Origin of the sequence: Klebsiella sp. 10982, from assembly GCF_048589245.1 — a bacterium.
GTDB lineage: Bacteria > Pseudomonadota > Gammaproteobacteria > Enterobacterales > Enterobacteriaceae > Klebsiella > Klebsiella quasivariicola.
The window spans coordinates 1-57,671 of the sequence record NZ_JBMAXV010000021.1 but is presented as its reverse complement, the minus strand read 5'-3'; the positions used below and the strand labels follow the sequence as shown (position 1 = coordinate 57,671).

At 56.0% G+C, this 57,671-nt stretch carries 54 protein-coding genes and 5 tRNA genes; 20 read left to right on the top strand and 39 right to left on the bottom strand.

What is annotated here, in order from left to right:
* Positions 1-100: 100 nt before the first annotated feature.
* From ysgD to lptM, 7 genes are all read right to left on the bottom strand, one after another.
* On the bottom strand, positions 101-157 hold the full coding sequence (gene ysgD, locus ACKLKD_RS16485; RefSeq protein ID WP_349815745.1) for a YsgD/CorL family protein: 57 nt from the start codon (positions 155-157) through the stop codon (positions 101-103).
* 148 nt (positions 158-305) lie between these two features.
* Positions 306-2,468 (bottom strand): DNA helicase II, encoded by a 2,163-nt coding sequence (gene uvrD, locus ACKLKD_RS16480; RefSeq protein ID WP_087805325.1) that lies wholly within the window; start codon positions 2,466-2,468, stop codon positions 306-308.
* Between the two features lie 63 nt (positions 2,469-2,531).
* A complete protein-coding gene (gene yigB, locus ACKLKD_RS16475; RefSeq protein WP_080924833.1) occupies positions 2,532-3,248 on the bottom strand; it encodes a 5-amino-6-(5-phospho-D-ribitylamino)uracil phosphatase YigB in 717 nt (238 codons plus the stop codon).
* Positions 3,248-4,150, bottom strand: a complete 903-nt coding sequence (xerC, locus tag ACKLKD_RS16470; protein WP_080924834.1) for a tyrosine recombinase XerC — start codon at positions 4,148-4,150, stop codon at positions 3,248-3,250. The genes yigB and xerC overlap by 1 nt, the downstream gene beginning before the upstream one ends.
* Complete coding sequence (locus ACKLKD_RS16465; RefSeq protein ID WP_080924835.1) at positions 4,147-4,854, bottom strand: DUF484 domain-containing protein; 708 nt, start codon at positions 4,852-4,854, stop codon at positions 4,147-4,149. Before ACKLKD_RS16465 ends, xerC begins: the two co-directional genes overlap by 4 nt.
* Positions 4,851-5,675, bottom strand: coding sequence for a diaminopimelate epimerase (gene dapF, locus ACKLKD_RS16460; protein WP_025711222.1), 825 nt, complete (start codon positions 5,673-5,675; stop codon positions 4,851-4,853). Before dapF ends, ACKLKD_RS16465 begins: the two co-directional genes overlap by 4 nt.
* 35 nt (positions 5,676-5,710) lie before the next feature.
* Positions 5,711-5,914 (bottom strand): LPS translocon maturation chaperone LptM, encoded by a 204-nt coding sequence (lptM, locus tag ACKLKD_RS16455; protein ID WP_004886794.1) that lies wholly within the window; start codon positions 5,912-5,914, stop codon positions 5,711-5,713.
* A 146-nt stretch (positions 5,915-6,060) separates the two neighbouring features.
* Here lptM and cyaY point away from each other — a divergent pair, with 146 nt between their 5' ends.
* Positions 6,061-6,381: an iron donor protein CyaY gene (gene cyaY, locus ACKLKD_RS16450; RefSeq protein WP_002883389.1), complete on the top strand. Its 321-nt coding sequence runs from the start codon at positions 6,061-6,063 to the stop codon at positions 6,379-6,381.
* A 133-nt stretch (positions 6,382-6,514) separates the two neighbouring features.
* On the opposite strand, the gene cyaA is transcribed toward cyaY, so the two are convergent.
* Entirely contained in the window at positions 6,515-9,067 is a 2,553-nt protein-coding gene (cyaA, locus tag ACKLKD_RS16445; RefSeq protein ID WP_025711223.1) for a class I adenylate cyclase, read from the bottom strand.
* Positions 9,068-9,425: 358 nt separating this feature from the next.
* Here cyaA and hemC point away from each other — a divergent pair, with 358 nt between their 5' ends.
* The 4 genes from hemC to hemY are packed head-to-tail and all read left to right on the top strand — an operon-like array spanning position 9,426 to position 13,504.
* Positions 9,426-10,367, top strand: coding sequence for a hydroxymethylbilane synthase (gene hemC, locus ACKLKD_RS16440; protein WP_080897907.1), 942 nt, complete (start codon positions 9,426-9,428; stop codon positions 10,365-10,367).
* Positions 10,364-11,104, top strand: coding sequence for a uroporphyrinogen-III synthase (hemD, locus tag ACKLKD_RS16435; protein WP_080897908.1), 741 nt, complete (start codon positions 10,364-10,366; stop codon positions 11,102-11,104). Before hemC ends, hemD begins: the two co-directional genes overlap by 4 nt.
* A gap of 21 nt (positions 11,105-11,125) precedes the next feature.
* Positions 11,126-12,304, top strand: a complete 1,179-nt coding sequence (gene hemX, locus ACKLKD_RS16430) for a uroporphyrinogen-III C-methyltransferase (protein ID WP_080897909.1) — start codon at positions 11,126-11,128, stop codon at positions 12,302-12,304.
* A gap of 3 nt (positions 12,305-12,307) precedes the next feature.
* Positions 12,308-13,504 (top strand): protoheme IX biogenesis protein HemY, encoded by a 1,197-nt coding sequence (gene hemY / locus ACKLKD_RS16425; protein WP_025711227.1) that lies wholly within the window; start codon positions 12,308-12,310, stop codon positions 13,502-13,504.
* 461 nt (positions 13,505-13,965) lie between these two features.
* On the opposite strand, the gene ACKLKD_RS16420 is transcribed toward hemY, so the two are convergent.
* The 20 genes from ACKLKD_RS16420 to trxA all read right to left on the bottom strand — a co-directional run bounded on the left by ACKLKD_RS16420 (position 13,966) and on the right by trxA (position 31,039).
* Positions 13,966-14,042, bottom strand: a tRNA-Pro gene (locus tag ACKLKD_RS16420).
* A gap of 42 nt (positions 14,043-14,084) precedes the next feature.
* Positions 14,085-14,171 (bottom strand) — tRNA-Leu (locus ACKLKD_RS16415).
* 23 nt (positions 14,172-14,194) lie between these two features.
* Positions 14,195-14,270, bottom strand: a tRNA-His gene (locus ACKLKD_RS16410).
* A gap of 55 nt (positions 14,271-14,325) precedes the next feature.
* Positions 14,326-14,402, bottom strand: a tRNA-Arg gene (locus ACKLKD_RS16405).
* A 102-nt stretch (positions 14,403-14,504) separates the two neighbouring features.
* Positions 14,505-15,890 carry a bifunctional threonine/serine APC transporter ThrP gene (gene thrP / locus ACKLKD_RS16400; protein WP_025711228.1) on the bottom strand — a complete coding sequence of 462 codons (1,386 nt, stop codon included), beginning with the start codon at positions 15,888-15,890 and terminating at the stop codon, positions 14,505-14,507.
* Positions 15,891-16,095: 205 nt separating this feature from the next.
* Positions 16,096-16,836: a lipopolysaccharide N-acetylmannosaminouronosyltransferase gene (wecG, locus tag ACKLKD_RS16395; RefSeq protein ID WP_085206411.1), complete on the bottom strand. Its 741-nt coding sequence runs from the start codon at positions 16,834-16,836 to the stop codon at positions 16,096-16,098.
* Positions 16,837-16,847: 11 nt separating this feature from the next.
* Positions 16,848-18,194: an ECA oligosaccharide polymerase gene (gene wzyE, locus ACKLKD_RS16390; protein ID WP_025711230.1), complete on the bottom strand. Its 1,347-nt coding sequence runs from the start codon at positions 18,192-18,194 to the stop codon at positions 16,848-16,850.
* Positions 18,191-19,267 (bottom strand): TDP-N-acetylfucosamine:lipid II N-acetylfucosaminyltransferase, encoded by a 1,077-nt coding sequence (locus tag ACKLKD_RS16385; protein ID WP_025711231.1) that lies wholly within the window; start codon positions 19,265-19,267, stop codon positions 18,191-18,193. The genes wzyE and ACKLKD_RS16385 overlap by 4 nt, the downstream gene beginning before the upstream one ends.
* On the bottom strand, positions 19,264-20,514 hold the full coding sequence (gene wzxE / locus ACKLKD_RS16380) for a lipid III flippase WzxE (protein ID WP_025711232.1): 1,251 nt from the start codon (positions 20,512-20,514) through the stop codon (positions 19,264-19,266). The genes ACKLKD_RS16385 and wzxE overlap by 4 nt, the downstream gene beginning before the upstream one ends.
* Before the next feature lies 1 nt (position 20,515).
* Positions 20,516-21,646 carry a dTDP-4-amino-4,6-dideoxygalactose transaminase gene (gene rffA, locus ACKLKD_RS16375; RefSeq protein WP_025711234.1) on the bottom strand — a complete coding sequence of 377 codons (1,131 nt, stop codon included), beginning with the start codon at positions 21,644-21,646 and terminating at the stop codon, positions 20,516-20,518.
* A gap of 4 nt (positions 21,647-21,650) precedes the next feature.
* Complete coding sequence (gene rffC, locus ACKLKD_RS16370) at positions 21,651-22,325, bottom strand: dTDP-4-amino-4,6-dideoxy-D-galactose acyltransferase (RefSeq protein ID WP_025711235.1); 675 nt, start codon at positions 22,323-22,325, stop codon at positions 21,651-21,653.
* Positions 22,303-23,184 (bottom strand): glucose-1-phosphate thymidylyltransferase RfbA, encoded by an 882-nt coding sequence (gene rfbA, locus ACKLKD_RS16365; RefSeq protein WP_002883307.1) that lies wholly within the window; start codon positions 23,182-23,184, stop codon positions 22,303-22,305. The genes rffC and rfbA overlap by 23 nt, the downstream gene beginning before the upstream one ends.
* An 18-nt stretch (positions 23,185-23,202) precedes the next feature.
* Entirely contained in the window at positions 23,203-24,270 is a 1,068-nt protein-coding gene (gene rffG, locus ACKLKD_RS16360) for a dTDP-glucose 4,6-dehydratase (RefSeq protein ID WP_080897912.1), read from the bottom strand.
* On the bottom strand, positions 24,267-25,529 hold the full coding sequence (gene wecC, locus ACKLKD_RS16355; RefSeq protein ID WP_025711237.1) for a UDP-N-acetyl-D-mannosamine dehydrogenase: 1,263 nt from the start codon (positions 25,527-25,529) through the stop codon (positions 24,267-24,269). The genes rffG and wecC overlap by 4 nt, the downstream gene beginning before the upstream one ends.
* Positions 25,526-26,656, bottom strand: coding sequence for a non-hydrolyzing UDP-N-acetylglucosamine 2-epimerase (gene wecB / locus ACKLKD_RS16350; RefSeq protein ID WP_025711238.1), 1,131 nt, complete (start codon positions 26,654-26,656; stop codon positions 25,526-25,528). Before wecB ends, wecC begins: the two co-directional genes overlap by 4 nt.
* 56 nt (positions 26,657-26,712) lie before the next feature.
* Complete coding sequence (wzzE, locus tag ACKLKD_RS16345; protein WP_002883296.1) at positions 26,713-27,759, bottom strand: ECA polysaccharide chain length modulation protein; 1,047 nt, start codon at positions 27,757-27,759, stop codon at positions 26,713-26,715.
* Between the two features lie 13 nt (positions 27,760-27,772).
* On the bottom strand, positions 27,773-28,876 hold the full coding sequence (wecA, locus tag ACKLKD_RS16340; RefSeq protein ID WP_004886849.1) for a UDP-N-acetylglucosamine--undecaprenyl-phosphate N-acetylglucosaminephosphotransferase: 1,104 nt from the start codon (positions 28,874-28,876) through the stop codon (positions 27,773-27,775).
* A 240-nt stretch (positions 28,877-29,116) separates the two neighbouring features.
* On the bottom strand, positions 29,117-30,376 hold the full coding sequence (gene rho, locus ACKLKD_RS16335; protein WP_002883293.1) for a transcription termination factor Rho: 1,260 nt from the start codon (positions 30,374-30,376) through the stop codon (positions 29,117-29,119).
* A gap of 87 nt (positions 30,377-30,463) precedes the next feature.
* Positions 30,464-30,565 carry a rho operon leader peptide gene (locus ACKLKD_RS16330; protein ID WP_049245627.1) on the bottom strand — a complete coding sequence of 34 codons (102 nt, stop codon included), beginning with the start codon at positions 30,563-30,565 and terminating at the stop codon, positions 30,464-30,466.
* A gap of 144 nt (positions 30,566-30,709) precedes the next feature.
* The gene (gene trxA / locus ACKLKD_RS16325; protein WP_002883224.1) at positions 30,710-31,039 is read right to left on the bottom strand and encodes a thioredoxin TrxA; all 330 of its coding nucleotides are present in this window, start codon (positions 31,037-31,039) and stop codon (positions 30,710-30,712) included.
* Between the two features lie 341 nt (positions 31,040-31,380).
* On the opposite strand from trxA, the gene rhlB reads away from it, so the two are divergent.
* From rhlB to ACKLKD_RS16300, 5 genes are all read left to right on the top strand, one after another.
* Positions 31,381-32,646, top strand: a complete 1,266-nt coding sequence (gene rhlB / locus ACKLKD_RS16320) for an ATP-dependent RNA helicase RhlB (protein ID WP_080897913.1) — start codon at positions 31,381-31,383, stop codon at positions 32,644-32,646.
* Positions 32,647-32,763: 117 nt separating this feature from the next.
* Positions 32,764-34,272 (top strand): guanosine-5'-triphosphate,3'-diphosphate diphosphatase, encoded by a 1,509-nt coding sequence (gene gppA / locus ACKLKD_RS16315; protein WP_165931845.1) that lies wholly within the window; start codon positions 32,764-32,766, stop codon positions 34,270-34,272.
* Between the two features lie 19 nt (positions 34,273-34,291).
* The gene (locus tag ACKLKD_RS16310) at positions 34,292-35,218 is read left to right on the top strand and encodes a LysR family transcriptional regulator (RefSeq protein ID WP_025711242.1); all 927 of its coding nucleotides are present in this window, start codon (positions 34,292-34,294) and stop codon (positions 35,216-35,218) included.
* A 130-nt stretch (positions 35,219-35,348) separates the two neighbouring features.
* A complete protein-coding gene (locus ACKLKD_RS16305; protein WP_025711243.1) occupies positions 35,349-36,347 on the top strand; it encodes an amidohydrolase family protein in 999 nt (332 codons plus the stop codon).
* A 65-nt stretch (positions 36,348-36,412) separates the two neighbouring features.
* Positions 36,413-37,135 carry a DUF554 domain-containing protein gene (locus ACKLKD_RS16300; protein ID WP_080897915.1) on the top strand — a complete coding sequence of 241 codons (723 nt, stop codon included), beginning with the start codon at positions 36,413-36,415 and terminating at the stop codon, positions 37,133-37,135.
* A 4-nt stretch (positions 37,136-37,139) separates the two neighbouring features.
* Here the strand turns inward: ACKLKD_RS16300 and rep are convergent, their stop codons facing one another.
* On the bottom strand, positions 37,140-39,161 hold the full coding sequence (rep, locus tag ACKLKD_RS16295; RefSeq protein WP_025711245.1) for a DNA helicase Rep: 2,022 nt from the start codon (positions 39,159-39,161) through the stop codon (positions 37,140-37,142).
* A gap of 112 nt (positions 39,162-39,273) precedes the next feature.
* Here rep and ppiC (ACKLKD_RS16290) point away from each other — a divergent pair, with 112 nt between their 5' ends.
* From ppiC (ACKLKD_RS16290) to ACKLKD_RS16260, 7 genes are all read left to right on the top strand, one after another.
* Positions 39,274-39,555: a peptidylprolyl isomerase PpiC gene (ppiC, locus tag ACKLKD_RS16290; protein WP_025711246.1), complete on the top strand. Its 282-nt coding sequence runs from the start codon at positions 39,274-39,276 to the stop codon at positions 39,553-39,555.
* 51 nt (positions 39,556-39,606) lie between these two features.
* On the top strand, positions 39,607-39,888 hold the full coding sequence (gene ppiC, locus ACKLKD_RS16285; RefSeq protein ID WP_002883180.1) for a peptidylprolyl isomerase PpiC: 282 nt from the start codon (positions 39,607-39,609) through the stop codon (positions 39,886-39,888).
* 363 nt (positions 39,889-40,251) lie between these two features.
* Complete coding sequence (locus tag ACKLKD_RS16280) at positions 40,252-41,589, top strand: MFS transporter (RefSeq protein ID WP_025711248.1); 1,338 nt, start codon at positions 40,252-40,254, stop codon at positions 41,587-41,589.
* Positions 41,590-41,704: 115 nt separating this feature from the next.
* The gene (locus ACKLKD_RS16275; RefSeq protein ID WP_025711249.1) at positions 41,705-42,664 is read left to right on the top strand and encodes a C-terminal binding protein; all 960 of its coding nucleotides are present in this window, start codon (positions 41,705-41,707) and stop codon (positions 42,662-42,664) included.
* Positions 42,665-42,695: 31 nt separating this feature from the next.
* Positions 42,696-43,352, top strand: coding sequence for an RraA family protein (locus ACKLKD_RS16270; RefSeq protein ID WP_025711250.1), 657 nt, complete (start codon positions 42,696-42,698; stop codon positions 43,350-43,352).
* A gap of 66 nt (positions 43,353-43,418) precedes the next feature.
* The gene (locus tag ACKLKD_RS16265; protein WP_025711251.1) at positions 43,419-44,357 is read left to right on the top strand and encodes a sugar kinase; all 939 of its coding nucleotides are present in this window, start codon (positions 43,419-43,421) and stop codon (positions 44,355-44,357) included.
* Positions 44,358-44,510: 153 nt separating this feature from the next.
* Entirely contained in the window at positions 44,511-45,146 is a 636-nt protein-coding gene (locus ACKLKD_RS16260) for a GntR family transcriptional regulator (RefSeq protein WP_042929076.1), read from the top strand.
* Between the two features lie 71 nt (positions 45,147-45,217).
* Here the strand turns inward: ACKLKD_RS16260 and ilvC are convergent, their stop codons facing one another.
* On the bottom strand, positions 45,218-46,693 hold the full coding sequence (ilvC, locus tag ACKLKD_RS16255) for a ketol-acid reductoisomerase (RefSeq protein ID WP_064164665.1): 1,476 nt from the start codon (positions 46,691-46,693) through the stop codon (positions 45,218-45,220).
* A gap of 152 nt (positions 46,694-46,845) precedes the next feature.
* On the opposite strand from ilvC, the gene ilvY reads away from it, so the two are divergent.
* Entirely contained in the window at positions 46,846-47,736 is an 891-nt protein-coding gene (gene ilvY / locus ACKLKD_RS16250; protein ID WP_025711254.1) for an HTH-type transcriptional activator IlvY, read from the top strand.
* Here ilvY and ilvA read toward each other — a convergent pair.
* From ilvA to ilvL, 7 genes are all read right to left on the bottom strand, one after another.
* Complete coding sequence (ilvA, locus tag ACKLKD_RS16245; RefSeq protein ID WP_025711255.1) at positions 47,733-49,277, bottom strand: threonine ammonia-lyase, biosynthetic; 1,545 nt, start codon at positions 49,275-49,277, stop codon at positions 47,733-47,735. The two genes, ilvY and ilvA, sit on opposite strands and share 4 nt — an antisense overlap.
* A 2-nt stretch (positions 49,278-49,279) precedes the next feature.
* Complete coding sequence (gene ilvD / locus ACKLKD_RS16240) at positions 49,280-51,130, bottom strand: dihydroxy-acid dehydratase (RefSeq protein WP_002883173.1); 1,851 nt, start codon at positions 51,128-51,130, stop codon at positions 49,280-49,282.
* A 60-nt stretch (positions 51,131-51,190) separates the two neighbouring features.
* On the bottom strand, positions 51,191-52,120 hold the full coding sequence (gene ilvE / locus ACKLKD_RS16235; protein ID WP_025711257.1) for a branched-chain-amino-acid transaminase: 930 nt from the start codon (positions 52,118-52,120) through the stop codon (positions 51,191-51,193).
* 16 nt (positions 52,121-52,136) lie between these two features.
* Positions 52,137-52,394, bottom strand: a complete 258-nt coding sequence (gene ilvM / locus ACKLKD_RS16230) for an acetolactate synthase 2 small subunit (RefSeq protein WP_004886870.1) — start codon at positions 52,392-52,394, stop codon at positions 52,137-52,139.
* Positions 52,391-54,037, bottom strand: coding sequence for an acetolactate synthase 2 catalytic subunit (ilvG, locus tag ACKLKD_RS16225; RefSeq protein ID WP_025711258.1), 1,647 nt, complete (start codon positions 54,035-54,037; stop codon positions 52,391-52,393). The genes ilvM and ilvG overlap by 4 nt, the downstream gene beginning before the upstream one ends.
* A 2-nt stretch (positions 54,038-54,039) precedes the next feature.
* A complete protein-coding gene (gene ilvX / locus ACKLKD_RS16220) occupies positions 54,040-54,090 on the bottom strand; it encodes a peptide IlvX (protein ID WP_175426296.1) in 51 nt (16 codons plus the stop codon).
* 87 nt (positions 54,091-54,177) lie between these two features.
* Entirely contained in the window at positions 54,178-54,276 is a 99-nt protein-coding gene (gene ilvL / locus ACKLKD_RS16215) for an ilv operon leader peptide (RefSeq protein ID WP_001311244.1), read from the bottom strand.
* A gap of 354 nt (positions 54,277-54,630) precedes the next feature.
* Here ilvL and ACKLKD_RS16210 point away from each other — a divergent pair, with 354 nt between their 5' ends.
* The gene (locus tag ACKLKD_RS16210) at positions 54,631-56,151 is read left to right on the top strand and encodes a YifB family Mg chelatase-like AAA ATPase (protein ID WP_025711259.1); all 1,521 of its coding nucleotides are present in this window, start codon (positions 54,631-54,633) and stop codon (positions 56,149-56,151) included.
* A gap of 23 nt (positions 56,152-56,174) precedes the next feature.
* On the opposite strand, the gene ACKLKD_RS16205 is transcribed toward ACKLKD_RS16210, so the two are convergent.
* Entirely contained in the window at positions 56,175-56,513 is a 339-nt protein-coding gene (locus tag ACKLKD_RS16205) for a DUF413 domain-containing protein (RefSeq protein WP_004886877.1), read from the bottom strand.
* Positions 56,514-56,631: 118 nt separating this feature from the next.
* Between ACKLKD_RS16205 and hdfR the strand changes: the two genes are divergently transcribed.
* Positions 56,632-57,453, top strand: coding sequence for an HTH-type transcriptional regulator HdfR (gene hdfR / locus ACKLKD_RS16200; RefSeq protein WP_025711260.1), 822 nt, complete (start codon positions 56,632-56,634; stop codon positions 57,451-57,453).
* A 95-nt stretch (positions 57,454-57,548) separates the two neighbouring features.
* On the opposite strand, the gene ACKLKD_RS16195 is transcribed toward hdfR, so the two are convergent.
* A tRNA-Trp gene (locus tag ACKLKD_RS16195) sits at positions 57,549-57,624 on the bottom strand.
* Positions 57,625-57,671: the final 47 nt, after the last annotated feature.

Sequence of the window (57,671 nt, the reverse complement as noted above, 5' to 3'; positions counted from 1 at the left end):
AGAAACAAATTGGGTTTCAGACCATTAAGCCTGACTCAGCGCGACGGGAATGGGGCAGGTCGCTGACAACCGCTAAGGCTATCAGCATAAGAGGATAGCCTTAGGAGTTGTTCCTGAATGACAGGAAGTTGAGCCAGCATCTACTGGGTGTGTCCAAGGCGAATGTCCTCTTAGCGTAATCGTGCGCGCATGTTACGCCAGCGCAAAATCGGCGTCAACACGCAACGGAACGCGAAAGCGCAAATCAGGCGCCTTAACGTATAAAGGTAGCAGATTATTACAAAATAATGATATTTTTCTTAATGTTACACTTCCTCAAGCCGTGCGTAAGCCGCCACCAGCCATTTGATTCCCTGGCCCTGAAAAGCCACCTGCAGCCGGCTGTGCTCGCCGCTGCCTTCGAGGTTGACAATAGTGCCTTCGCCAAACTTCGGATGACGCACCCGCTGACCTAACTTGTAGCCGGTATCGCTCTCGGCGATCGGCGCCCCCAGCCGCTGATGGTTTACCGGGCGGCTCACCGTAGCCCGCAGACGCACTTCTTCTACACACTCCTGCGGCAACTCCCCGATAAAGCGCGACGGGCGGTGATAAACCTCTTTCCCGTACAGACGGCGGGTTTCGGCGTAAGTCAGCGTCAGCTTCTGCATGGCGCGCGTTACGCCAACGTAGGCCAGGCGACGCTCTTCTTCGAGGCGGCCGCCCTCATCAAGCGCCATCTGGCTCGGGAACATCCCCTCTTCGACGCCGACGATAAACACCTGCGGGAACTCCAGCCCTTTCGCCGAGTGCAGGGTCATCAGCTGAACCGCGTCCTGCCAGGTGTCCGCCTGCCCCTCGCCCGCTTCCAGCGCGGCGTGAGAGAGGAACGCCTGCAGCGGCATCAGGTCTTCATCTTCTTCGTTGTAGCTGAACTGGCGCGTCGCCGTCACCAGTTCCTCTAAGTTTTCAATACGGGTCTGGCCCTTCTCGCCTTTCTCCTGCTCGTACATCGCGCGCAGGCCGGAGTCTTTAATCACCCGATCGGTCTGGACGTGCAGCGGCATATCGGCGGTTTCCTGCGCCAGCGCGTCAATCAGCTCCATAAAGCGCTGCAGGGCGCTGGCGGCGCGACCGGCCAGCACTTTCTCTTTCAGCAGCTCGCGACAGGCCTGCCACAGCGTCAGCTGACGATCGCGCGAGGTCTGGCGTACCACGTCCAGCGTACGATCGCCGATGCCGCGAGTCGGCGTATTGACCACCCGCTCAAACGCTGCATCGTCGTTACGGTTGGCAATCAGGCGCAGGTAAGAGAGCGCATCTTTGATTTCCTGACGTTCGAAGAAGCGCATACCGCCGTAGATACGGTACGGCATGCTGGCCTGCAGGAGCGCCTCTTCCAGCACGCGCGACTGGGCGTTACTGCGATAGAGGATAGCGCACTGCTCCAGCGCGCCACCGTTCTCCTGCCAGGTTTTAATTCGGTTCACCACGAAGCGTGCTTCGTCGAGATCGTTGAAGGCGCAGTACAGCGAGATCGGCTCGCCGTCGGCGCCGTCGGTCCACAGTTTTTTGCCCAGGCGCCCGTTGTTGTTTTCAATCAGGGCGTTGGCGGCGCTGAGAATATTGCTGGTTGAACGATAGTTCTGCTCCAGACGAATAGTTTCCGCGCCCGGGAAGTCATTGAGGAAGCGCTGAATGTTTTCAACCTGGGCGCCGCGCCAGCCGTAAATCGACTGGTCATCATCGCCGACGATCATCACCTTGCCGGTATCGCCCGCCAGCAGGCGGATCCAGGCGTACTGGATGTTGTTGGTGTCCTGGAATTCGTCAACAAGGATATTGGTGAAACGCTCGCGGTAGTGCTGCAGGATATGCGGTTTGTTCAGCCACAGCTCATGGGCGCGCAGCAGCAGCTCGGCGAAGTCCACCAGCCCGGCGCGATCGCAGGCTTCCTGATAGGCCTGATAGACCTTCTGCCAGGTCTGTTCGACCGGGTTGCCGTAGCTCTGAATATGGTGCGGGCGCAGCCCTTCATCTTTTTGGCTGTTGATGTACCACATCGCCTGACGCGGCGGCCATTGCTTCTCATCCAGGTTCATCGCCTTAATCAGGCGCTTCAGCAGGCGTAGCTGGTCTTCGCTATCGAGGATTTGGAAATCTTGCGGCAGGTTGGCATCCAGATGATGGGCGCGTAGCAGGCGATGGGCCAGGCCGTGGAAGGTGCCGACCCACATGCCGCCCTGGGTGGTGCCCATCAGCTGACCAATACGATGGCGCATCTCCGCCGCCGCTTTGTTGGTAAAAGTCACCGCCATAATGGAATACGGCGAGCAGTTCTCCACGCTCAGCAGCCAGGCGATACGGTGCACCAGAACGCGCGTCTTACCACTGCCCGCCCCTGCCAGAACCAGCATGTTGGTGCGCGAGGCCGCAACGGCTTCACGCTGTTTGTCATTAAGGCTGTCGAGCAGGTAAGAAACGTCCATTGGCACCGCCGGAAGAGAAGGGGTTCCACGAACCCCTGTTAATATATACAGAGTGACTGGTGATTATATCAGCGAGGTCAGAGATGCCAACCGTGAAATTTCAATATGCGGCAGCAGGCGGCTGTCCGCGGTGTGCATCAGGTCCGCGCCTTGCGGTTTGATCCAGCAGGCCTGCATCCCGCAGCGTAGCGAACCGGCAACGTCGGTCGTCAGGTCATCGCCGACATGCAGAATCTGCCCGAGCGGTAAATCCAGACGCTCCGCCGCCAGGTGGTACATATCGGCAAACGGCTTGGAACGACCATCCGGACCGGCGCGCAGCACGAAGCGGAAATAGTCGCTCAGGCCGAACAGTTCCGGGCGGGCGTTGCCATTGGTAATCGCCACCAGCGGCCACTTCTCCGCCAGCTTCGCCAGCGTATCGTGGGTCTCCTGCGGGACATCGACCCGGCTGCGCCAGTGGGCGAAATTTTCCATCGCCGCATCGGCGCCGGCTTTCGCCTCGGCGGCGGAAAGTCCAGCGTTACGCATGCCGAGCTCCAGCGCACGATGGCGCCAGACGGTCACGTCGTGGTAGATCTCCGGCTCAGATGCCAGCAGCGTCTGACGCAGCTGGTTAAGCTCATGGGCATCGAACTGGCTGAGCGACGGATGGTAATTGCGCACAAAGGCCAGCGACTCGTGCATCGTCCGGTCAATCACCGGGCGGTTATCATATAGGGTGTCGTCCAGGTCGAACGTCAGTGCGGAAATCTGGCCCAGAGGTCGGTAAAAACGCATTATTTCCCCCGTTTAGCGCGCGGATGCGCGGCATCGTACACCGAGGCAAGGTGTTGAAAGTCAAGATGGGTATAGATTTGAGTGGTGGAGAGGTTAGCATGGCCCAACAGCTCCTGCACGCCGCGCAGATCGCCGCTCGACTCCAGCATATGGGTAGCAAAGGAGTGGCGCAGCTTGTGCGGGTGCACATGGCTGTTCAGCCCCTGCTTAATCCCCCACTCGGCAAATCGCTTCTGCACGTTGCGCGCCGAAATGCGTTTACCCAGCTTCGACAAAAACAGCGCGTCGTCGTCAGTGCCGAACAGGCCGCGCAAATCCAGCCAGTGCTCAATCCACGCCACCGCGTTACGACCGATCGGCAAACGGCGTTCTTTGCTGCCTTTGCCCATCACCCAAACCTCACCGCTTTCGAGGTCGAGGTGCTTAATATCAAGGTTGACCAGCTCAGACAGACGCAATCCCGCGCCGTACATCACTTCCAGCATCGCCCGGTCGCGCACCGCGAGCGGATCGTTGAGGTCGATATCCAGCAGCCGATTTACATCATCGACATCGATATTTTTCGGCAAGTGGCGGGGAATTTTCGGCGCCGCAATTCCCTTCGCCGGGTTAGCGGCCAGCTCGCCCTGACTGACCAGCCAGTCGAAGAAACTGCGCAGCGCCGACAGGCGAAGCGCCAGGCTCGCCGGGCCTAACCCCGCGCGGCGACTACGCACCGCGAAGCTTCGCACCTGAGCGGCATCGCACTGCGACCAGCTTTTCAGGCCCGCCTCATCCGCCAGGGCGATCAGCGCGTCCAGCTGCCGCTGGTAATTCAGTAATGTGATCGGGCTGAGCTGGCGTTCAACGCCAAGGTGACGCAAAAAGCGAGCGACGGCGGAGAAGAGAGGCGAATCGGTCATGCGCGTTCAATCCAGCGCTCCAGCAGGCCAGGCAGCATCTGCGCAATCTCCTGCAGCAGCTGGGTCCCCTGCCCTGGCTGATAATGCTGCGCATCGCGGCTGCTAAAGAGCATCACGCCGGGGGCATTATCGCCGCCCAGCAGCGACATCGCCACGGATCCAATGGCTTTCGCCTCCGGCAGCACCACCAGCAGCTCCGGACCGTTCAGCGGCCCAAGGTAGTGGCGCACCTGGCCCAGACGTTGAATACGGATCGGCTCAAACGCCTGCCGGCTTAACGCCAGGTGGGTAAACTTCGAGGGCGCGCCGAGGCGCCAGCTGTCAGGGAACAGGCGCACCGTGGCGCCTGCCAACCCCAGCTCGCGTGCCCAGCGGTGCAGGCGGTTGAGCATATCGTCGAGGCTCTCCGCGGCCGCCAGCCGCGTTTGCAGCTGCAGCAGACGCTGAAACAGGCTTTCATTGGCGACCGCCTGCTCCATTAGCAGCGACATGTTCTCTTCCAGCACATGAATGTGGTTACGCGCCCGTATCATGTGCCACTCCACCAGCGAAATCGTACCGCGTACCGGATGCGGGACGCGGAGATGTTCGACCTGGGCGGCATTACGAATAAAAAATTCAGGATGTTGCAACAGATAGTCCACCACCGCGCGATCGTTCAACGCGCTGGCGACCTCCTGCTGTTCTTCCCCGATTGGTTTCATAAATGAATAAATCCATCATAGACATGGGCCGCCGGGCCGGTCATAAACAGCGGCTGGCCCGGGCCTTTCCAGGCGATATCAAGACGACCGCCGGGTAATTCCACGCGTACTGTTTCCGCCAGCAGCCCCTGCTGGATCCCCACCGCCACCGCGGCGCAGGCGCCGCTGCCGCAGGCCTGGGTTTCCCCCGCACCGCGTTCGTAGACGCGCAAACGGATATGGGACCGGCCGACCACCTGCATAAAGCCGATATTGGCGCGCTCCGGAAAACGCTCATGGCTTTCCATCACCGGGCCGAGGGTTTCCACCGCTGCCGTCTCCACATCATCCACCTGGATGACGCAGTGCGGGTTGCCCATGGACACCACGCCGCACAATACTGTCTGCTCGGCGGCACGCATGATATAGGTCTTTTCCGCTTTGTTGGCGCGGAACGGCACCTGGGACGGCTCGAAGTTGGGCTCGCCCATGTTCACCCGCACCAGATCGTCTTCCGTTACGCTTAATACCATACGCCCGTTGGCCGTACTCACGCGGATATCACGTTTATTGGTCAGGCCTTTCAGCCGGACAAAGCGGGCAAAACAGCGCGCGCCGTTGCCGCACTGCGACACTTCGCTACCGTCGGCGTTAAAGATCCGGTAATGGAAATCCAGATCGGGATCGTAGGGCGGCTCGACGACCAACAGCTGATCGAACCCGACGCCAAGGTGGCGATCCGCCAGACGGCGAATCAGCTCCGGCGAGAAAAAAACATTCTGCGTTACCGCGTCAACGACCATAAAATCGTTGCCAAGGCCATGCATTTTAGAGAACTGCATCATCTACTCCAGTTGCGCGGAACAGAACGTTATCGTTAGTAATTGACCTGGCTCGGACCGCCGGTATCGCCACGATCGTTACGATCCGGCGTTGAGCTCTGAATGCCTGGGTTAACCGGTTTAGTCGGCGGCGGCGCGGTTTTGTCCGCCGGCGGGAAATAAAGAGGCCCTTTCAGACCACAGCCAGTCAGGCTGAAGATCGCAAACAAAACGGCAAGCGTAGGAAAAACGTTTTTCATTGATAGTTGCCCGTGATTCATTCTTTCTGCTTTCTATCATCGCAGGAGAAGATGTAAAAGCAAGCGTTTAGCATCCGACTGCGCGCGCTTTTGTTTCGCGCTATACTGCGACCCATCTTCAAAAATCAAAAAAGCAGAATAAAATTATGAACGACAGTGAATTCCATCGCCTGGCCGATAGCCTGTGGATGACCATCGAAGAACGTCTGGACGACTGGGACGGCGACAGTGACATCGACTGCGAAATCAACGGCGGCGTGCTGACCATCAGCTTTGAAAACGGCAGCAAAATCATTATTAACCGTCAGGAGCCGCTGCACCAGGTGTGGCTGGCCACCAAACAGGGCGGCTACCATTTCGATCTCAAAGGCGACGAGTGGATCTGCGATCGCAGCGGCGAGACCTTCTGGGATCTGCTGGAGCAGGCGGCGAGCCAGCAGGCCGGTGAGACGGTGAAATTCCGTTAATGACGTGTTTCCCGGATAGCGGCGCATCGCGCTTTATCCGGGCTACCCAACGACATAGAACCGTAGCCCTGCTAAGCGCAGCGCCAGCAGGGAATATCTCCGGATAGCGGCTCACGCCTTATCCGGGCCAAATCTACGAGTAGCGCTGCTGCAGCACCGGCGAGGCGGTAACGTCCTGGCTGGTAGGTATCGCGGCGGCAATCGCCTGGGTACGGAAGGGGATCACCTGCGTACGCCCGTCTACCTCGACAATCTGATAGAACTGCGGCAGGTTGAAGTTAATAAAGCTGGAACCGTAGGTGAAACGATCGTGCGATGACGAATAGAAGCGGCTGACGTCGCGCACCAGCTCCTCTTTACTGCCCTCGCAGTGATGATAGACCTCAGCGCGGTTGCTCTCATCAAGAATATAGATGTTAAAGCCGCTGTCGTTGTTATCCGCGTCTTCAAAGAAGAACTGAATAATCCCTTCGCTGGCAAAGCCATCCACCACCGCCGGCAGCTTAACGTGATTGGTTTCCACCTGCACCGACAGCCCGTGCAGCTTGTTGTGCGAGATAGCGCCGTAGAACTCAATGGCGTTTTCCAGCTTCTGCACCGAAACGTTAAGACGCTCAAAGAACAGCCCCCAGGTCTGGCCGGAGACGCGCAGCGCTTTAAAGCGCCCGGTATCCTGGCGGGTACTGGAGAGACGCAGTTCGATGCACTCGGAGATCATCTGCTGCACGCGGGTGCGGATCAGGCCGCGCAGGTGCTGGCTATAGCAGAACACCTCCACGCTGTCCGGCGGCGCAGCGTCCTGATGCATTTTGCCGAGGATCGTCTTCAGCGCTTCGATCATCGCCTGCTCGCCATTAAAGTGCAGCGTACGCACTTCATTCCACGAGTTGCGATACAGCAGGTCGACGCTGCCGATCAGGCATTTTTGCTCTTCACCGAAGCTAAAGACATCCAGCTTACGGAAATCGAAGTGCACAACCTGATTGCGGAAGGCTGCAGTCGGGTCATATTCGAGGTTGACGATAATCGCCAGGTGGCGGATTTCGCACGGGCTGTACAGTGCTTTTGGCGTCGGCGCCGGCAGGCGCAGCGGGAAGTGGTGCGACACGTCAGCCACCATCTCCTGCAGTTTCGCCAGATCGACGATGCCGTTGCCCTTAATAAACAGGCGGGTGCGTGAGGTCAGCAGGCCGTTAAACCAGGCCCAGGCCACCAGCTTATTAAGATAACGGTTATATTCCAGCGGCTGATGGCTGATGATCGATTCCATATCCGGCGCGCGGTTATACAGATACCAACCCGTACGGTTGGCGCGGCCCGGCGGCACGTGGATAAAGGTCAGATTCGGCTCCGACAGATCCGGCGAAATTTGCGGGTTCACCAGCGTCACTTTGCCCGGCAGCGCTTCAAAGGCCGCATACAGCTTACGCGTCAGCACGCCGATATCCTGCGGGCTGGCGGAGACGCTGAGGTTATTGCGCCGTGCGAAACGGATCAGATTACGGTAGCTCTGCATCATCGCATCGAGCAGTTCGTTGTGCGCTTTGCGCACTTCATCGATTTTCCAGTTGGCGCGGTTGTCGAGCATCATCAGACGCTTTTCATCCCAGCCCCACGCCTTAACCAGCTGGCTGACAACTTCGCGACGCCAGCCGACGCAGGCGCGTTCGCGACTGAGTTTTTCACACACTTTCAGATAGAAGCAGCGGCGTACCAGATCGAGGCGGGTTTCATCTTCGATGGCCTGCAGGTAGGTGGTGACGCGCTCCAGCATCATGCAGTACGGATCGAGGCCGAATGAGACAATCTCGCCGTCGTGCAGACGTTGTTTAATATCTTTCGCCAGTAGGCGGTTGTTGGGGTATTCCCAGGAGTAGGCTTCCAGCAGCAGCGTTTTCAGCACCGCTTTATAGGGGGAGTCGATACTCTTATACAGTTGCCACAGGCTGGCGCCAAAGTACTCTTCCGCCGACAGCGAACTGAGGCCGCCGAGATCGAGCCATTCGTTAGGCGTCAGCACGCCCTGGGCATACAGCCCCATAACGTAATCGTCGTAATGCTCTTCTTCGTCGCACGGCACCATATTCCACAGAATACGTTTCCCGGCGAGACGCACGGCGGTGCGGTAGAATTCATCGAGCAATAAAATATGCTGGGTCGAACCGCAGTCTTCGCCGCCAAGGCTGCCGCTTTCGTTATGACGGAAGCGGTTTTCGTCGATCAGGAAGAAACTGACTTCGACGCCAAGCGAGGCCGCCCAGCTCTCAAGCAGGCTACATTTACGCTGCAGCAACTGGCGCTCTTCGCTATCGAGCCAGGCCTGGTGACATACCCAGATATCAAGATCGGAAGAACAGCTCTGGCCAACCGAGGAGGTACTGCCCATCGAGTAGACGCCGGTGATCGGCAGCTCGCCTTTCGGCGGCTCCTGGGTTTGCATACCGCGATGCAGCTCCAGTTCTTCAAGATAGTGGCGTTGGGTTTCATCAGGCGTGTAGAGGCAAATGCCGCGGGGAACGTTACCGTCAAGGTAACCCGGCATCAGCGGGTGATGATAATGTAATAACGTTGGCAGTAGACTGTAAACCTGCTGGAAAGCGGGTCCCATGGCAGCAAGGGCGCGATCCACGCGCAATTGGTTGATGGCATCCAGTCTCTGTTTCAGTGTCTCAATATAGAGGTACAAGACATATCGCCTGATGTTCAAAAACCCGAGGTACAATAGTACGGAGGATTTCAGTATTTCAACAAAAACCGTCACCATTCGTCGTCGGTGTGGTTGTGATGAGCAGCGGACTGACAAATGGTTTAAAACGTGATCAATTTAACACCTTGCTCATTGACCGTAAAGAAAGATGCGCTACATACAAGTGTAGCACCGTTTATTACCTGTAAATTCCTCACTACGCCTCCGGCAACCACCACGCGCATGAAAGGTTAAAAAAAGAGTGAGCCGGGGCCATCTCCCACATAAACCGTGAAAACTAACATCCGTAAGACAACAATGTTAGGATGGATAGTGGTCGATAATGACGGTAACAAGCATGTTAGACAAAGTTTTGAAAATTGCCACACGGCAAAGCCCGCTTGCGCTATGGCAGGCGCAGTATGTTAAAGCGCGCCTCGAACAAGCGCATCCCGGACTGAAGGTCGAGCTGGTGCCGATGGTCACGCGCGGGGATGTCATCCTTGATACCCCCCTGGCAAAAGTGGGGGGCAAGGGCTTGTTTGTAAAAGAGTTAGAGCTCGCCATGCTCGAAGGGCGCGCGGATATCGCTGTCCATTCGATGAAAGATGTGCCGGTGGAATTCCCGGAGGGCCTGGGGCTGGTGACCATCTGCGAGCGCGACGATCCGCGCGACGCGTTTGTCTCCAATCACTATGCTTCAATTGATGAACTCCCGGCCGGCAGCATCGTTGGCACGTCAAGTTTACGCCGCCAGTGCCAGCTCGCCGCTACTCGTCCGGATCTGGTGATCCGCTCTCTGCGCGGTAACGTTGGTACCCGGCTGAGTAAGCTGGATAACGGCGAGTATGACGCCATTATCCTCGCCGCCGCCGGGTTGAAGCGCCTGAAACTGGAAGCGCGTATTCGCCAGCCGCTGTCGCCGGAGCAATCCCTGCCAGCTGTCGGCCAGGGCGCGGTCGGCATCGAATGCCGTCTCGACGATGAATGGACCCAGGCGCTGTTAGCCCCTCTCAACCATGCGGAAACCGCGGTACGTGTGCGCGCCGAACGGGCGATGAATACCCGCCTCGAAGGCGGTTGCCAGGTGCCAATTGGCAGCTATGCGGAACTCATCAATGGCGAACTGTGGCTGCGGGCGCTGGTTGGCGCCCCGGATGGTACACAGCTGGTACGCGGCGAACGCCGCGGGCGGCCGGAAGAGGCAGAGGCGCTCGGCGTCTCCCTGGCGGAAGAGCTACTGGATAACGGCGCCCGCGACATTCTCGCGGCGGTTTATGATGGAGAAGCCCCACGATGAGCATCCTGGTCACCCGTCCGCTACCGCAAGGTGAAGAGTTAGTCAGCCGCCTGCGCGCGCTGGGACGCGTGGCCTGGAGCTTTCCGCTAATAGAATTTACGCCCGGGCGGGAGCTCCCCGCACTGGGCGGCCATCTTACCCATCTGGGGTCCGACGATCTGCTGTTTGCGCTATCCCAGCATGCGGTGGAATTCGCCCATGCCCGTCTGCAGCAGCAGGGCCTGCCCTGGCCCACTTCTCCGCGCTATTTTGCCATTGGCCGCACGACGGCGCTGGCCCTGCACACGGTCAGCGGGCAGCATATCCGTTATCCGTTAGATCGGGAAATTAGCGAAGTCTTGCTACAATTACCTGAATTACAAAACATTGCCGGAAAAAATGCGCTGATCTTACGTGGCAATGGTGGGCGGGAACTCTTAGGCGCGACGCTGACCGAGCGCGGCGCCAGGGTCACATTTTGTGAATGTTATCAACGTAGTGCAAAACATTACGATGGCGCAGAAGAAGCGATGCGCTGGCAGTCTCGCGGGGTCACCACGCTGGTGGTCACCAGCGGCGAGATGCTGCAGCAGCTGTGGTCGTTAATACCGCAATGGTATCGCGAACAGTGGCTCCTGCACTGCCGCGTTGTCGTTGTCAGCGAACGTCTGGCCCTTCAGGCCCGGGAACTGGGCTGGCAGGCGATTCAGGTTGCCGATAGCGCCGACAACGATGCGCTGCTACGCGCATTACAATAACTCTCAACATTGGAAGCCATAATGACGGAACAACAAAATCAATCCGCCGTGGTTGAAGAGACCAGGGAGGCCGTGGATACCACACCACAGCCAGAGAACACTGAGAAGAATAAGGCAGGCAATAAAACCAGCCTGGCGCTCAGCGCGATCGCTATCGCCATTGCGATAGCCGCCGGTATCGGCCTGTATGGCCTGAACAAACAGCAGGCCACGCGGCAAAACGAAACCACTTCGGAATTATCAAGCCAGGTCGCGGCGCTGCAAAAAGCGCAGGAGAGCCAAAAGAGCGAACTGGAAGGCATTATCAAGCAGCAGGCCGACCAGCTGAACGAAGCCAAACACCAGCAGGAAACCCTGACCAAACAGCTTGATGAGTTGCAGCAGAAAGTCGCCGTGATTTCGGGCAGCGATGCCAAAACCTGGCTGCTGGCCCAGGCCGATTTCCTCGTCAAGCTGGCGGGACGTAAGCTGTGGAGCGATCAGGATGTCACCACCGCCGCCGCGCTGCTGAAGAGCGCCGATGCCAGCCTCGCCGACATGAATGACCCTAGCCTGATTGGCGCCCGCCGGGCGATCACCGACGACATCGCCACCCTTTCCGCGGTAAGCCAGGTGGACTACGACGGCATTATCCTCAAGGTGAATCAGCTGGCCAACCAAATCGACAACCTGCGGCTGGCCGATAATAACGATGACGATTCGCCGATGGACTCTGATAGCGATGAGCTCTCCAGCTCTATCAGCGAATGGCGCGTCAATCTGCAGAAAAGCTGGCAGAACTTTATGGACAGCTTTATCACCGTGCGCCGCCGCGATGAAACGGCGGTCCCGCTGCTGGCGCCGAATCAGGATATCTATCTGCGGGAAAATATTCGCTCTCGCCTGCTGGTCGCCGCGCAGGCAGTGCCGCGCCATCAGGAAGAGACCTGGAAACAGTCGCTGGATAACGTCTCGACCTGGGTACGCGCCTATTACGATACCGATGATGCCACCACCAAAGCCTTCCTCGACGAGGTGGATAAGCTCAGTCAGCAAAGCATTACCATGACGGTACCGGAGACGTTGCAGAGCCAGGCGTTGCTGGAAAAACTGATGCAGACCCGGGTGCGTAACCTGATGGCACAGCCCGCCGTTACCGCGGGCAGCGCCCCCTCGCCGGCACCGTCTGCACCTGCGCCTGCTGCGCCACAAGGAGAGTAACGCATGCTGAAAATTCTCTTACTCTTCGCACTGTTGATCGCCGGGATTGTACTCGGCCCGATGATCGCCGGGCATCAGGGCTACGTCCTGATCCAGACCGATAATTACAATATCGAAACCAGCGTGACCGGGCTGGTGATCATCCTGATCCTCGCCATGGTAGTGCTGTTCGCCATTGAATGGCTGCTGCGCCGCATTTTCCGCACCGGGGCGCACACCCGTGGCTGGTTTGTCGGCCGTAAACGCCGTCGCGCGCGTAAGCAAACCGAGCAGGCGCTGCTCAAGCTGGCGGAAGGTGATTACCAGCAGGTTGAGAAGCTGATGGCGAAAAATGCCGATCACGCCGAACAGCCGGTGGTGAACTATCTGCTGGCGGCGGAAGCGGCCCAGCAGCGCGGCGATGAAGCGCGGGCCAACCAGCATCTGGAGCGCGCCACCGAGCTGGCGGGCGATGACCTGATCCCGGTGGAAATCACCCGCGTTCGCCTGCAGCTGGCACGTAATGAAAATCACGCCGCGCGTCATGGCATCGATAAGCTGCTGGAAATTACCCCGCGTCATCCGGAAGTGCTGCGCCTCGCCGAACAGGCATATACCCGCACCGGCGCCTGGCAGTCGCTGCTGGACATCATTCCGTCGATGGCGAAAGCGAACGTCGGCGATGAAGAGCACCGCGCTGCGCTGGAACAGCTGGCGTGGGTTGGCCTGATGGATAAAGCGCTGGCCGACGGCGGCAGCGAGGGGCTGCGCGAATGGTGGCGCAACCAGAGCCGCAAAACGCGGGCGCTGGTGCCGCTGCAGGTGGCGATGGCCGAGCGCCTCATCGAGAGCGACGATCACGATACCGCGCAGCAAATTATCATTGATGGTCTGAAGAAACAGTATGATGACCGTCTGGTGATGCCGATCCCGCGTCTGAAGACTAATAACCCGGAACAGCTGGAGAAAGTGCTGCGCCAGCAGATCAAAGCCGTTGGCGACCGCCCGCTGCTGTGGAGCACCCTGGGCCAGTCGCTGATGCGACACGGCGAATGGCAGGAGGCCAGCATCGCTTTCCGCGCCGCGCTTAAGCAGCGTCCGGATGCCTTTGATTACGCCTGGTTAGCCGATGCCCTGGACCGCCTGCATCAGCCAGAGGAAGCCGCTACGATGCGCCGCGATGGCCTGCTGCTGACGCTGCAGAAGAACCCTCTGCAATAACCTGCCTTTGCTATCGCCTCTTGGGGGGCGATAGCCCTTCTCCCCCGCCTTCGCTTTGACAGATCCCTGAAAGAAAAAAACGCCTGCGCTGAAATCAGGGCAGGCGTTAAAACAGGTCTGTTTGACAACAAATTGGGTGCTTCACTCAACGTAATGTCCATGGTGTTTGATGAGGCATAAATGCGACATCTGTCAGTGGACGATAAGCACCGTAAGAACGGCTCTGCATCATTCCGGAGTTTATGAGGCACGAAGGCGAACATAAGAGATGGAATGAGCATCTACCCGATCATTATCGCACAGGATCCGGGGAAATTGCATCTACCACAGTGATGAATTGAGAGTTTTCCTGACCCGTATTCTTATGCGCGTCGAAAATTTTTTATTAGCAAGATCAGGGGAATAAATAATGGCGTGCGGCGACAGAAAACAAAAAACCCCGCCGAAGCGGGGTTCAAAATTGGTCGGCGAGAGAGGATTCGAACCTCCGACCCACTGGTCCCAAACCAGTTGCGCTACCAAGCTGCGCTACTCGCCGATATACTGCTTTTTGAATTTTTAGTTCAATTCGTTAAAGTCGTGGTGCGAGGGGGGGGACTTGAACCCCCACGTCCGTAAGAACACTAACACCTGAAGCTAGCGCGTCTACCAATTCCGCCACCTTCGCAAATTCACAACTCTATCAAATAATGGGGTGGCTAATGGGATTCGAACCCACGACAACTGGAATCACAATCCAGGGCTCTACCAACTGAGCTATAGCCACCACTGCAAACCTTTTACGCGGTATTAAAACCACCGCAGCTCCAGCACCGGGTTAATGGTGCGCCCGACAGGATTCGAACCTGAGACCTCTGCCTCCGGAGGGCAGCGCTCTATCCAGCTGAGCTACGGGCGCTTAGCGCCGTTGCGGGGTCGGATAATACGGACTTCCTACCCCGCTGTCTAGTGCCTTTTTAAAGAAAATTATCGTTTGCTCATGCTTTGTTCGTTTTGACGCTTATTCAGCCGGATTATTAACTTGCCCCTGTCTACCAAGACCAAACACCTTATAAATCAGGGTCACGGCGGCCAGGAAAATAATGCCAACAAACAGCGACATCCGGGTTTCATCATTCAGCCCCATCCCCACCAGCACACAGATCAGGAAGGCCATGGTGAAATAGTTGGCCCACGGAAACAGCAGCGAACGGAACGGATGGCTGGCTATCGCCGCCCGATGCACGCGGCGAAAACGCAGTTGGCTAATCAGGATCACAAACCATGGCACCATCCCCGGCAACACGCTGGCGCTGTAGACATAGACAAACACCCGCTGCGGATTAGGAATGATGTAATTCAGGCAGGAGCCCACCAGCAGGATCAGAATCGACAGCGCCACGCCGACCGCCGGAACGCCGTTGCGCGAAACCTTACCGATCGCCGCCGGCAGCTGGCGGTTCTTCGCCAGGGCGTACAGCATACGTCCACAGCTGTACATCCCACTGTTGCAGCCGGAAAGCGCCGCCGTCAGCACCACGAAGTTGATAATTCCCGCCGCCGCGGTAATCCCGATTTTGGCAAACGTCAGTACGAACGGGCTGCCGTTGGAGCCAATTTGATCCCACGGGAAGATAGTGACAATAACGAAAATCGCGCCGACGTAGAAAATCAGGATCCGCCACAGCACTTTGCCCACCGCGCTGCGCAGCGTCACCTGCGGATTTTTCGCTTCACCCGCGGTAATACCGATAAGCTCTACGCCCTGATAGGATGCGACCACGATACACAGCGCCGTCAGAAAGCCCTTCCAGCCGCCGGCAAAGAAACCGCCATGTTCGGTCAGGTTGCCAAAACCGATGGAGTGGCCGCCGTTGCCAAAGCCGAAGAAAATAACGCCCAGGCCCACGACGATCATCACGATAATGGTGGTCACTTTAATCATGGCGAACCAGAACTCGATTTCACCGTACAGCCGGACCGCAGCCAGGTTAGCCAGCGCCACCAGCCCCACGGCAATCAACGCCGGGATCCACTGCGCCATCTCCGGGAACCAGAACTGCACGTATACCCCGATGGCGGTGATCTCCGAGATGCCCACCGCCATCCACATAAACCAGTAGGACCAGGCCGTGAGATAGCCGAAGAACGGGCTCATGTAGCGATGTGCGTAAACGGCGAATGAGCCGGTTACCGGTTCGAGGAACAACATTTCGCCCATCGAGCGCATAATGAAAAAGACGAACAGGCCAGCGATAATGTACGCCAGCAGCACGGAAGGTCCAGCCCACTTCAGCGTACTGGCCGCCCCCATAAACAACCCCACGCCAATCGTCCCACCAAGGGCGATCAGTTCAATATGCCGGGCCTCCAGTCCACGCTGGAGCTCCGCTTTTTTCTCAGTCATATATCCTCTTGTGTTTGCCGTATTCCGGGTACTCCCGGTTATTGTTATTAACTGAACTCATAGCCTTGCCGACGCGCAGGTCTCCCCCGCGCGTATAAAGCCTGCGAATGGTTAATTAATTTTGCGGAAATGGCAAATAAAGTATCAGGCGAGTGAAGAGATTACACAGAATAGGTATGCAAACTCGCCTGATTGCAGTGGAATATCAGAGCTTGCCGGAATAATGCCAACGTAAATAGCGCAGCAGACGGAACTGTCTTTTGATGCGGCTCGGCTGCAGGAGCAGGCGATAGAACCACTCCAGCCCCAGATCCTGCCAGAATTTTGGCGCCCGGTGTACGTGGCCGGTAAAGACGTCATAAGTGCCGCCGACGCCCATATACAGCGCATGCGGGTACAGGCGCCGGCAGTCGCGCATGAAGATCTCCTGGCGCGGCGACCCCATCGCGACGGTGACGATTTTCGCCCCGCTGTCGCGAATGCGTTCGAACAATGCCTCGCGCTGCTCAGGCGTGAAATAACCGTCCTGGCTGCCGACGATATTCACCTGCCAGCGCTGTCGCAGTCTGGATTCTGTCTGCGCCAGGACCTCCGGTTTACCACCGACTAAAAACACCGGTGTCCCTTCAGCGCCGGCGCGCTGCATGAGCGCTTCCCAAAGATCGGCCCCGGCGACGCGGGAGACCTGCGCCTGCGGGTATTTTTTGCGCAGCGAACGCACCACGCTGATGCCATCGGCATATTTAAACTCTGCCGCCTCAATCAGCGCCCGCACCTCCGGGTTATCCTCTATGGCCAGCATTTTCTCGGCATTAATCGCCACCAGCGTTCCCTCCCGGAGAGCGCCGTCGGCATACAAATAATCCAGAGCGTGCTGCATATCGCGCCAGCCTATGAGCTGCAGCCCTCTTAACAGGTACAACGGCGCGGAAATGGTCCCAGTCATGTCCATCCTTCTCAGACTTGCGGTTGCGAAAGCGGTTTTACGCGCTTATGAATCAGTCCCACGCTATCCAGGAACCAGTACAGCAGTTTCGCCGCCAGCAAGCAGATACCAAAGATCACGAGGAAAAACACCACGCGTGAGCCGAACGAATCCAGCCCCTCGCGCGCCAGCACTATCATGTTGAAGATAGCGCCGAAACAGAAACTGTGCAGGATAGCCGCTTTGTAACGATTGCTCTCCCGGTTCCCCAGCTCATACAGCCAGTCGAACCATTTAATAATCAACCCTACCGCCACAGCGCCCAGCGGCACAAACCAGACGCCGCCCATCACCACCAGCGAGCCAATCAGCGTCGGCGAAATCGCCAGCCCCGAATGGTTGTTTAACACTTCCCAGGTGAAGTAGTTGGCGGTATTGAGCACCATTGTCGGGCGACCGTGCCACATCCAGCTGGGGATAAAGACGTAGAAGTCGCGGATCATCGGCGCCAGCCCCTGGAAATCGATCTTGTCGTAGTTCTGCAGCAGCAGCGCCAGGTTTTCCCACGGCGAGAAGGTATCACGCGTGAGATACAGGAAGGTATAAAACGCTTCGTCACCGCTGACGTTCATTCCGTAGCGCTTCAGCGCCAGCCAGAACATGCCGACGATGCCCAGCACGCCCGCTGCCGCCAGCATCCACAGGCTGATCCAGCCGCGAATAATACCGATAAACAGGAAGATGGCGAAGGCGATGATAATGTTGGCCCGGGTCCCGCCGACGATGGCGTAGGTCAGCAGGCCAAAGGCCACGGTGCTGACGAGGAAGAAGATCCACGCCTTATAATCCTGGCGCAGAAAATAGACCACCAGCATCGCCGGAATAAAGAAGTAGAAGAAGCGCTTCAACGCCACGCCGGAGACTTCGGCAGAGAAGATCTGGCTGTAGGAGTTGAGCTTAAACAGCAAGAAACCGTTGTGGGCGAAGAAGATGCCGACGCACAGCAGCGCCAGCCCCATCAAAATGCCCCACGCCAGATGGGTTTCCACCCGGTTCATGGTAAACAGCGGCCGACGCGCTACCTCGTGCGAGGCCGGACGCAGCCGCGTTTTATAGGTCACGTAGTAGATCGCGTAGAAGCACACCGCGATCAGCAGCGTCTGCAGCAAAATCTCCGGCGGCGCCACGCTGACGTCAAACCGGAACACCAGAATACTGGTCAGCGGGAAGCCGAAGAAAAAGGTCAGCAGAAACAGCAACGAGAAAAAGACGTTGAAGTTAAAGCGTACCCGACGGAACTCAAACCAGGTGGCGGTGGCGATAAACAGCGTCGACAGCAGCCAGACCACCAGCAGCCCGCTAAATTGCATTAACGTCATGCCTGCCCCTCCGCCGCTAACCGTAGCGCCCGCTGCCAGCCTGCCAGATAGTTCGGCCGGAAGAAGGCGATAGCAGATTTATCCACGTTCGCCAGCTGGCGCTGCGCTTCGCGCACCACGCTGACGTCCAGCGCATCGCTGGTGAACAGCACTGGCACATGCTGCTCGGTCATATCCTGCCAGAACGGGTTTTCCCGGTTGAGCACGCAGGGAATGCCCGCCTGAATCAGCAGGCACAGCGTGCCGATCCCCTGCTGGCGGGCAAACAGGAAATAGCCTAGATCGCAGTGGCGCAGCAGCGCCAGATAATCATTAAACTCAAGCTTCTCACTGAGGATCTGCAGATGCTCATCGCTAAACAGCGCCGCGCCCGCCTCACGAACCTCGTTGATATAGGCGTCGTTGTTAGCCGGATAGCCCATCGGTACGATGACGTTTACCGTATCGCCAAACTGCTGATGGATCGCCTTCAGCGCGGCAATATGCTCATTGCTGCGATCCCCGGAGTTGCCAACCAGAATGGTCAGGGTATCGCCGCGCGGCGCGTTATCGGCCAGAGTATTCAGCGCCGGATCCATACGGGTCGGGAAGTAAAGCAGCTCGCCTGGTACACGCGGATGGCGGTTAGCGAACCAGCTGAGATCGCCGCGGGTGGCGAAAACGCGCCCTACCCGCCCTTGCGCCATGCGGCGCAGCGGATAGAACAGGCGAAACTTCAGGCTGGTGGCGTTTTCGTACAGATCCGCCCCCCAGATATGCCAGTTAAACTGCGACGGGCGGATGCCGCCGCTCAACAACGCCAGCCACAGACCGGTATTAAACTGGCCGTGGAAGAAAAAACGCTGCTGGCGGTTGGCTTTGGCTTTTGCAATCACCGCCTGCGCCAGCGATTTCTTCCCCGGATAGCAGGTGATGTCCAGCGCCGGATACCCATCACGCACGCTGGCCTCATCGCCGACGATCAGAAATTTCCGCGCCTGCGGGTCGACGGCCAGCTCGTCGTTAAAAAACCGCAGTACGGTCTGGTTGTGGTGCGGGATATCCGATCCCAGTACATGTATCAGTGCTGTCATGCCCGTTTACGCCAGAGTAAAAACACGCCACTACAGAGGGCGAAATAAACAATATACGTGGCCATATACGCCTGCGCCGCGCCAATTGCGCCATGCGCCGGAATAAGCCAGTGTGAAAATACGGTCAGCAGCGTGAACTGGCTGATTTCCGTCAGAATATAAAAACGCAGCGACGCTTTGGCGATCACCAGATAGCCGTAGACGTAGGCGCCCACTTTTAAGACGTCGCCCACCAGCTGCCAGGCGAACAGGTCACGCATCGCGGTAAAGCGATCGGAAAACAGCAGCCAGATGGCAAAATCGCGCAGCAGCCAGACCGTCAGGCTCGCTGCCGCCACCGCCGGCAGAACGAATTTCAGCGATTTGACAATCTCGCGGGTGATATCCGTTTTGGCGCTCAGCCGCGACAGCGTCGGCAGCAGATAAACGCTAAACGAGGCGGTAATAAACTGCAGGTAGGCATCGGAAATGCTGCTCACTCCCTGCCAGATGCCGACCGCCTCCCAGCCGTAATGCGCCGCCAGCAGATTACGCATCATCACATAGGCCACCGGCAGGGTCACTGAGGTGATCAGCGCCATCAGGGTAAATTTCGATAGCTGTCCCGCCAGACCGTTATCCCAGCGCGGGCGCAGGGCGCTCAGCGGGATATTCCCCCGCCGCCAGAGCATGATGCCCGCCGGGACCACCACCAGCGCCGGCACTAACGCCAGCCCCAGCAGCGCCCCCTGGTAACCACCGAAGTAGTAACAGGCATAGTAAGCCGCCACGCCAATCAGGCTCCCGGCAATCAGCGAGAAGGCGTTACCCGCCGCATCGCGAAAGCCTTTCATCAGCGCCAGCAGGAAGTTCGCCCAGGCGATCCCCATCTGCACCAGCGCCACCAGCCGTACCAGATTTTGATAGTGCGTATGGCCGAACAGCCCCTGGCTTATCGGTGCCGCCGCCAGTAAAAACACCAGCGCCAGCAGCGTGGAAAAGCCAAGCACCATCGCCGACGACGTGCCCACCACCTGCTTCAGGCGCGGAGTATCGTCGTGATACTGGGCCACCAGCTTCGTGACGCCGTTAAATATCCCGGCCCCGGCCAGCACGCCGAGCACGGTGACCAGTTGCCGGAAGTTACCGGCCTGGCCCACGCCCGCCGGCCCAAACGAGACGGCCAGCAGCTTGACGACCAGCAGCCCAGCGCCGATTTTGACCAGCGTCGATGCCGCCGTCCACAATGAGGCTTTTGCTAACGACATATCAGGAGAAATAGCTCAGCAGCGAGTTAATCACCGTCCGCTGGTTCACCACAGACAGATTGTAAAACAGCGGCAGGCGCACCAGGCGCTCGCTTTCCTGGGTGGTGTAGCAGTTTTCACCGTGGAACTCACCGAAGTGCTCGCCTGCCGGGCAGCTGTGCAACGGAATGTAATGGAATACCGCGAGGATCTCCGCCTCTTTCAGCCAGGCGATCAGTTTGCTGCGATCCTCGATATCGCGCAGCTTAATGTAGAACATGTGCGCGTTTTGCCCGCAGTCGGCCGGAACCGTCGGCAGTTCGATACGCCCCGCGCGCGCCAGCGGCAGCAGCGCATCATAGTAGTTCTGCCACAGCGCCAGGCGCTGTTGGTTGATGCGCTCCGCTGCTTCCAGCTGCGCCCACAGATAGGCAGCCTGCAGGTCAGACATCAGATAGCTGGAGCCAATATCCCGCCAGGTATATTTATCCACCAGGCCGCGAAAGAACTGACTGCGGTTGGTGCCTTTTTCGCGAATGATCTCCGCGCGCTCCACCAGCGTGCGATCGTTGATCAGCGTCGCCCCACCCTCACCGCCGGCAGTGTAGTTTTTGGTTTCATGGAAGCTAAAGCAGCCGATATGGCCGATGGTGCCCAGCGCGCGTCCCTTGTAGGTAGACATTACCCCCTGCGCGGCATCTTCCACCACGAACAGGTTGTATTTGGCGGCGATGGTCATGATGGTGTCCATCTCGCAGGCTACGCCAGCATAGTGCACCGGGACAATCGCCCGGGTTTTATCGGTGATGGCGGCTTCGATGAGCGTTTCATCGATATTCATCGTATCGCGGCGGATATCGACGAAGACGATTTTCGCCCCGCGCAATACAAAGGCATTGGCAGTGGAGACAAAGGTATAGCTGGGCATAATCACTTCGTCGCCCGGCTGGATATCCAGCAGCAGCGCCGCCATCTCCAGCGAAGCCGTGCAGGACGGGGTCAGCAGGGCTTTTGCCGTGCCAAATCGCTGCTCCATCCACTGCTGGCAGCGGCGCGTAAAGCCGCCGTCGCCGCACAGCTTGCCGCTGTTCATCGCAGACTGCATGTAATCAAGCTCGGTTCCAACCACCGGCGGCGCGTTAAATGGGATCATGGGGTCACCTGTATAGCCAGTAGGCGGTGCTTTCCACATTAGCACCGCTGAGAATATAACGTTTAAGCGCGGCGGTGTTGCCCATCTGGGTCGCCACCCGCAGTGTAGAAAGTCCGCGCGAAGCGGCCCAGTGCCGCGCCGCCTGCATCAGCTGCGCCCCAGCGCCGCGCCCGGCCAGCAGGCCAATACGCGCTTCGGTGGCATTGAGCTGGCGCAGGGAGACAAAGGCGCGAATATCACCCTCAGGATGGCGGTAAATCAGGCACTGATGATCGAAGGTGCCGCGCACCGCATTTTCAATCCACTGGGCATAGAAGCGGCCGCTGGCATCGGCGGCGTACCAGGGCGCGCGAAAGCGGCTCATGGCAAAGGCCTGCGCCGCCTGCTCGCGCAGCGGCGCAATATCCGCCTCCACAGCGATGTCGGCACCGGCATCAGCAGGGTTGCCCACCGGTAGCGCCAGATCGACTTCGCCTTCCACCAGCTGAAAACCCAGCTGCTGGAGCGCGTCCAGCCGGACGGTATCGCTGGCGGCGATTTTCGCCTGCACTCGCGACCATCCCGCCAGCGCCTCAGGCGTCAGCCGCGGCGCGCGCTCGTCAAAGCGCACGATGGCGCTGTTCACGGCAAAGAAGCGGTTCTCCCACTCCAGGGGATCAATACTGGCGCGGACGGGCACGGAGCAGATCCAGCAGATATTGGCCGTAGCCGGTTTTTTCCAGCCGCTTCGCCGCACGTTTGACGCCATCGTCGTCCAGCCAGCCATTACGCCAGCCGATCTCTTCCAGACAGGCGATTTTAAAGCCCTGACGCTTCTCTACCGTCTGCACGAACATGCTGGCCTCAATCAGGCTATCGTGGGTGCCGGTGTCCAGCCACGCAAAACCGCGCCCGAGCAGTTCGACGGTCAATGCGCCATCTTCAAGATACATCTGGTTGATGGAGGTGATTTCCAGCTCGCCGCGCTCGGACGGCTTGACCCGTTTGGCGTACTCCGTCACCTTGCCATCGTAGAAATAGAGGCCAGTGACCGCCCAGTTCGACTTCGGCTGCTTCGGCTTCTCTTCCAGCGACAGCGCGCGGAAGTTATCATCAAACTCCACTACGCCAAAGCGCTCAGGATCCATCACCTGATAGCCAAAAATCGTCGCCCCTTCCGTGCGAGCAGCCACGCTGCGCAGCTTCGGGCTAAAACTCTGGCCGAAGAAGATATTGTCGCCTAATACCAGGCACGCCGGTTCGCCGTTAAGAAAGGCTTCACCAATGATAAACGCCTGAGCTAAACCATCCGGCGTCGGCTGTACGGCATAGTGCAGCGCGATGCCAAACTCTGAACCATCGCCGAGCAGGCGCTGGAAATCGCGCAGATCGTCCGGCGTGGTGATGATCAGGATCTCACGGATCCCGGCCAGCATTAAGACCGACAGCGGGTAGTAGATCATCGGCTTATCGTAGATCGGCAACAGCTGCTTCGATACGCCGCGGGTGATGGGATGCAGTCGCGTTCCGGAACCGCCCGCCAGAATAATACCTTTCATCATTCCCCCCAGAGATGTTTAGCCTTGCAGCCCAAGACGCTCGCCCTGATAGCTTCCGTCCTGAACCTGACGCCACCATGTCTCATTCGCCAGATACCACGCCACGGTCTTACGCATACCGGAGGTAAAGGTCTCTGCCGGCGCCCAGCCCAGCTCGCGGGCAATCTTCGAGGCATCAATGGCATAGCGCAGATCGTGGCCCGGACGATCGGTAACGAAGGTGATCAGATCGCGATAGTGCGCCACGCCCTGCGGTTTATGCGGCGCCAGCTCTTCCAGCAGCTGACAAATGGTTTCCACCACCTCGATGTTTTTACGTTCGTTATGACCGCCGATATTATAAGTTTCACCCGGTTCGCCGCGGGTCGCCACCAGATACAGCGCCCTGGCATGATCTTCCACATATAGCCAGTCGCGGATCTGCTGCCCATTGCCATACACCGGCAGCGGCTTGCCCGCCAGCGCGTTGAGGATGGTCAGCGGGATCAGCTTCTCGGGGAAGTGATACGGGCCGTAGTTATTGGAGCAGTTGGTGATAAGCGTCGGCAGGCCATAGGTCCGCAGCCAGGCGCGCACCAGGTGGTCGCTGCTGGCTTTTGAGGCCGAATAGGGGCTGCTTGGCGCATAGGGCGTGGTCTCGGTAAAGAAATCATCGCTGCCGTGCAGATCGCCATACACTTCGTCGGTCGAGATATGGTGAAAACGGAACGCCGATTTTTGCGCCGTAGCCAGGGTATTCCACCAGCTGCGGGCCGCCTCAAGCAGCGTATAGGTGCCTACGATATTGGTTTCGATAAACGCCGCCGGGCCGTCAATCGAACGATCGACGTGGCTTTCCGCCGCCAGGTGCATCACCGTATCCGGTTGATGCTGACGGAAAATACGGTCCAGCTCGCGGCGGTCGCAGATATCCACCTGTTCAAAGGCGAAACGCGCATCCTGCGCCACTGGCGCCAGCGACATTAGATTGCCGGCGTAGGTCAGTTTATCCACCACCACCACGCGATCGGCGGTGCGCTGAATAATTTCCCGCGCTACCGCCGAACCAATGAAGCCCGCGCCGCCGGTGACCAGAATGGTTCTCACCGCCACACTCCTTTGGTGTCGATGATATACGCCTGGGTGACGCTATCGCCGCTAACGGCTTTAAATTGGTTATGATCGACCAGCATCACCAGCACATCGGCGCTGGCCAGCGCCGCATCGAGGGTCGCCAGCGTACACAGGCCGTCGAGTTTCTTCGGCAGCGTATGAATATTGGGCTCAACCACCTGGGTCGTGCCGCTGTGCCAGCGGGCAATCTGCGCGGCAATTTCCATCGCCGGGCTTTCGCGCAGGTCGTCAATATTCGGCTTAAAGGCGAGGCCAAAACAGGCGATCGTCAGTTCGCTGGCCCGTTTGTTGGTGGCATTCAGGCAGTCCGCGACCTGGGCTTTCACCTGTTCGATAACCCATTCCGGCTTGTGGTCGTTGACCTCGCGAGCGGTGCGGATCAGACGCGCCTGCTGCGGGTTTTGCGCCACGATAAACCACGGATCGACAGCAATGCAGTGGCCGCCGACGCCCGGCCCCGGCTGCAGGATATTGACCCGTGGATGGCGGTTTGCCAGGCGGATCAGCTCCCAGACGTTAATCCCCTGGTCGGCGCAAATCAGTGACAGTTCGTTAGCAAAGGCGATGTTGACGTCGCGGAAGCTGTTTTCCGTCAGCTTGCACATCTCGGCGGTGCGCGAGTTGGTCACCACGCATTCGCCTTCGAGGAAAATTTTATACAGCTCGCTGGCGCGAGCGGAGCAGACCGGCGACATGCCGCCGATAACGCGGTCGTTTTTAATCAGCTCGACCATCACCTGACCGGGCAATACCCGCTCCGGGCAGTAGGCGATATTCACGTCCGCGGCGTCGCCCACCTGCTGAGGGAAGCTGAGATCCGGGCGCATCTCCGCCAGCCACTCGGCCATCTGTTCGGTCGAGCCCACCGGCGAGGTGGACTCAAGGATCACCAGCGAGCCTTTCTTTAACGTCGGCGCAATGGATTTGGCGGCCGACTCGACAAACACCATATCCGGTTCGTGGCGGTCTTTAAACGGCGTCGGCACGGCAATCAGATAGGCATCTGCCTCCACCGGGGTGGTGGTGGCGCTTAAATACCCCTGTTCGACCGCGGTCTTCACCACGCTCGCCAGATCCGGCTCCACGATATGAATCTCTCCACGGTTAATGGTCTCCACGGCATGTTGATTAACATCAACGCCGACCACCCGCTTCTGCCGGGAGGCGAACGCGGCAGCGGTTGGCAGCCCGATATAGCCAAGGCCAATCACTGAAATGGTAGAAAAACTCATAACGTTACCTGATTATTTTTAAGTGCAGACAAAATTCGACGACATGCTTCACCATCGCCATAGGGATTATGCGCGCGGCTCATCGCCTGGTATGCGGCATCATCCTGCAGCAGTCGCGTGACTTCCGCCACGATGCGCTGGCTGTCGGTGCCGACCAGGCACACCGTGCCAGCGGCCACCGCTTCCGGACGTTCGGTCATATCGCGCATGACCAGTACCGGTTTCCCGAGAGAAGGGGCCTCTTCCTGAATGCCGCCAGAGTCGGTCAGGATCAGCCAGGCACGATCCATCAGCCAGACGAAGGGCAGGTAGTCCTGCGGCTCAATCAACATCACATTGTCGATATGGCCGAGAATGCGGTTCACCGGCTCGCTGACGTTAGGATTCAGGTGAACCGGATAGACAATCTGCACCTCTGGATGCGTATGGGCTATCTCGGCCAGCGCCTGACAGATCTGCTCAAAGCCGAGCCCGAAGCTTTCCCGTCGGTGGCCGGTGACCAGAATCATCTTTTTACCGTGGCTAATAAAAGGGTAGCGCTGCAGCAGCGTCTCCCGTAGCGTTTCGTCACCCAGCACCTGGTCGCGGACCCAGAACAGGGCGTCAATGACCGTATTCCCGGTCACTGTGATGCGGCTGTCGGCAATATTTTCCCGCAGCAGATTCTGCCGTGAAGTTTCGGTCGGCGCGAAATGGTACGTCGCCAGACGCCCGGTCAACGTACGGTTGCCCTCTTCCGGCCACGGCGAACTTAAATCGCCGGTGCGCAGGCCAGCTTCTACGTGGCCCACCGGTATCCGCTGGTAAAACGCCGCCAGGCTCGCCGCCATCGTGGTGGTGGTATCGCCATGCACCAGCACCACATCGGGTTTAAACGACTCCAGGACTGGCTTCAGCCCTTCAAGGATGCGGCAGGTGATCTCGGTGAGCCCCTGGCCCGGCTTCATGATGTTGAGATCGTAGTCGGGGGCGATTGAGAATAATTTCAACACCTGATCGAGCATCTCCCGATGCTGCGCGGTTACGCATACTTTCGCCTCAAAATGAGGGTCCTTTGCCAGCGCATGAACCAGAGGAGCCATCTTGATGGCTTCCGGCCTCGTGCCAAATACAGTTAGTACTTTCACATCGATTCTCTTCGATTAGGCGATGAAGGTCATCTGCCCTTCACCACAGGCCGCAATCACAGGACACGACGACGCGATAACGCCACGCCTGCGCCGATGAGCGCACCCACAATCCCCCACATCACCATCAGAAATACACGGCGCGGGCTATCGCGTTTTACAGGTTCTTCCGGCGTACGCAAATACCGGTAAGTCTGAAAACGCGGATCCAACGTTGGACCGACGTTCAACGTGCTCAGCATGGCGCGGTTCTGGTCGTAATCGAGGTCATATTCCGGCCCGACGGCCTGCAGGTTTTCCAGCCTGGCCTGCAGCATCGGCCTGCCCAATAAAAATAGCTCTGAATCCGGCAACTGATCGGCAGGAACGTCGGTTTCGCTACGTGAGATATTGTGTTGCTGGGCCACCTTCAGCGCCTGTTCCACGCTGTGCGTCCGGCGGTTGAAGATGGCCTCAGCCACCTCTTCCTGCCGCTTCACCTGTGCCTTCATCTGCACGGTCCGCGCCGCCCAGGCGCCTTTGAGCTCGTCGTTAAGATGACCGGCCGCCCGCTGGCTGGCGAAAGCCACGTACTGACGCAGCAGATTATTGGCATCCTGCCCGGTCTCAGCGGTCAGTTTAACGCTGTCGTTAATGCTCTTGGCCGCATCGCCTGGCATAAACTGGATATTGTTAATCAGATCATCGAGCATCGCCGCATCAGCGCGGGCATTACCCGACTGACGCTGCTTGTAGTAGTCCGTTTGCAGCCAGAAGTCGCGCCGGGTATCCCAGGAGGCCAGCTGCATGATGAACTCTTTATATGCTTCATCCATGGCGGAAGGCTGATCGACCGAGGCGAGATCGGCTTTAATGTCCAGATTGCGTAAGAATTGCTGCTGGGAATAATATCCTCCCAACATGTTGACAGTAGGCCGATCGGTAATCGCCGTGGCGCTCCACTCCTGGCGAGCAAAGAAGGTATACACCAGCACGATAGCGGCGAAGAGTACGGCGCCGCCGACTATCCAGCCTTTTCCTGCCCATAAAGCGCGAAACAGCCCGCGAATATCCAGTTCATTCTCAACGTTCACTGCTTGTGCTCCCGGTAATGGTTGAGTCATCACATCCCCAGCTTTACTTGGTTAGTTTCGGATTATTGCCGCTGTGTCGCCGAATTCTGCGTCTGATGCGCTTAACCAGGCGCGCCACTTTCCAGGCGCGTTTAATACAGTAGCCATAAAGGAAGAAAGCTACCAAAAAGAGAATTAACATCACCCATTCCGGCACGATGCGGGTATATTCCGCCGCGACGCCAACCAGCGCCAACAGGGCGGCAGCCAGGGTAATCAGGACAAACGCCTGGCGGGAAGTAAACCCGGCGCGCATGATCAAATGATGAATATGCTGACGGTCCGGTGAGAATGGGCTCATGCCTTTGCGCAGACGGCGATACATAATCGCCACCATGTCCATCAACGGGATAGCGATAATCCACAGCGCAGTGACCGGGCTAATGGGGTGCGTTTTACCTTGCGTGGTTTCCAGCAGGATCCAGATGATGGTGAAGCCAATCATGGTGCTACCGGCATCACCCATAAAGACTTTATAGCGGCGGCCGAGGGCGCCAAGATTGAGAAGAATATAGGGCAAAATGGCGGCGATCATCGCGAAACACCACATCGCCAGGCTGTACTGACCATCAAACCAGAGGATGATCCCGGTGGCCGCAAAGGAGACCGAAGAGAGACCGCCAAGCAGGCCGTCGATACCGTCGACCATGTTAAACGCATTGATGGCGGCCCACACGGCAAACAGGGTCAGGAAGAAGCCAAAAGGCCCCAGCACCAGCTCCCACGAGCCAAAAATAAAGCCCAGACTACTCAGATGCAGATTCCCTGCCATCATCATAATCACGGCGATAGCAGCCTGGATGACCGCGCGGATTTTTACGCTGATGTCGAAGCGATCGTCAAGGGCGCCAACCAGCACCAATACCCCCGCACAGGCCAGATATAGCGAGGCGTGAGGAATATAATAATCGGCGATGGCGAAGGTAAAACAGATGCCGGCATAAACTGAGATACCACCGACCAACGGAATCAACCCCTGATGCCGTTTGCGATAGTTTGGTTTATCCACTAACCCAATCTTTTTTGCCACTTTCCGCGCGACAAAAATAAAGAGGGTCGTGAATAAGAAAATACTGATTAATTCAGTAATAGCAGTGAGTAAATTCACAACGCATGTGCTCTCAGCATAGTTAATCCGGGAAGTATAGCGATGATGCCCCAACTCCAGAAGGGGAAAAGCAGAACATTACAAATTTATTGTATAGATTTTAGTCTGTTAAAGCTGTCTCCGCCTGCGATCCGGCGCCATTATACGACAACTTTTGTCCGGCTTTCTCTGTCTCTGGATCATACAAACCCAAAAATGAAAACGCCACGCAGAGGCGTGGCGTTTTTGGCTTTTTTTACCTTACGAGCGCTTCATCATGTCGAAGAAGTCATCATTCGTCTTGGTCATTGCCAGCTTATTGATGAGGAATTCCATCGCATCAATCTCACCCATCGGATGGATAATTTTGCGCAGGATCCACATTTTCTGCAGCTCTTCCTGAGTCGTGAGCAGCTCTTCTTTACGGGTACCGGAACGGTTGTAATCGATAGCCGGGAAGACGCGTTTTTCAGCAATCTTACGGGAGAGATGCAGCTCCATGTTACCGGTGCCTTTAAACTCTTCGTAGATAACTTCGTCCATTTTGGAGCCGGTGTCGATCAGCGCCGTGGCGATGATGGTCAGGCTGCCGCCCTCTTCGACGTTACGTGCCGCACCAAAGAAACGCTTCGGACGGTGCAGGGCGTTGGCGTCCACACCACCGGTCAACACTTTACCGGAAGCCGGAACCACGGTGTTGTAGGCACGCGCCAGACGGGTAATGGAGTCGAGCAGGATGATAACGTCTTTCTTGTGTTCAACCAGACGTTTTGCTTTCTCGATAACCATCTCGGCAACCTGCACGTGACGGGATGCCGGTTCGTCAAAGGTGGAAGCAACCACTTCACCTTTCACCAGACGCTGCATCTCGGTCACTTCTTCCGGACGTTCGTCGATCAGCAGCACCATCAGCACGCAGTCCGGATGGTTGTAAGCGATGCTCTGCGCGATGTTCTGCAGCAGCATGGTTTTACCGGCTTTCGGCGGCGCGACGATCAGACCACGCTGGCCGCGGCCAATCGGGGAAGCCAGATCCAGTACGCGAGCGGTTAAGTCTTCGGTAGAACCGTTACCACGCTCCATACGCAGACGAGAATTCGCGTGCAGCGGCGTTAAGTTCTCGAACAGAATCTTGTTACGCGCGTTTTCCGGCTTGTCGTAGTTAACTTCGTTAACTTTCAGCAGTGCAAAGTAACGTTCACCCTCTTTCGGAGGACGAATCTTACCGGAAATGGTGTCACCAGTGCGGAGGTTGAAACGGCGGATTTGGCTGGGGGATACGTAGATGTCGTCAGGGCCGGCGAGGTAGGAGCTGTCTGCGGAGCGGAGGAATCCAAATCCATCCTGCAGTATCTCCAGTACGCCGTCGCCAAAGATATCTTCGCCACTCTTCGAATGCTGCTTGAGGATGGCAAAAATAATATCCTGCTTACGCATACGAGCCAGGTTTTCCAGCCCCATATTTTCGCCGAGAGTAATCAGCTCAGAAACCGGCGTATTCTTTAATTCGGTAAGATTCATAATGGTGTGGGTTCTTAAACTCGGGGTAAATCTCGAACTTAATGTTGTGAATGGTATGGCAGGAACTTCCATGCCTGTTAACGGCCTTCATCTCGTGTCTGTACGTTGCCTGGTCACAGGAAAGAACGCAGAACTGAAACGACAAGACGGAATGAGTGATAAGCCCGGAATTATTAGCCTCACGCGCATCGTCTGCGGGACGCTTTGGGTAAAACAAGATTCAAACAATAGGTATGTTTAAAACGAAGTCTGTGGATTAACTTAGCACGACTCCTGCCGGGCGTCCAGAGTTCCGCAAAAAATAGGAATCTGGACGCCGGACCAGCAATTCGCTTACGCCAGGTTGGCGTCGAGGAACTCTTTCAGCTGACCCTTGGACAGTGCGCCAACTTTAGTGGCCGCCACTTCGCCGTTTTTGAACAGCAGCAGGGTTGGGATACCGCGAATGCCGTATTTCGGCGCGGTGCCCGGGTTCTGGTCGATGTTCAGCTTAGCTACGGTCAGTTTGCCCTGATACTCTTCAGCGATCTCATCCAGAATCGGGGCGATCATTTTGCACGGACCACACCACTCTGCCCAGAAATCGACGAGGGTCAGCCCGTCAGCCTTGAGTACGTCCGTGTCAAAACTGTCGTCAGTCAGGTGAATAATTTTATCGCTCATATTTAACTCCACAGGAATAAGCCTGGTGTGTTGGTGTCGTAGCCATCAACGACGTGCTGCGGCTACGTTATGCACGCTATTCTTCAGGATACCTCAATTCTCTGGGCTGCCAACTGGCGCAATCCATCATGGACTCGCCTGTTGACGCCAGGGTGCCCGAACGCGAACTGCATGCTGCAGATTTATCGCTCCCGACTCGCTTAGTAGTCTAAGCTATCCTGGATTCGTTCAGTTACCGTAGACGTACCTTGAATAATTTCGTACACCGCCAACGAAAGGTTGACGTTATTTCACCGGATACGCTTTCTTAATGCAATAGTTAGCTGATATTCTACCACACTATGAGCAAAACACATTTAACAGAACAGAAGTTTTCCGACTTCGCCCTGCACCCGGCAGTCATTGAAGCCCTTGAAAAGAAAGGGTTTCATAATTGCACACCCATTCAGGCCCTCGCCCTTCCGCTGACGCTGGAAGGCCGCGATGTCGCCGGGCAGGCGCAAACCGGTACCGGTAAAACGATGGCGTTCCTGACGTCAACGTTTCATTATCTTCTCTCTCACCCGGCTATCGCCGATCGCCAGGTTAACCAACCGCGCGCGCTAATTATGGCACCAACGCGTGAACTGGCGGTACAGATCCACGCGGATGCTGAACCGCTGGCGCAGGCCACCGGTCTGAAGCTGGGTCTGGCTTACGGCGGCGACGGCTACGACAAGCAGCTGAAAGTGCTGGAAAGCGGTGTCGATATTCTGATCGGTACCACTGGTCGTCTGATCGATTACGCGAAACAGAACCACATTAACCTCGGCGCGATTCAGGTTGTCGTGCTGGACGAAGCCGATCGCATGTACGATCTCGGCTTTATTAAAGATATCCGTTGGCTGTTCCGTCGCATGCCGCCGGCCGCGCAGCGTCTGAACATGCTGTTCTCTGCAACCCTCTCCTACCGCGTCCGCGAACTGGCGTTCGAACAGATGAACAACGCCGAGTACGTCGAGGTGGAACCGGAGCAGAAAACCGGCCACCGTATTAAAGAAGAGCTCTTCTACCCTTCCAACGAAGAAAAAATGCGTCTGCTGCAGACGCTGCTGGAAGAAGAGTGGCCCGATCGCGCCATCGTCTTTGCCAACACCAAGCACCGTTGTGAAGATATATGGGGCCATCTTGCCGCGGATGGTCATCGCGTAGGTCTGCTGACCGGCGACGTGGCGCAGAAAAAACGTCTGCGTATTCTCGAAGAGTTTACCCGTGGCGACCTCGATATTCTGGTCGCGACTGACGTTGCCGCTCGTGGCTTGCACATTCCGGCCGTGACCCACGTCTTTAACTACGATCTGCCGGACGATTGCGAAGATTACGTTCACCGCATTGGCCGTACCGGTCGCGCTGGCGCCAGCGGTCACTCTATCAGCCTCGCCTGTGAAGAGTATGCGCTGAACCTGCCGGCAATCGAAACCTATATTGGTCATTCCATTCCGGTCAGTAAATACAATCCGGACGCGCTGATGACCGATTTGCCTAAGCCACTGCGCCTGACCCGTGCGCGCCCAGGCAACGGCCCGCGTCGCAGCGGCCCACCGCGCAATCGTCGTCGTTCAGGTTAAGAAATCTATGTCATACGCTCAGTCATTCAGAATCAGCCAGGGCGCCTTTGTCCGGCATCCCGCTCAGTTATATGGATTGGGCACCAGTGCCCCGTCGACCAGGGAGCATTCTGAACGATGAAGAGTATGAGCTCCACCTCGCTGTATGCCGCCATTGATTTGGGTTCCAATAGTTTTCATATGTTGGTGGTACGCGAGGTGGCAGGCAGCATTCAAACGCTGAGCCGAATTAAGCGCAAGGTACGTCTCGCTGCCGGGCTGAATAGCGACAATACGCTCTCCGCTGAGGCGATGGAGCGTGGCTGGCAGTGCTTACGCCTGTTTGCCGAACGCCTGCAGGATATTCCGCCGACGCAAATCCGCGTCGTAGCCACCGCCACGCTGCGTCTTGCCGTCAATGCGGGTGATTTTCTGGCGAAAGCGCAGGAGATCCTCGGCACCCCAGTGCAGGTGATCAGCGGCGAAGAAGAAGCGCGTCTGATTTATCAGGGTGTGGCCCACACTACCGGCGGCGCCGATCAGCGTCTGGTGGTCGACATCGGTGGCGCCAGTACCGAGCTGGTGACCGGGACCGGCGCACAAACAACCTCGCTGTTCAGCTTGTCGATGGGCTGTGTCACCTGGCTTGAACGCTATTTCGCCGACCGTAGTCTGACGAAAGAGAATTTCGATCTCGCCGAAGCGGCTGCACGCGAGGTGTTACTGCCTGTCGCCGATGTGCTGCGCTATCACGGATGGAAAGTGTGCGTCGGCGCCTCCGGTACCGTTCAGGCTCTGCAGGAAATTATGATGGCGCAGGGGATGGATGAACGCATCACCCTGGCCAAACTCCAGCAGCTTAAACAGCGCGCCATCCAGTGCGGCCGCCTGGAAGAGCTGGAGATCGAAGGCTTAACCCTTGAGCGGGCGCTGGTGTTTCCCAGCGGGCTGGCGATCCTGATCGCTATCTTCAGTGAACTCAATATTCAGTGTATGACTCTCGCGGGCGGCGCATTACGCGAAGGTCTGGTGTACGGCATGCTCCATCTCTCTGTTGAACAGGACATCCGCAGCCGCACCCTGCGCAATATTCAGCGTCGTTTTATGATCGACACTGAACAGGCCCAGCGAGTGGCCGGTCTCGCCAGCCATCTGCTAAGCCAGCTGGATGGTAGTTGGGAGCTGGATCCGCTGAGCCGTGATTTGCTTCTCAGCGCCTGTGCCCTGCATGAGATTGGGCTGAGTGTGGATTTCAAACGCGCGCCGCAGCACGCCGCCTATCTGGTCAATAACCTTGACCTGCCGGGCTTTACTCCGGCGCAGAAGAAGCTGATTGCCACGCTGCTCCTTAACCAGACTAACGCCATCGATCTGTCTTCGCTTCATCAGCAGAATGCCGTCCCGCCGCGGGTGGCTGAGCATCTGTGTCGTCTGCTGCGGCTGGCAATCCTGTTTGCCAGCCGGCGGCGCGACGATCTGTTGCCCGCCATTCAGTTGGCCGCTCAAGACGAACAGCTGACGCTGACATTGCCGGGAAACTGGCTGGATGAACATCCGCTGGGCCGGGAAATGATCGATCAGGAGTGTCAGTGGCAAAGCTACGTCCACTGGACGCTACGGGTCACCAGCGGCGATACGCTGCGATAATATCCAGCCAGGAGGGCGGATGCGGGAAGAACTGGATTTCAAATCGCTACGCTTTTTCTCTGCGCTCTACCGGTTGGGTAATGTCTCCCCGGCGGCGGACGCGCTCGATATCAGCCAGCCCACCGGCAGCCTGTTGCTAAAGAAACTGCGGGATCATTTTGCTGACCCGCTGTTTGTTCGGGTCGGGCAGCGGATGATCCCGACGCCGCGCGCCGACGCAATCGCCCCCACTATTTTTACGCTTCTCCAGCTTGCCGATAACGATTTGGCCATCAAACCTGAGTTCCTTCCTCAGCAGAGTCAGCGTAATTTTACGATCGGTATGACCGATATCAGCCAAATGACGCTGCTGCCTTTATTGCAAATCGCACTCCAGCAGCAGGCGGCTGATGGAGTAACGTTTACGGTGCAGAATCTTGATGAACAGACTCTCAGCGCCCTCGAATCCGGAAAATGCGATTTAGCGATCGGCTATCTGACCCAGCTTCCGGACAGCATCTATCAGCAACATCTCTTCGATCAATCATATGTCTGCCTGGCAGCGGAAAATCACCCGCGTATTCGAACGCAGCTTCGCGCCGAAGACTGGCGGCAGGAAAAACATCTGGCGATCCGCGTGGAGGGTACCGCTCATGGCGATATGGATAAACTGCTGGATGAACACAGTATGCCCCGGCGGATCGCGCTGACGCTGCCGAGCTTTTTAGGTACTGGCGAGCTGGTGGCTGAGAGCGACATGATCGCCGTCGTCCCGGAACAGGTGGCGCGGCATATTACCCGGCGCTACCCCTGCCGCAGCTGGCCGCTGCCTTTTCCCCTCGCCAATATTGCTATCCGTCAGGTCTGGCATCCACGACTGCACCGCGATCCGGGCCATATCTGGCTGCGCTCGCTGATCGCCACGCTTGCCGATCCCGCTCAGCAGAGTGACTCTATTAAGAATTAAGCTGCAAAATATCCCGCTGTATTGGTTTTATTGATAACCCGTATTATGTTTGGGTTATTGCTGTCAATACGTGAAAACTTCTATTCTGCTCGCATCACGTCACACTGACTAATATAGTAAGGAATATATCATGCGCGGAAAAATCGCTTTAGAAGAACACGTCTCCACTCCTGAAAATAACCGTCTGTGGGATTCAACTGGTGAAGCGGGCCGTAACGGCACAGAATATATGAAAGACGTTGAGCGTCGCCTGCTGGATCGCAGTATTCAGCTGGAAGAAATGGCACAACGTAATATTGACCATGTAATTCTTTCCCTGACTTCACCTGGTGCTCAATCTATTTTAGATAAAGCCAAAGCGGTCTCTTTTGCTCGCGACACTAACGATTTTATCGTTGAGAATTATGTGAAGCCAAATCCGGATAAATTCAGCGCCTTTGCGACCCTGGCATTGCAGAATCCAGAATCCGCGGCAGAAGAACTGGAACGCGCCGTGAAGAAATTGGGTATGAAAGGCGCGTTGATCAACGGCTATACCAACGTTAAAGATAGCGAGCATGGCCTGTATCTTGATGACGAATCAATGCTGGTATTCTGGGATAAGGTCAACGAGTTAAACGTGCCTGTTTACCTGCATCCTCGTGAACCCCTCGAAGGCCCGGCTCGTGGCATTTACACCGGTTACGAAAGCCTGATCGGCTCCGCCTGGGGCTTCGCGCAGGAAACAGCGGTTCATGCTATTCGTCTGATGATGAGCGGCCTGTTCGATCGTTATCCTAACCTCAATCTGGTCCTGGGTCACCTCGGTGAAGGGCTGGTTCATATGCTGCCGCGTACTCAGCATCGTCTCTATCGCCAGCGTTTCGGCTGCGGTCTGGGTAAAGCTGAAAAACCGTTAATGCATTATCTGCAGAATAACTTCATCGTCACCACCAGCGGCCATTTCAATACGCATTCACTGAATAATGCCATTGAAGTCATGGGTGCGGATCGCGTGATGTTCTCTGTCGATTATCCGTATGAAGATATTCATCAGGCTTGTGACTGGTTTGATCCTTTAGAACTTGAAGCAGGCCTGAAAGATAAAATCGCCTGGGGTAATGCCAGCCGCGTTTTTAATATTAAATAATCAAACCAAATATTTCAGGGCCTGTATATTCAGGCCCTGAAGTTTTTTATTAGGGACAATAAATTATGGCTATAGGTATATTTGTCTGTAGCGGTTCACTTCTCGTCGGTGCGCTGGCTGGGGCCTCACTGAATCGCTTTATTCCGGAACACTTCAAAAAAACCTTACCGTTGATCGCTGGACTGATCTCAATCAGTATGGGCATCTTCTTTGTCAATAAATTGCATAATCTGCCACCTATTGCCCTGGCTATTATTGTCGGTACGATTATTGGCGGCCTGCTGAATATCGAAAAATGGATTGAACGAGCCGGTACAAAACTGCGCAGCCCCATTGAACGTATTTTCCCGGCGCAGTCCAGCGCCAGCGTCAGTGCGGAAGACTTTATGAATCAGTTTATTGCCGTGTTGATCCTGTTCTGCGCCAGCGGCACCGGGATCTTCGGTGCGTTGACTGAGGGCATGACTGGCGATCCGACTATCCTGCTGACCAAGTCAATCCTCGACTTTTTTACTGCCGCGATTTTTGCCTCCACGCTGGGGTATATCATCACCGTGATTTTTATTCCCCAGCTGATTGTCTTCATTATCCTTTTTTTCGCGGCAACCTTTATCATGGCATTGATCAATCCGGCGATGATCGCTGACTTCACCGCCTGCGGCGGCATCATTATGCTGGCAACCGGTTTTCGTCTGTGCGGGATCCGCGCCTTTCCCACCGCCAATATGCTGCCCTCGCTAATACTGGTGATGCCCTTCTCCGCCGCCTGGCAACAGTTTATTGTCTGAGGTGTTAACCTTTTTTCGCCTTTGCCAACATCGCCCGAATATTGGCGACGTTGGCCTGACCTTTTTGCATCCGCTCTTCAGGCGTAATGGTTTTGCGTGCCTGCTCCCAGATCAGGTCGTCCTGAGGTAGTTCCAGCAGAAAACGGCTCGGCTCCGGACGCACCAGCTCACCATACTGCCGACGCTCCTTACAGAGCGTAAAGGTTAGTTCTTTCTGCGCGCGGGTAATGCCGACGTAGGCCAGACGGCGCTCTTCATCGACGTTATCTTCATCGATGCTGCTCTGATGCGGGAGTAATCCCTCTTCCATTCCCACCAGATAGACGTACGGGAACTCCAGCCCCTTTGACGCATGGAGGGTCATCAGCTGCACCTGATCGAGCTCTTCATCAGATTCACCCCGTTCCATCATATCGCGCAGGGTAAAGCGGGTAACCACCTGCGTTAAGGTCATCGGCTCATCGATTTCGCTGCCTTCCAGCATCTCGGTCATCCAGGTAAACAGCTGGTTGACGTTTTTCATGCGCATTTCAGCGGCTTTCGGACTGGGCGAGGTTTCATACAGCCAGGATTCGTAGTCGATCCCGCGAATCAAATCGCGCACGGCGTTGACCGGCTCGCGTTCGGCCAGCTGCTGGATCTCCCGTAGCCAGTGGGTGAAACGGGTGAGGGATTCATAGCCACGACCGGTCAGCGTCTGACTCAGGCCCATATCAAAGCTGGCGGTGAATAAGCCTTTGTTACGGCCCATCGCCCATTCGCCGAGTTTTTGCAGCGTCGCCGGGCCGATCTCGCGCTTCGGCGTATTGACGATGCGCAGGAAGGCGCTGTCATCATCCGGGTTAGTCAGTACCCGCAGATAGGCCAGCAAATCCTTAATTTCCGGGCGCGAGAAGAACGAGGTGCCGCCGGAGATTTTGTACGGGATACGGTTCTGCATCAGCATCTTTTCAAAAACCCGCGACTGATGGTTGCCGCGATAAAGGATGGCGTAATCTTTATAATTGGTTTTATTAATAAAGTGATGGGCTATCAGTTCGCCAGCGACGCGCTCTGCTTCATGATCTTCATTGTTGGCGGAGAGCACTTTCAGCTCGGTACCGTATCCCAGTTCGGAGAACAGCCGCTTTTCAAAAACGTGCGGGTTATTGGCGATCAAAATGTTGGCGGCTTTCAGAATACGCCCGGATGAGCGGTAGTTCTGCTCAAGCTTAATCACCTGCAGCGCCGGAAAATCCTGGCTAAGCAGCACCAGATTCTGCGGCCGCGCGCCGCGCCATGAGTAGATCGACTGGTCATCGTCCCCTACCACGGTAAAGCGCGCGCGCTGCCCCACCAGCAGCTTCACCAGCTCATACTGGCTGGTGTTGGTATCCTGATACTCATCCACCAGCAGGTAGCGGATCTTGTTTTGCCAGCGCTCGCGCACCTCTTCATTGCGCTGCAGCAGCAGCGTCGGAAGCAGGATCAAATCGTCGAAATCAAGGACATTGCAGGCCTTCATATGCGCGTCGTACAGCCCATAGCAGTGGGCGAAAATACGATCCCGTTCGCCTTTCGCGCCAGCCGCCGCCTGCGCCGGCGTTTTCAGATCGTTTTTCCAGTTGGAGATCGTCGAGATCAGCTGTTGGAGCACCACTTTGTCATCTTCGATCAACCCTTCGGTTAGCTCTTTCAGCAAGGCCACCTGGTCAGTATCGTCGAACAAGGAAAAGTTAGACTTCATGCCCAGCGCGGCGTATTCGCGCTTAATGATATCCAGCCCCAGAGTGTGGAAGGTGGAAATCATCAGCCCACGCGCCTCTTTGCGCCCCAGCGTTTGCCCAACGCGCTCTTTCATCTCGCGCGCGGCTTTGTTGGTAAAGGTCACAGCCGCGATATGGCGCGCCTGATAGCCGCAGCCGCGGATCAAGTGGGCAATTTTATTCGTAATAACGCGGGTCTTACCGGAACCGGCGCCCGCCAGCACCAGGCACGGTCCGGTGACGAATTCGACGGCTTGTTGTTGGCCAGGGTTTAAACGCATGGGAGTCTTGCTCAATCTTCGAACGGGGTGGGGATTGTAGCAGAAAGCGGAGCCGAGATTTACCGACTGATGGTAAAGTGTCAGCCACGCAAACCATCCTGAGAATGATGTCATGGCAAAAAGCGCAGCAGCCCTGCATATCCTGGTCAAAGAAGAGAAACTGGCGCAAGAGATCCTCGCCAAACTGGAGCGGGGCGTCAGCTTCGATCATCTGGCAAAGCGCTATTCTAAATGTCCGTCGGGACGCAACGGCGGCGACTTAGGCGAGTTTCAGCAAGGCGCGATGGTCGGCCCGTTTGATCAAGCCGTCTTCAGCTGTCCGCTGCTCAAACCCTATGGGCCGGTGAAAACCAAATTCGGCTACCATATCATCAAGGTGCTGTATCGTCGGTAACGCGTGCTACTATGGCGCCCTGATTTATCCCAACTCACTCAAGGCGCAATCATGGCTAAAACCGCGGCAGCACTGCACATCCTGGTAAAAGAAGAGAAACTGGCGCTCGATCTGCTTGAGCAGCTTAAGAACGGCGCCGATTTCGGCAAGCTGGCAAAGAAACACTCTATTTGTCCGTCAGGCAAACGCGGCGGCGATCTGGGTGAATTCCGCCAGGGCCAGATGGTACCGGCCTTCGATAAAGTGGTCTTCTCCTGCCCTGAGCTGGAGCCGACCGGCCCGCTGCATACCCAGTTCGGCTACCACATCATCAAAGTGCTGTACCGCAAGTAACCCAGTTAGCACCCTCCAAATCTAACATGTTAGATTAAAAACCCTCTTCCACTTCAACCCTGCAACCTTAAAAGAAGCAGGGTTTCATATTGCGTAAAAATCCTTTATCTGACATGTCAAAAAAAATCTAAACAACACTTATTTTGTGATTAAAATCACTAAATAACGTCATCATGATAACAATATTCGTGATCATTGCTGCATTTTAACGCACTCACTGTCGCCATCCGGAAATCAGCAAGTAAACTACGTGACATGTCAGATTAAGAAAGGCTACACAACTGACTAAACCCGCATTATCTCCATGCTATGGTGTGGAGGACGTGTATCAGCACCTCATGACTTTATTCAGGAAGCACGTATATGAGTCAATCAATACAGCAACAGTCCCTGGATGCAAAAAATGATTTAGAAAAAATCATTGTAACAAAAACGACCAGGAAACTTGTTCCACTGATGGTCTTAATGTACATCGTGGCATATATAGATCGTCAAAATATTAGTTTTGCTAAATTACAAATGATAGATAGCCTGGGCTGGAGTGAATCAGCATTTGGCCTCGGTGCATCACTTTTTTTCATTGGCTATTTAGTTTTCAGTGTGCCCGGTAATTTAATTTTATCTAAAGTAGGAGCAAAACGCTGGTTTACCATCAGTTTATTATCATGGGGAATTATTACCATGGCTCTTTCGTGGACAGAGAAAATGTCCACATTCTATGCCCTTCGGTTTATTTTAGGTATTGCCGAAGCTAGTTTTTATCCTGGTTTAATTTACTATTCCACTAAATGGTTCCCCTTAAAATACCGTCCACGCATTGTTGGTTTTTTAGTCACCGCCAGCATGGTGGCAAATATGATTGGCGCCCCAATTAACGGCTCGCTGCTTAGCATGCACGGCTTTATGGGGCTGGAAGGATGGCAGTGGCTATTCCTGGCGACTGGAGTGCTTGCACTTCTGCTAATTGCCCCGGTGCTGCTGTGGTTTCCGCAAGGTCCGGAACAGGCTCGCTTCTTGAACGCAGAAGAAAAGAACTGGTTGATTAAAAAACTGGCTGCCGAACAGGATGCCAACACCGACAAATCGGTCAATAGCCTGGGTAAGTCGCTGACCGACTGGCGCGTTCTGGCCCTCGCGCTGGTATACGGATTCATCTGCTTTGGCGCCTACGGTATCAGCTACTGGATGCCGACTATCGTTAAAACCTTCGGTGCTTCGGATATGATGAATGGCCTGGTCAATATGATCCCATGGGCGATGGTTATCATCATGCTACGTTGGATAACCAGTAAACCAGAACGTACCGAGAACCCTTATATTAATGTCGCATTACCTATGTTCACTGCCGCAATATGTCTGCTGCTCTCGGTCTGGACATTCGCCCAGCCGGTTATTAGCTTCATCTGTATTTGCGGCGTTGTATTATCAGTATTTGCAATTCAACCCTGCTTCTGGAATCTGACGAAATTCCTTTCAGGCGCAACGGCGGCAGCAGGCATTGCTATTATTAACTCACTGGCAAATCTGGGTGGATTTTTCGCGCAAAATACTATTCCTCTGGTACGTGACTTAGAAAAAAGCGACTCGGCACCAATGCTATATTTAAGCGCGGTTATGCTGATCGGCGGGATCGTCACAATCTTAATTATTCGCTGGTTAAAGAATATTGCCATCAAGGACGCCAAACCCGTTACGCTGTGATGATATAAAGCCTAAGCAAAATACTCATTAATTTCACATCCCGCCTTCAGGATGCGGCGAACTACAGTCGTAGAAATTAAAACACTTAATTTTATAATTAAGAGCGGTAGATATTATGAAGAAGATAGTTGTTATTGAACCCGGATATTTAAATTATTCTGCAGAAGAAAGTATTTTACAGAATTGGGATCCGCAGTTTGTTGTTGTTCCAGCAAACGCCTCGCTGGAAGAGAAGCTGCGCCAGGTAAGCAATGCTGACGCCATCATGGTCCGCGAAGCAACCGTCAGTCGCCCTATGATTGAAGCGATGCAGCAATGCCGCGTTATCGTGCGCTACGGCGTCGGCGTAGACAATATCGATAGCCAGGCCGCCAGGGAAAAAGGCATTTACGTTGCTAACGTACCGGACTACGGCTCGGAAGATGTTGCTGAGCACGCTCTGGCGCTGCTCCTGGCCGCAACGCGCCGCATCGCCACTCGCAACCGTGATGTTCGCGATGGTCAGTGGGACATTGGCCAGCGCGAACCCATGTTCCGCCTGGCAGGAAAAATTCTCGGCGTCGTCGGCTTTGGCCGAATCTCCCGCTGCTTTGTGCAAAAAGCATCAGGGATCGGTTTTAAGCGCATCCTGGTAGTCGATCCGCTGCTTACCGATGAGCAGGCTTTACAGGCCGGCGTGACGCGAGTCAGCCTTGATACGCTGTGCCATGAAGCGGACTTCATCTCCCTTCACGCTCCGTTAACCCCGGACACCCATCACCTTATCGGCGAAGCCGAACTGGCCAAAATGAAGCCCAGCGCCGTACTGGTCAATACCTCGCGCGGCGGGCTTATCGATGAGCAAGCGCTGATCAACGCCCTGCTACAACAACGTATTTTCGCTGCCGGACTCGACGTTTTTGAATCCGAACCCCTCAGTGCAAAAAGTCCATTACTGCAAATGGAGAACACCTTATGCACGGACCACACCGCCTGGTTTACCGAAGAGTCGGTAGTCGAGCTGCAAAGTAAAGCCGCGCATGAAGTGCGTCGGGCATTTGAAGGCGAGCATCCGCTTAATTGGGTTAATCCATAAATTCGCATTCGCTATAAAGAGAGGAAGTGTTATGTACAGCAAAGATATTATCGACGGTTTTCGCGCTATTTTCTCGACCGCTTCCGTCGCTGACGCCTGCGATCAGATCCTGGGCAAAACGATGTTCCTGCCTTTTGAAATCAAAAACCGCATCAACGACAAGAAAATCGTTGGCCCGGCCGTCACTATTTATGAAGACGTCACCGACGAAAAACTGCCACCGCAGCATGCGCTGGACGCCATTGACGAATCCGCCAGCGGTTCGGTCATCGTCATTACCGGCAACCCGTCGCTGGAAACCGTTGCCGTCTGGGGCGGGCTAATGACCGCCGGGGCTGTTGTCAATAAACATGAGGCCGCAGTGTTGAACGGCGGCGTCCGTGACCTGGCGGAGATCCGTCGCGATTACGATTTCCCGGTTTACGCCAAGACCGTAACCCCAGGCACTACGCTTGGTCGCTTCAAGACCATTTCAGCCAACCAGCCCGTCACCATCGGCGATGTCACGGTGAATCCAGGGGATTTGATTGTTGGGGATATCGACGGCGTGGTGTGCGTACCGCAGGCGGTCGCTGCCGAAGTCTTAGCGCTGGCGCAATCCATTGATATCCGCGAGCTGGAACAGGCCAAACTGATTATTCAGTCCGGTTCTCTGCGTGAAGGCCTGGCGAAATACGGCCGAATCTAATTATCCCAGACGCCATCAGCCAAACCGGCTGATGGCGAGCCTGGACACTATCACATGGAGAACGCAATGAAGCAGTTCGATATTCTTTCATTTGGTGAACCCCTTTTCGAATTCAATCAACTTCCCACGGAGCATTCTGAGCAGCATTACCTCAGCGGATTTGGCGGCGATACATCGAATTTCGCCATTAGCGCGGCGCGACAGGGCGCTAAAGTTGCCATGTTAACCCAACTCGGCGATGACGTATTTGGGCAGAATTTCCGCGCATTATGGGATGCAGAAAAGGTCAATCATCAATGGGTTTACACGCATAAAACTGCCCCGACGGGGATCTATTTTATTTCGCACAATGAACAAGGCCACCACTTTACTTTTTATCGTAAAGGCTCTGCGGCCTCAACGATGACTGTCGATGATATCAATGAGTCCGCCATTGCCGCCGCGCGCTTATTTCACAGTTCAGCCATCACGCACGCCATTGGCAATAACGTCAGCGATGCGCTTTTTCACGCCATTGAACTGTGCCAAAAGCACCAAACGCTGATTTCCTTCGACACCAATCTGCGGCTCAAACTGTGGCCGTTAGCCCGCGCTCGCGCCATCATTCATGAAACCATACGCCACGTAGATTACTGCATGCCTAGCCTCGACGAGGCTCGTCTGCTAACCGGCAAGCATCACGCAGATGAAATTACGGATTTCTATCTGCAGCTCGGGGCAAAGAATGTGGTGTTAAAAATGGGCGCGGAAGGCGCGATGTTCGCCAATGAGAACCGGCGGGTTATCTACTCAGGCCATAAAGTCGCCGCCGTCGACGCGACCGGGGCCGGAGACTGCTTCTCGGGCGCGTTTCTTTATCGCATTATCAAAGGCGATTCGCCGGAAGATGCGCTGTGCTACGCCAACGCCGCCGCCGCGCTGACAACAACCGGTTATGGCGCCGTCGCGCCTATTCCTCGCCAACAACAAGTAAAGGCATTTCTCCAGCAAACCGAACAACAGTAATTTATGCCGCGCCTGACAGCGCGGCGCTTTACCACTTACATCTGCTATGGCAACTTGTTGCCATATATCATTTCCCCATTCTCTCAAATTTGTTATACAGTCACCTCTGCAACTGTTCATCACTATCGTTAACTGCCGGAATTTTCAATCAATATGACAACGGACTTACTAAAAGACGTTATTTATCGTCGTATCAGAGATATGATCATTAACGGCACGTTACCAATGGGTGGGAAAATATCGGAATCCGCACTCGCAACACGCCTCTCATCAACCAAGGCCCCCGTACGCGATGCGCTTCGCCGTTTGCAAAGCGAAGGGTTAGTTCATATTCGCCCGAAAAGCGGGACATTTGTATTTAATCTAAATGACATTGAATTCAACGCGTTACTAGAGTTTCGTTACATTGTCGAAGCCAAAGCCCTGGAGCTTTCTTTACAACATAATCCGCGTCAGTTGGTACAAGCCTTATCCTCCAACCTTGACCACATGACTTATTGTCTCGAGAACAGTGCCACGCACGAATATATACGCCTCGATAATCTGTTTCATGAAGCGTTGTTCACTTATTGCGGAAACTCTTATTTACAGCAATCATACGTCTTAATCTCTGCTCAAATGGCGACAATACGTAACTACCTGGGTAGCAACAACGAACATATGCACCGCTCCCATCAACAACATGTTGCTATCATTCAGGCGATTCAGGACGGCAATGCAGCGAACGCGTTAAACGAGCTACAAAAACATATCCTGCCAGACAAAGGCGCTTACTGGGGGCAGTTCTAAGCAATCGTCTCTGCGTATAAAAAAGGCCCAGTAGCAAGGCGCTTACTGGGCCGGATGGTAATGACGGTCTATTAGCCGGCGACCGCAATACGCTTCATATCAGTCATATAACCGCGCAGTTTTTTGCCCACTTCTTCGATTGCGTGGCTGCGAATCGCTTCGTTCACGTCACGCAGCTGGGCGTTATCTACTGCGCCTTCGGCAATCGCCGTGCCCAGGTCGCCCGTCTGCAGGGTAGTCATGAACTCTTTCAGCAGCGGTACGCAAGCGTAAGAGAACAGGTAGTTACCGTATTCAGCGGTATCGGAGATAACCACGTTCATCTCATACAGACGCTTACGGGCGATGGTGTTGGCGATCAGCGGCAGCTCATGCAGTGATTCGTAATAAGCAGACTCTTCGATAATACCGGAGGCCACCATGGTTTCGAAGGCCAGCTCAACGCCCGCTTTCACCATCGCGATCATCAGAACGCCTTTATCGAAGTACTCCTGCTCGCCGATTTTGCCTTCATACTGCGGCGCGGTTTCGAAAGCAGTTTTGCCGGTCTCTTCACGCCAGGTCAGCAGTTTCTTATCATCGTTCGCCCAGTCTGCCATCATACCGGAGGAGAATTCGCCGGAGATGATGTCGTCCATGTGTTTCTGGAACAGCGGCGCCATGATCTCTTTCAGCTGCTCGGACAGCGCATAAGCGCGCAGTTTCGCCGGGTTAGAGAGGCGATCCATCATCAGGGTAATACCGCCCTGCTTCAGCGCTTCGGTGATGGTTTCCCAGCCGAACTGAATCAGTTTTTCTGCATACGCCGGATCGGTACCTTCCGCCACCAGCTTGTCGAAGCACAGCAGAGAACCCGCCTGCAGCATGCCGCAGAGAATAGTCTGCTCGCCCATCAGGTCAGATTTCACTTCTGCCACGAAGGAAGATTCCAGAACGCCTGCACGGTGGCCGCCAGTCGCCGCCGCCCATGCTTTGGCAATGGCCATGCCTTCGCCTTTCGGGTCGTTTTCCGGATGGACAGCGATAAGCGTCGGTACGCCGAAACCGCGTTTGTACTCTTCACGAACCTCGGTGCCCGGGCACTTCGGCGCGACCATCACCACGGTGATGTCTTTACGGATCTGCTCGCCCACTTCCACGATGTTGAAGCCGTGGGAATAACCCAGCGCCGCACCGTCTTTCATCAGCGGCTGTACGGAACGCACAACGTCTGAATGCTGTTTGTCCGGCGTCAGGTTGACCACCAGGTCCGCCTGCGGGATCAGCTCTTCATAGGTTCCGACTTTGAAGCCGTTTTCCGTCGCTTTACGCCAGGAGGCGCGCTTCTCAGCGATCGCTTCCTTGCGCAGCGCATAGGAGATATCCAGGCCGGAATCACGCATGTTCAGACCCTGGTTCAGGCCCTGTGCGCCGCAGCCGACGATGACCACTTTTTTACCCTGAAGGTAGCTTGCGCCATCGGCGAATTCGTCGCGCGCCATAAAGCGGCATTTGCCCAGCTGTGCCAGCTGCTGGCGCAGGTTCAGTGTATTAAAGTAGTTAGCCATGTCTGTAACTCCGTGATGTTGTGTCGTACTTATTGTTCGGTTCGCTTTTGCGAGAATGAACTTACTATATGACAGGAATTTTATTGCGGAAATTGATATATTCACAACGTCACGTTGCATTTTATGAAATATCAAACCGGGGAGTACGTGCCGTGGATTTACGCGATCTGAAAACCTTTCTGCATCTGGCGGAAAGCCGCCATTTTGGCCGCAGCGCGCGGGCCATGCATGTCAGCCCATCGACGCTTTCGCGCCAGATCCAGCGCCTGGAAGAGGACCTCGGCCAGCCGTTATTCGTGCGTGATAATCGCACGGTGACCCTCACCGAAGCCGGGGAGGAGTTACGCACCTTTGCCCAGCAAACTTTATTGCAGTACCAGCAGCTTCGCCACAGTATCGATCAGCAGGGCCCTTCGCTCTCCGGCGAGCTGCATATCTTCTGCTCTGTCACCGCCGCCTATAGCCATCTGCCGCCAATCCTCGACCGCTTTCGCGCCGCGCATCCCTCGGTGGAGATCAAGCTCTCGACCGGGGACGCCGCCGACGCCATGGAGAAGGTGGTCACCGGCGAAGCCGATCTGGCGATTGCCGGTAAACCGGAAACCCTGCCGGGATCGGTGGCGTTTTCGATGCTGGAGAATCTCGCCGTGGTGTTAATTGCCCCAGCCCTTCCCTGCCCGGTACGTAACCAGGTAACCGTCGATCGCCCCGACTGGTCGACGGTGCCGTTCATCATGGCCGATCAGGGACCGGTGCGCCGACGCATCGAGCTGTGGTTTCGACGCCATAAAATCAGCAACCCGTCGATCTACGCTACCGTCGGCGGACACGAAGCGATGGTGTCGATGGTCGCCCTCGGCTGCGGCGTGGCGCTGCTACCGGAGGTGGTACTGGAAAACAGCCCGGAACCAGTACGCAACCGGGTGATGATTCTGGAGCGCAGCGATGAGCAAACCCCATTTGAGCTGGGCGTTTGCGCACAAAAAAAGCGGCTGCATGAGCCGCTTATTGATGCTTTCTGGAAAATCCTGCCTAACCACTAGCCCGCGAGAAAAAAGCGGAACGCCGGGTTATGGGTTTCGTCGTGGCACTCATAGCCCAGCTCATTAAGACGGGTTTCAAAGTCCGGCTCGTGCTCGCCCAGCTCAAAAGCCGCTAACACCCGACCATAGTCGGTGCCGTGGCTGCGGTAGTGGAACAGCGAAATATTCCAGTGGGTGCCAAGGGTATGCAGGAACTTCAGCAGCGCGCCTGGGGATTCCGGAAACTCGAAGCTGAACAGACGCTCCTGCAACGCTTTAGACGGCCGGCCACCGACCATATAGCGCACATGCAGCTTGGCCATCTCATCGTCAGAGAGATCCACCACACTGTAGCCGCCGTCGTTCAGTAACTGGAGGATCTCTTTGCGCTCTTCCAGGCCGCGACTCAGGCGTACCCCGACAAAAATGCAGGCGTCTTTGGCGTCAGCAAACCGGTAGTTGAACTCCGTCACCGAGCGCCCGCCCAGCAGCTGGCAAAACTTGAGGAAGCTGCCCTTCTCTTCCGGGATCGTCACCGCCAGCAGCGCTTCACGCTGTTCTCCGAGCTCGCAGCGTTCAGACACGTAGCGCAGGCCGTGGAAGTTAACGTTGGCCCCGGACAGAATATGAGCCAGTCGCTCGCCGCGAATATTGTGCTGGGCGACATATTTCTTCATCCCCGCCAGCGCCAGCGCGCCGGAAGGCTCCGCCACCGCCCGCACATCTTCAAACAGATCTTTCATTGCCGCGCAGATAGCGTCGCTATCGACGGTAATGATATCGTCCAGATACTCCTGGCACAGACGGAAGGTTTCATCGCCAATGCGTTTGACCGCCACGCCTTCGGCAAACAAGCCGACGCGCGGCAGATCCACCGGATGACCCGCATCCAGCGCCGCTTTCAGACAGGCGGAATCTTCCGCCTCCACGGCGATCACTTTGATCTGCGGCATCAGCTGCTTGATCAGCACCGCCACGCCCGCCGCCAGACCGCCGCCGCCTACCGGGACGAACACACGGTCAATGTGGGCATCCTGCTGCAGCAGCTCCAGCGCCAGGGTGCCCTGGCCGGCGATCACCATCGGATGATCGAACGGCGGCACCCAGGTAAAGCCCTGCTGCTGGGCCAGCTCAATCGCGCGGGCTTTCGCTTCATCAAAGTTGGCGCCGTGCAGCAGCACTTCGCCACCAAAGCCGCGAACGGCATCGACTTTGATATCGGCGGTCGCTACCGGCATCACGATCAGCGCCTTAACGCCCAGCCGCGATGCGGAAAACGCCACACCCTGGGCATGGTTGCCCGCCGAAGCGGTGATCACGCCATGAGATTTTTGTTCCGTGGTCAGGCTGGACATCATCGCGTAGGCGCCGCGCAGCTTAAAGCTGTGTACCGGCTGGCGATCTTCACGCTTCACCAGAATGACGTTATCCAGCCGCGACGAGAGCTTTTCCATTTTTTGCAGCGGCGTTTTCTGCACTGCTTCATAAACCGGCGCGCGCAGCACTGCTCGCAGATACTCGGCGCCCTCAGGAGCGCCGGACAAGGGTTGTGAATCCGCCATGATTAACCACCCAGTTTGGATTTATCACGCACCGCACCTTTGTCGGCGCTGGTTGCCAGACTGGCGTAAGCGCGAAGGGCAAAGGAGACCTGACGCTGGCGATTCTTCGGCGTCCACGCCTGGTCGCCACGCGCTTCCTGGGCTTCACGACGCGCGGCAATTTCCGCATCGCTCAGCTGCAGCTGGATGCTGCGGTTCGGAATATCAATCGCGATCATGTCGCCATCTTCAATGAGCGCAATGTTGCCGCCGCTCGCCGCTTCCGGAGAGACGTGACCGATAGAGAGCCCTGAGGTACCGCCAGAGAAACGACCATCGGTGATCAAGGCACAGGCTTTGCCCAACCCCATCGACTTCAGGAAGCTGGTAGGGTAAAGCATCTCCTGCATCCCCGGCCCGCCTTTCGGACCTTCGTAGCGGATCACTACGACGTCGCCTTCAACAACTTTGCCGCCGAGGATAGCTTCTACCGCATCGTCCTGGCTCTCATATACTTTCGCCGGTCCGGTAAATTTCAGGATGCTGTCGTCCACGCCGGCGGTTTTGACGATACAGCCGTTTTCCGCGAAATTGCCGTACAGCACCGCCAGACCGCCGTCTTTGCTGTAAGCGTGTTCCAGAGAACGGATACAGCCTTCGGCGCGATCGTCATCCAGGGTATCCCAGCGGCAGTCTTGCGAGAACGCCTGGGTGGTACGGATGCCCGCCGGGCCGGCGCGGAACATTTTTTTCACCGCGTCGTCCTGGGTCACCATCACATCGTACTGTTCCAGGGTCTGCGGCAGCGTCAGGCCAAGGACGTTTTTGACCTCGCGGTTCAACAGCCCGGCACGGTCCAGCTCGCCCAAAATGCCCAGCACGCCGCCAGCGCGATGCACATCTTCCATATGGTATTTCTGCGTACTCGGCGCCACCTTACACAGCTGCGGCACCTTGCGGGAGAGCTTATCGATATCACTCATGGTGAAGTCGATTTCTGCTTCCTGCGCCGCCGCCAGCAGATGCAGGACGGTATTGGTGGAACCGCCCATGGCGATATCCAGCGTCATGGCGTTTTCAAAAGCCGCCTTGCTGGCGATATTGCGCGGCAGCGCGGAAGCGTCATCCTGCTCGTAATAGCGTTTGGTCAGCTCGACGATACGTTTACCGGCGTTCAGGAACAGCTCCTTACGATCGGCGTGGGTCGCCAGCAGCGAGCCGTTACCCGGCTGCGACAGGCCCAGCGCTTCGGTCAGGCAGTTCATGGAGTTCGCCGTGAACATCCCGGAACAGGAGCCGCAGGTCGGGCAGGCGGAACGCTCTACCTGATTGCTCTGCTCGTCGGACACTTTCGGATCCGCCCCCTGAATCATCGCATCCACCAGGTCAAGCTTGATGATTTTATCTGACAGCTTGGTCTTCCCGGCTTCCATCGGGCCGCCGGACACAAAGATCACCGGAATGTTTAGGCGCAGGGAGGCCATCAACATCCCCGGGGTGATTTTGTCGCAGTTGGAGATACAGACCATCGCATCCGCACAGTGGGCGTTAACCATGTACTCCACCGAGTCGGCGATCAGCTCGCGGGATGGCAGTGAGTAGAGCATACCCCCGTGGCCCATGGCGATCCCATCATCCACCGCGATGGTGTTAAATTCTTTGGCGACACCGCCAGCCGCTTCAATCTGCTCGGCAACCAGTTTGCCGAGATCGCGCAGGTGCACGTGCCCGGGAACAAACTGGGTAAAGGAGTTAACGACGGCGATAATCGGTTTGCCGAAATCGGCATCGGTCATCCCGGTTGCGCGCCACAACGCGCGGGCGCCCGCCATATTGCGGCCATGTGTGGTGGTGGCGGAACGGTACTTAGGCATGCTCTTTTTACTCCCATCTGTGTTTATTAAATGGGACGGTGCGTGCCGTCCCATTTTTAATTACTTACTTACCGGATCCAACCAGCCCCATTTATCTTCTGTTTCACCGGTGAAGAGGCCAAAGAAGGCTTCCTGAATGCGTTTAGTTACCGGACCACGACGGCCTGCGCCGACCTGGATACCATCCACGCTGCGTACCGGGGTGATTTCCGCCGCGGTGCCGGACATGAAGACTTCATCCGCCAGGTACAGAGATTCACGGGACAGTACCTGCTCGCGCACTTCGATGCCGAGATCTTTCGCCAGCTTGATGATGGCGTCGCGGGTAATGCCCGGCAGCGCGGAAGAGGTGAACGGCGGAGTAAACAGCACGCCATCTTTTACCTCAAACAGGTTTTCGCCTGCGCCTTCGGAGATATAACCGTTCACATCCAAAGCAATGCCTTCCTGGTAGCCGTGGCGACGTGCTTCGCTACCTACCAGCAGCGAGGACAGATAATTACCGCCCGCTTTCGCCGCCGTCGGGATGGTGTTCGGCGCCGCGCGGTTCCAGGAAGAGACCATTGCATCGATCCCCTGCTCAAGCGCTTCTGCGCCGAGGTAGGCTCCCCACGGGAACGCCGCGATGATCACGTCAGTGTTGTAACCCGGAGGCGGGTTTACTCCCATGCCAACATCGCCAACAAATACCAGAGGGCGGATATAAGCGCTGGTCAGATTATTGGTCCGAATGACTTCACGGCAGGCTTCCATCAGTTCGTCGATGCTCTGAGAGACCGGGAAACGATAAATTTTGGCTGAATCATGCAGACGCTGCATATGTTCACGATGACGGAACACCACCGGGCCTTTGTGCGAATCGTAGCAACGGATACCTTCGAATACCGAGGTACCGTAGTGCAACGCGTGGGACATCACATGAACTTTCGCTTCGCCCCACGGAACCATCTCGCCATTGAACCAAATGTAATCAGCTTTTTTCGTCGTCATTTTTCTTCCTTTGCGCTCAGGCGCGGATTTGTTGTGATGTGGGTTGCTGGATCTCGACGCAGGCAACGTCGACCAGTTTGCTTAATTGACTAAACAGTAATTCGACGGGCCGCGGGCTGGCAACGGTCAATTCGATATTTATATTTTGCGCATCTGCCGCGGTTTCCATATTCATTGCGCAGATTTGAAAACCCCGGTGGCGGACAACGCGCAGCACGCGCTCTAAGGTTTCCGGGTTGAAACGTGCCTGTAAAGCGACCTGATGTTGCATCATGATAATTTCTCCAGCATTTCAGAGTTACTGGCGCCGGGCGGCACCAACGGCCAGACATTCTCAAGTTCGTCGATTGAGACATGAAGCAGGTATGGCCCCTGGCTCGAAAGCATGGTGTCGAGTGCCGCTTCAACCTGGTCTTTACGGGTGATATGTTGGCCAGGAATACCGAAGGCGCTGGCCAGCGTGAGGAAATCAGGGTTATCAGTCAGAGTGGTTTCGCTATAACGTTCCTGGAAAAACAGCTGCTGCCATTGTCGAACCATCCCTAACCGCTGGTTGTCGAGCAATACGATCTTCAGCGGTAACTGCTTACGTTTAACGGTGCCCAACTCCTGCACATTCATCATGAAGGAGCCGTCACCGGAGATACAGATAACCGTATCGTCCGGGCGCGCCACCTGGGCGCCAACGGCGGCCGGCAGGCCAAAGCCCATGGTGCCTAAGCCGCTGGAGGTGATGAAGTTTTCCGGGCGGGTATAGGTCATATGCTGAGCCGACCACATCTGATGCTGGCCAACGTCGGTTGTCACCACGCTGTCCGCCGGCTTGCGGTCGGAAAGCTGTTTCAGCAACAGCGGCGCGTAGATTGCCTCACCGGGATGATCGTAACGCCAGGCATGCTCGGCACGCAGTGCGGCATTACGCTCGCGCCAGTCATCGATAGCTAACGGTTGCTGCAGCGCCGACAGCAAGCGGTTCAGATCGCCGGTCAGGCCGATATGCGCCTGGCGCAGCTTGTTCAACTCCGCCGGATCGATATCCATGTGGATCACTTTGGCATGTGGAGCGAAGGTATTGAGCTTACCGGTCACGCGATCGTCAAAGCGCGCACCGACGGCGATCAGCAGATCGCACTCCTGTACCGCCAGGTTGGCCGCCTTAGTGCCGTGCATTCCCAGCATACCGAGATAATACGGATAATCGGCGTCCACGACGCCCAGCCCTTTCAAAGTGCAAGTCGCTGGCATCCGGGTCACCGCCAGGAATTCGCGCAAGGCCGGTACCGCCTGCGCCATACCCACTCCACCGCCAACATACAGCATCGGTTTCTGTGACTGAGCCAGCATCTGCTGAGCCTGAGCAACCTCCGCCTGCGGAAATGCCATCTCGTCAGCGACGGTAGAGAAATGGGGATCGAGATCGCCCTGCGCCATCTGAATATCCTTGGGGATATCAACCAGCACCGGGCCTGGACGGCCTGAGTTTGCCACCTGAAAAGCTTCAGCGATAACCCGCGGCAGCTCGTCCAGAGACTGTACGAGGAAACTGTGCTTAGTACAGGCCAGTGACAAACCGAGAACGTCTACTTCCTGGAATGCATCCGTACCGATGAAGGGAGCGGCGACCTGGCCGGTGATGGCAACAATGGGGATAGAGTCAAGCAGAGCATCCGCCAGGCCAGTGATCAGGTTGGTCGCACCCGGGCCGGAGGTCGCGATGCACACCCCGGTTTTACCGGTTGCTCGCGCATAACCAATGGCCGCCATAGCAGCCCCTTGCTCATGCCGGCACAGCAGGTGCTCCACGCCGCCGTCATACAGTGCATCGTAAACCGGCATAATTGCGCCACCCGGATAGCCAAAAACTGTGTCGACTCCCTGTGTCCGCAAAGCATGTACCACCCACTGCGCGCCATTCATAGTTAGTTCCCCGTCATAAATCGGGAGAAACAGAATTTTATGCTAAAAGTCATCATCTGCTCCTCGCTTAGGTTATTTCAGTTATAAAAAAACCCCCGGACCTTTCGGTGCGGGGGTCTTAGTTCGTTAAGGCTTGATTTCTAAGCCTTTCCTCGTCCAAGTGCAGCCCCGCACGGTGGGATAATAATCACCACCACGCTAATCACGACCAGGCTAATCACTCGTAGAAGGGCTGTCATTTTCTGTACTTTCTGGCTTCTTGTTCGAAGGAATACCTAAAGAGTTACCACAGACATCACATAAAACACAAGATTTTTTTATATCGCCGTTGCTGAGCAGCCTAACAGTTTCAGTAAAAATAATTGTTTTATATGAAAAAAGTCAGAAATGAAAAAAATTCAGTTTTCTCTCGGCTTGCACACTCCTCTCCCTATTTCTCTCCACCCCCACGGGGTTTTGGGACCACACTTCCATTTTTGGTAAAATGTAACGATCTATCGTGAAAATAATGCATTCCTGCTTCTAAATTCGCGTTATTACGGCTCCCTTTTCACAGGAGGTTCGCCATAATCCTTCTCTGTTCAGGAGGTTTTATGTCGCTCGCCATCGTTTATACCCGCGCGGCGCTCGGTATCGAAGCGCCATTGATTACTATCGAGGTTCACCTCAGCAGCGGCCTGCCCGGTCTGACCATGGTCGGACTGCCGGAAACCACCGTTAAAGAGGCCCGCGACCGGGTGCGGAGCGCCCTGATCAACAGCGGCTACGCTTTCCCAGCGAAGAAGATAACCATTAACCTGGCGCCCGCGGACCTGCCCAAGGAGGGCGGGCGATACGATCTGCCCATCGCTCTCGCGCTTCTCGTCGCCTCAGAGCAGCTCAATACGACCCGATTGAATCAATATGAGTTTGTGGGCGAACTCGCCCTTACGGGTGGGTTACGCGGCGTTCCAGGGGCGATCCCCAGCGCAATGGAGGCCATCAAAGCCGGCCGGCGCATTGTCGTCTCCTCTGACAATGCGGCTGAGGTGGGTCTGATCGGCGGCAGCGATTGCCTGATCGCTGATCATCTACAAGAGGTATGCGCGTTTCTCGCAGGGCAGGCATCGCTTTCACCGCCCATCGCTGAGGAACCCTCTCTTGATGAACGCAGTGAAGATTTGCACGATGTTATCGGCCAGCAACAAGGCAAGCGAGCGCTGGAGATTGTGGCGGCTGGTGGCCACAATCTGCTCCTGATTGGCCCGCCTGGTACCGGGAAAACCATGCTTGCCAGCCGGCTCCCCGGTCTCCTGCCGCCATTAAGCAATCAGGAAGCGCTGGAGAGCACGGCTATTCAGAGCCTGGTCAATCTCCACACCGCGAAGACACGGTGGCGTCAGAGGCCGTTTCGCGCACCTCACCATAGCGCCTCGCTGGCAGCCATGGTGGGCGGAGGCTCGATACCTGTCCCCGGTGAGATTTCACTGGCTCATAATGGCGTGCTATTTCTTGATGAACTGCCGGAGTTTGAGCGCCGAGTGCTGGACGCGCTGCGCGAACCCATTGAGTCAGGCAAGATCCACATATCACGCTCGCGCGCCAAGATTGACTATCCGGCGCGCTTTCAGCTTATCGCGGCGATGAACCCAAGCCCGACAGGACATTATCAGGGCAAACACAATCGCGCATCTCCTGAGCAGACATTGCGCTACCTTGGACGCCTGTCAGGTCCCTTCCTCGACCGCTTCGATCTCTCCTTAGAGATCCCGCTGCCGCCGCCAGGGATACTGAGCCAGGGCATGCAGGGCGAAGAATCGAGCGCAACGGTCCGGCAGCGGGTGCTGGCGGCGCGTGAACGGCAAATGCTCAGGCAAAATAAGCTCAATGCCCACCTTGAGAATCATGAAATGAAGAGCTGCTGCCATTTACGACACGAGGATGCCGTCTGGCTGGAACAGACGCTAACCCGGCTGGGGCTTTCTATACGTGCCTGGCAACGTCTGTTAAAAGTGGCGAGAACCATTGCCGATCTGGCAGAGACGGAAGAGATTGAGCGTCGCCATTTGCAGGAGGCGCTCAGCTATCGGGCAATAGACCGAATGCTCAACCATCTGCAGAAAATGATGGCGTAAAAAAAGGGCTTACGCCCTTTTTCTTAGTCATCGCTTTCGGTGTAATCGTCAGCGCCTTCCATCTGCGGTTTGCCGCCAGACAGAGTATGGAAACGCTTCGGCCGCTTAATGCGTGCCATATACTTAATCCATACGCGTTCTGCTTCCGTTACCGGCTCACGTTCACCACGGCACACCGAGACAAATTGTTTTTCATCATCGGTAACAGGTTCGCGTTTACCCAGTTCCAGTTCGTTAAAGGCATAACCATGGCGTTCCAGCAGTTGCGCCTCTTTGATGGTGAAATCACCGTGACGGGAGAACCCGCGTGGATAATTTTTATTGTCGAAAAAACGATTAGTCGTCGTAAAGCTTTCCGCCATCCTACACGCTCCTGATTCTTTGGCCGAGCTATTTATGGCGCGGAGTATTAGTTACGCTTGACAGAGCGTCAAACAAAACATTTAAATCATGACGACAAATAATTTTGTGGAGAACAGTGTGGATACGGAATTGCTCAAGACTTTCCTGGAAGTGAGCAGAACTCGTCACTTTGGGCGGGCAGCAGAGGCACTTTACCTGACACAGTCAGCGGTCAGCTTTCGTATTCGTCAGCTGGAAAACCAACTCGGTGTGAACCTGTTCACCCGTCATCGTAATAATATTCGCCTGACGACCGCCGGAGAAAAGCTCCTGCCCTACGCCGAAACATTGATGAACACATGGCAGGCCGCGCGCAAAGAGGTCGCTCACTCTTCGCGACACAACGAATTCTCCATCGGTGCCAGCGCCTCCCTATGGGAATGCATGCTTAACGGCTGGCTCGGCACGCTTTATAACGCCCCCTACAATCTCCAGTTTGAAGCACGTATCGCGCAGCGGCAGTCGCTGGTTAAGCAGCTTCACGAACGTCAGTTAGATCTGCTGATCACCACCGAATCACCGAAGATGGATGAATTAAGCAGCCAGTTATTGGGTAATTTCACGCTTGCTCTATATTGTGCATCGCCAGCAAAAAACAGAAATGAATTAAATTACTTACGCCTTGAATGGGGACCTGATTTTCAGCAAAACGAAGTGGGGCTGATCGGTAGTGATGATGTTCCGCTGCTTACCACTTCTTCAGCAGAACTCATCTATCAGCAATTATCACGCCTGAACGGCTGCAGCTGGCTACCTGTGCGCTGGGCGAAGGAGAAGCATGGATTACACACAGTCATGGACAGCGCCACGCTATCCCGACCACTCTATGCGATTTGGTTACAAAATAGCGATAAGCAGGCGCAGATCCACGAGATCCTGAAAAGCTCGATTCTGGAATAAGTGGCACTCTCCATGGACGGAGATAATTAAGGTCTTATTGAAAGGAATACTACAGACAAAAAAAATCCTTTGCCTGAGCAAAGGATTCTTATAAATGGCAGGGGCGGAGAGACTCGAACTCCCAACACCCGGTTTTGGAGACCGGTGCTCTACCAATTGAACTACGCCCCTAAAACTTTCTTACCACTAAGCCTGCTATCTGAGCAGGCTTAATGTTA

Bases quoted from the DNA above. Each gene is read 5' to 3' on its own strand.
- uvrD (WP_087805325.1), bottom strand. From the start codon at position 2,468: ATGGACGTTTCTTACCTGCTCGACAGCCTTAATGACAAACAGCGTGAA.
- yigB (WP_080924833.1), bottom strand. From the start codon at position 3,248: ATGCGTTTTTACCGACCTCTGGGCCAGATTTCCGCACTGACGTTCGAC.
- xerC (WP_080924834.1), bottom strand. From the start codon at position 4,150: ATGACCGATTCGCCTCTCTTCTCCGCCGTCGCTCGCTTTTTGCGTCAC.
- ACKLKD_RS16465 (WP_080924835.1), bottom strand. From the start codon at position 4,854: ATGAAACCAATCGGGGAAGAACAGCAGGAGGTCGCCAGCGCGTTGAAC.
- dapF (WP_025711222.1), bottom strand. From the start codon at position 5,675: ATGCAGTTCTCTAAAATGCATGGCCTTGGCAACGATTTTATGGTCGTT.
- lptM (WP_004886794.1), bottom strand. From the start codon at position 5,914: ATGAAAAACGTTTTTCCTACGCTTGCCGTTTTGTTTGCGATCTTCAGC.
- cyaY (WP_002883389.1), top strand. From the start codon at position 6,061: ATGAACGACAGTGAATTCCATCGCCTGGCCGATAGCCTGTGGATGACC.
- hemC (WP_080897907.1), top strand. From the start codon at position 9,426: ATGTTAGACAAAGTTTTGAAAATTGCCACACGGCAAAGCCCGCTTGCG.
- hemD (WP_080897908.1), top strand. From the start codon at position 10,364: ATGAGCATCCTGGTCACCCGTCCGCTACCGCAAGGTGAAGAGTTAGTC.
- hemX (WP_080897909.1), top strand. From the start codon at position 11,126: ATGACGGAACAACAAAATCAATCCGCCGTGGTTGAAGAGACCAGGGAG.
- hemY (WP_025711227.1), top strand. From the start codon at position 12,308: ATGCTGAAAATTCTCTTACTCTTCGCACTGTTGATCGCCGGGATTGTA.
- thrP (WP_025711228.1), bottom strand. From the start codon at position 15,890: ATGACTGAGAAAAAAGCGGAGCTCCAGCGTGGACTGGAGGCCCGGCAT.
- wecG (WP_085206411.1), bottom strand. From the start codon at position 16,836: ATGACTGGGACCATTTCCGCGCCGTTGTACCTGTTAAGAGGGCTGCAG.
- wzyE (WP_025711230.1), bottom strand. From the start codon at position 18,194: ATGACGTTAATGCAATTTAGCGGGCTGCTGGTGGTCTGGCTGCTGTCG.
- ACKLKD_RS16385 (WP_025711231.1), bottom strand. From the start codon at position 19,267: ATGACAGCACTGATACATGTACTGGGATCGGATATCCCGCACCACAAC.
- wzxE (WP_025711232.1), bottom strand. From the start codon at position 20,514: ATGTCGTTAGCAAAAGCCTCATTGTGGACGGCGGCATCGACGCTGGTC.
- rffA (WP_025711234.1), bottom strand. From the start codon at position 21,646: ATGATCCCATTTAACGCGCCGCCGGTGGTTGGAACCGAGCTTGATTAC.
- rfbA (WP_002883307.1), bottom strand. From the start codon at position 23,184: ATGAAAGGTATTATTCTGGCGGGCGGTTCCGGAACGCGACTGCATCCC.
- wecC (WP_025711237.1), bottom strand. From the start codon at position 25,529: ATGAGTTTTTCTACCATTTCAGTGATTGGCCTTGGCTATATCGGGCTG.
- wzzE (WP_002883296.1), bottom strand. From the start codon at position 27,759: ATGACTCAACCATTACCGGGAGCACAAGCAGTGAACGTTGAGAATGAA.
- rho (WP_002883293.1), bottom strand. From the start codon at position 30,376: ATGAATCTTACCGAATTAAAGAATACGCCGGTTTCTGAGCTGATTACT.
- ACKLKD_RS16330 (WP_049245627.1), bottom strand. From the start codon at position 30,565: ATGCGCGTGAGGCTAATAATTCCGGGCTTATCACTCATTCCGTCTTGT.
- trxA (WP_002883224.1), bottom strand. From the start codon at position 31,039: ATGAGCGATAAAATTATTCACCTGACTGACGACAGTTTTGACACGGAC.
- rhlB (WP_080897913.1), top strand. From the start codon at position 31,381: ATGAGCAAAACACATTTAACAGAACAGAAGTTTTCCGACTTCGCCCTG.
- gppA (WP_165931845.1), top strand. From the start codon at position 32,764: ATGAAGAGTATGAGCTCCACCTCGCTGTATGCCGCCATTGATTTGGGT.
- ACKLKD_RS16310 (WP_025711242.1), top strand. From the start codon at position 34,292: ATGCGGGAAGAACTGGATTTCAAATCGCTACGCTTTTTCTCTGCGCTC.
- ACKLKD_RS16305 (WP_025711243.1), top strand. From the start codon at position 35,349: ATGCGCGGAAAAATCGCTTTAGAAGAACACGTCTCCACTCCTGAAAAT.
- ACKLKD_RS16300 (WP_080897915.1), top strand. From the start codon at position 36,413: ATGGCTATAGGTATATTTGTCTGTAGCGGTTCACTTCTCGTCGGTGCG.
- rep (WP_025711245.1), bottom strand. From the start codon at position 39,161: ATGCGTTTAAACCCTGGCCAACAACAAGCCGTCGAATTCGTCACCGGA.
- ppiC (WP_025711246.1), top strand. From the start codon at position 39,274: ATGGCAAAAAGCGCAGCAGCCCTGCATATCCTGGTCAAAGAAGAGAAA.
- ppiC (WP_002883180.1), top strand. From the start codon at position 39,607: ATGGCTAAAACCGCGGCAGCACTGCACATCCTGGTAAAAGAAGAGAAA.
- ACKLKD_RS16280 (WP_025711248.1), top strand. From the start codon at position 40,252: ATGAGTCAATCAATACAGCAACAGTCCCTGGATGCAAAAAATGATTTA.
- ACKLKD_RS16275 (WP_025711249.1), top strand. From the start codon at position 41,705: ATGAAGAAGATAGTTGTTATTGAACCCGGATATTTAAATTATTCTGCA.
- ACKLKD_RS16270 (WP_025711250.1), top strand. From the start codon at position 42,696: ATGTACAGCAAAGATATTATCGACGGTTTTCGCGCTATTTTCTCGACC.
- ACKLKD_RS16265 (WP_025711251.1), top strand. From the start codon at position 43,419: ATGAAGCAGTTCGATATTCTTTCATTTGGTGAACCCCTTTTCGAATTC.
- ACKLKD_RS16260 (WP_042929076.1), top strand. From the start codon at position 44,511: ATGACAACGGACTTACTAAAAGACGTTATTTATCGTCGTATCAGAGAT.
- ilvC (WP_064164665.1), bottom strand. From the start codon at position 46,693: ATGGCTAACTACTTTAATACACTGAACCTGCGCCAGCAGCTGGCACAG.
- ilvA (WP_025711255.1), bottom strand. From the start codon at position 49,277: ATGGCGGATTCACAACCCTTGTCCGGCGCTCCTGAGGGCGCCGAGTAT.
- ilvD (WP_002883173.1), bottom strand. From the start codon at position 51,130: ATGCCTAAGTACCGTTCCGCCACCACCACACATGGCCGCAATATGGCG.
- ilvE (WP_025711257.1), bottom strand. From the start codon at position 52,120: ATGACGACGAAAAAAGCTGATTACATTTGGTTCAATGGCGAGATGGTT.
- ilvM (WP_004886870.1), bottom strand. From the start codon at position 52,394: ATGATGCAACATCAGGTCGCTTTACAGGCACGTTTCAACCCGGAAACC.
- ilvG (WP_025711258.1), bottom strand. From the start codon at position 54,037: ATGAATGGCGCGCAGTGGGTGGTACATGCTTTGCGGACACAGGGAGTC.
- ilvL (WP_001311244.1), bottom strand. From the start codon at position 54,276: ATGACAGCCCTTCTACGAGTGATTAGCCTGGTCGTGATTAGCGTGGTG.
- ACKLKD_RS16210 (WP_025711259.1), top strand. From the start codon at position 54,631: ATGTCGCTCGCCATCGTTTATACCCGCGCGGCGCTCGGTATCGAAGCG.
- ACKLKD_RS16205 (WP_004886877.1), bottom strand. From the start codon at position 56,513: ATGGCGGAAAGCTTTACGACGACTAATCGTTTTTTCGACAATAAAAAT.